General features: G+C 68.3%; 45 protein-coding genes, 1 other RNA gene, 1 pseudogene and 2 riboswitches. Of the genes and pseudogenes, 31 read left to right on the top strand and 16 right to left on the bottom strand.

Annotation, left to right across the window (positions count from 1 at the left end):
* Positions 1-49 precede the first annotated feature (49 nt).
* Positions 50-562, top strand: a pseudogene (locus ACO6VK_RS01905) (RibD family protein); the annotation flags it as partial.
* 87 nt (positions 563-649) lie between these two features.
* On the opposite strand, the gene ACO6VK_RS01900 reads toward ACO6VK_RS01905, so the two are convergent.
* Positions 650-1273, bottom strand: a complete 624-nt coding sequence (locus ACO6VK_RS01900; RefSeq protein ID WP_422505194.1) for an autotransporter outer membrane beta-barrel domain-containing protein — start codon at positions 1271-1273, stop codon at positions 650-652.
* Between the two features lie 161 nt (positions 1274-1434).
* Positions 1435-1579, top strand: a riboswitch (FMN riboswitch).
* Positions 1580-1657: 78 nt separating this feature from the next.
* Here ACO6VK_RS01900 and ACO6VK_RS01895 point away from each other — a divergent pair.
* The 5 genes from ACO6VK_RS01895 (at position 1658) to thiL (ending at position 5540) form a co-directional block, all read left to right on the top strand.
* Positions 1658-2284 carry a riboflavin synthase gene (locus ACO6VK_RS01895; protein WP_422505193.1) on the top strand — a complete coding sequence of 209 codons (627 nt, stop codon included), beginning with the start codon at positions 1658-1660 and terminating at the stop codon, positions 2282-2284.
* On the top strand, positions 2281-3378 hold the full coding sequence (gene ribB, locus ACO6VK_RS01890) for a 3,4-dihydroxy-2-butanone-4-phosphate synthase (protein ID WP_422505192.1): 1098 nt from the start codon (positions 2281-2283) through the stop codon (positions 3376-3378). The genes ACO6VK_RS01895 and ribB overlap by 4 nt, the downstream gene beginning before the upstream one ends.
* Before the next feature lie 248 nt (positions 3379-3626).
* On the top strand, positions 3627-4094 hold the full coding sequence (ribH, locus tag ACO6VK_RS01885) for a 6,7-dimethyl-8-ribityllumazine synthase (protein WP_422505191.1): 468 nt from the start codon (positions 3627-3629) through the stop codon (positions 4092-4094).
* Positions 4091-4570, top strand: a complete 480-nt coding sequence (nusB, locus tag ACO6VK_RS01880) for a transcription antitermination factor NusB (RefSeq protein WP_422505190.1) — start codon at positions 4091-4093, stop codon at positions 4568-4570. The genes ribH and nusB overlap by 4 nt, the downstream gene beginning before the upstream one ends.
* Positions 4571-4574: 4 nt before the next feature.
* Positions 4575-5540 (top strand): thiamine-phosphate kinase, encoded by a 966-nt coding sequence (gene thiL / locus ACO6VK_RS01875; protein WP_422505189.1) that lies wholly within the window; start codon positions 4575-4577, stop codon positions 5538-5540.
* A gap of 17 nt (positions 5541-5557) precedes the next feature.
* Here the strand turns inward: thiL and ACO6VK_RS01870 are convergent, their stop codons facing one another.
* The 7 genes from ACO6VK_RS01870 to ACO6VK_RS01840 form a co-directional block, all read right to left on the bottom strand.
* Positions 5558-8011: an autotransporter outer membrane beta-barrel domain-containing protein gene (locus tag ACO6VK_RS01870; RefSeq protein WP_422505188.1), complete on the bottom strand. Its 2454-nt coding sequence runs from the start codon at positions 8009-8011 to the stop codon at positions 5558-5560.
* Between the two features lie 309 nt (positions 8012-8320).
* Entirely contained in the window at positions 8321-11131 is a 2811-nt protein-coding gene (locus ACO6VK_RS01865; RefSeq protein ID WP_422505187.1) for an autotransporter outer membrane beta-barrel domain-containing protein, read from the bottom strand.
* A 309-nt stretch (positions 11132-11440) separates the two neighbouring features.
* Positions 11441-13864 (bottom strand): autotransporter outer membrane beta-barrel domain-containing protein, encoded by a 2424-nt coding sequence (locus ACO6VK_RS01860; protein ID WP_422505186.1) that lies wholly within the window; start codon positions 13862-13864, stop codon positions 11441-11443.
* A 216-nt stretch (positions 13865-14080) separates the two neighbouring features.
* Positions 14081-15466: an FAD-binding oxidoreductase gene (locus ACO6VK_RS01855; RefSeq protein ID WP_422505185.1), complete on the bottom strand. Its 1386-nt coding sequence runs from the start codon at positions 15464-15466 to the stop codon at positions 14081-14083.
* Positions 15463-16005, bottom strand: a complete 543-nt coding sequence (locus ACO6VK_RS01850; RefSeq protein WP_422505184.1) for a metal-dependent hydrolase — start codon at positions 16003-16005, stop codon at positions 15463-15465. The genes ACO6VK_RS01855 and ACO6VK_RS01850 overlap by 4 nt, the downstream gene beginning before the upstream one ends.
* Positions 16005-16373 carry a YraN family protein gene (locus ACO6VK_RS01845; protein ID WP_422505183.1) on the bottom strand — a complete coding sequence of 123 codons (369 nt, stop codon included), beginning with the start codon at positions 16371-16373 and terminating at the stop codon, positions 16005-16007. Before ACO6VK_RS01845 ends, ACO6VK_RS01850 begins: the two co-directional genes overlap by 1 nt.
* A 7-nt stretch (positions 16374-16380) precedes the next feature.
* Positions 16381-18102 (bottom strand): penicillin-binding protein activator, encoded by a 1722-nt coding sequence (locus tag ACO6VK_RS01840; protein ID WP_422505182.1) that lies wholly within the window; start codon positions 18100-18102, stop codon positions 16381-16383.
* A gap of 80 nt (positions 18103-18182) precedes the next feature.
* On the opposite strand from ACO6VK_RS01840, the gene rsmI reads away from it, so the two are divergent.
* A complete protein-coding gene (gene rsmI, locus ACO6VK_RS01835; RefSeq protein WP_422505181.1) occupies positions 18183-19004 on the top strand; it encodes a 16S rRNA (cytidine(1402)-2'-O)-methyltransferase in 822 nt (273 codons plus the stop codon).
* Between the two features lie 107 nt (positions 19005-19111).
* Here rsmI and rnpB read toward each other — a convergent pair.
* Together rnpB and ACO6VK_RS01825 are read right to left on the bottom strand one after the other, a co-directional pair.
* Positions 19112-19462: RNase P RNA component class A (gene rnpB, locus ACO6VK_RS01830), an RNA gene on the bottom strand.
* Between the two features lie 51 nt (positions 19463-19513).
* Positions 19514-20278, bottom strand: a complete 765-nt coding sequence (locus ACO6VK_RS01825; RefSeq protein ID WP_422505180.1) for an NRDE family protein — start codon at positions 20276-20278, stop codon at positions 19514-19516.
* 324 nt (positions 20279-20602) lie between these two features.
* Here ACO6VK_RS01825 and mraZ point away from each other — a divergent pair, with 324 nt between their 5' ends.
* The 15 genes from mraZ to lpxC all read left to right on the top strand — a co-directional run bounded on the left by mraZ (position 20603) and on the right by lpxC (position 37424).
* Complete coding sequence (gene mraZ, locus ACO6VK_RS01820) at positions 20603-21049, top strand: division/cell wall cluster transcriptional repressor MraZ (RefSeq protein ID WP_017357226.1); 447 nt, start codon at positions 20603-20605, stop codon at positions 21047-21049.
* 14 nt (positions 21050-21063) lie between these two features.
* Complete coding sequence (gene rsmH, locus ACO6VK_RS01815) at positions 21064-22032, top strand: 16S rRNA (cytosine(1402)-N(4))-methyltransferase RsmH (RefSeq protein ID WP_422505195.1); 969 nt, start codon at positions 21064-21066, stop codon at positions 22030-22032.
* A complete protein-coding gene (gene ftsL / locus ACO6VK_RS01810; protein ID WP_422505179.1) occupies positions 22029-22292 on the top strand; it encodes a cell division protein FtsL in 264 nt (87 codons plus the stop codon). The genes rsmH and ftsL overlap by 4 nt, the downstream gene beginning before the upstream one ends.
* Positions 22289-24133 (top strand): peptidoglycan D,D-transpeptidase FtsI family protein, encoded by a 1845-nt coding sequence (locus ACO6VK_RS01805; RefSeq protein WP_422505178.1) that lies wholly within the window; start codon positions 22289-22291, stop codon positions 24131-24133. Before ftsL ends, ACO6VK_RS01805 begins: the two co-directional genes overlap by 4 nt.
* Positions 24130-25614 (top strand): UDP-N-acetylmuramoyl-L-alanyl-D-glutamate--2,6-diaminopimelate ligase, encoded by a 1485-nt coding sequence (locus ACO6VK_RS01800; RefSeq protein ID WP_422505177.1) that lies wholly within the window; start codon positions 24130-24132, stop codon positions 25612-25614. The genes ACO6VK_RS01805 and ACO6VK_RS01800 overlap by 4 nt, the downstream gene beginning before the upstream one ends.
* On the top strand, positions 25611-27005 hold the full coding sequence (locus ACO6VK_RS01795) for a UDP-N-acetylmuramoyl-tripeptide--D-alanyl-D-alanine ligase (protein WP_422505176.1): 1395 nt from the start codon (positions 25611-25613) through the stop codon (positions 27003-27005). Before ACO6VK_RS01800 ends, ACO6VK_RS01795 begins: the two co-directional genes overlap by 4 nt.
* Positions 26995-28080, top strand: coding sequence for a phospho-N-acetylmuramoyl-pentapeptide-transferase (gene mraY, locus ACO6VK_RS01790; protein ID WP_017355440.1), 1086 nt, complete (start codon positions 26995-26997; stop codon positions 28078-28080). Before ACO6VK_RS01795 ends, mraY begins: the two co-directional genes overlap by 11 nt.
* Positions 28080-29390, top strand: a complete 1311-nt coding sequence (ftsW, locus tag ACO6VK_RS01785) for a putative lipid II flippase FtsW (RefSeq protein WP_422505175.1) — start codon at positions 28080-28082, stop codon at positions 29388-29390. The genes mraY and ftsW overlap by 1 nt, the downstream gene beginning before the upstream one ends.
* Complete coding sequence (murG, locus tag ACO6VK_RS01780; protein WP_422505174.1) at positions 29387-30478, top strand: undecaprenyldiphospho-muramoylpentapeptide beta-N-acetylglucosaminyltransferase; 1092 nt, start codon at positions 29387-29389, stop codon at positions 30476-30478. The genes ftsW and murG overlap by 4 nt, the downstream gene beginning before the upstream one ends.
* A gap of 43 nt (positions 30479-30521) precedes the next feature.
* Positions 30522-31958: a UDP-N-acetylmuramate--L-alanine ligase gene (gene murC / locus ACO6VK_RS01775; protein WP_422505173.1), complete on the top strand. Its 1437-nt coding sequence runs from the start codon at positions 30522-30524 to the stop codon at positions 31956-31958.
* On the top strand, positions 31955-32920 hold the full coding sequence (locus ACO6VK_RS01770; RefSeq protein WP_422505172.1) for a D-alanine--D-alanine ligase: 966 nt from the start codon (positions 31955-31957) through the stop codon (positions 32918-32920). The genes murC and ACO6VK_RS01770 overlap by 4 nt, the downstream gene beginning before the upstream one ends.
* Entirely contained in the window at positions 32917-33669 is a 753-nt protein-coding gene (locus ACO6VK_RS01765) for a cell division protein FtsQ/DivIB (RefSeq protein ID WP_422505171.1), read from the top strand. Before ACO6VK_RS01770 ends, ACO6VK_RS01765 begins: the two co-directional genes overlap by 4 nt.
* Positions 33666-34901, top strand: coding sequence for a cell division protein FtsA (gene ftsA, locus ACO6VK_RS01760; RefSeq protein WP_017355446.1), 1236 nt, complete (start codon positions 33666-33668; stop codon positions 34899-34901). The genes ACO6VK_RS01765 and ftsA overlap by 4 nt, the downstream gene beginning before the upstream one ends.
* Before the next feature lie 158 nt (positions 34902-35059).
* Positions 35060-36289, top strand: coding sequence for a cell division protein FtsZ (ftsZ, locus tag ACO6VK_RS01755; RefSeq protein ID WP_411849903.1), 1230 nt, complete (start codon positions 35060-35062; stop codon positions 36287-36289).
* A 223-nt stretch (positions 36290-36512) separates the two neighbouring features.
* Positions 36513-37424, top strand: a complete 912-nt coding sequence (gene lpxC / locus ACO6VK_RS01750) for a UDP-3-O-acyl-N-acetylglucosamine deacetylase (RefSeq protein WP_422505170.1) — start codon at positions 36513-36515, stop codon at positions 37422-37424.
* A gap of 285 nt (positions 37425-37709) precedes the next feature.
* Here lpxC and ACO6VK_RS01745 read toward each other — a convergent pair whose 3' ends face one another.
* Complete coding sequence (locus tag ACO6VK_RS01745; RefSeq protein ID WP_422505169.1) at positions 37710-38150, bottom strand: DUF721 domain-containing protein; 441 nt, start codon at positions 38148-38150, stop codon at positions 37710-37712.
* 12 nt (positions 38151-38162) lie between these two features.
* Between ACO6VK_RS01745 and ACO6VK_RS01740 the strand changes: the two genes are divergently transcribed.
* The 3 genes from ACO6VK_RS01740 to ACO6VK_RS01730 all read left to right on the top strand — a co-directional run bounded on the left by ACO6VK_RS01740 (position 38163) and on the right by ACO6VK_RS01730 (position 43083).
* Complete coding sequence (locus tag ACO6VK_RS01740) at positions 38163-39113, top strand: M23 family metallopeptidase (RefSeq protein WP_422505168.1); 951 nt, start codon at positions 38163-38165, stop codon at positions 39111-39113.
* Positions 39114-39272: 159 nt separating this feature from the next.
* On the top strand, positions 39273-42005 hold the full coding sequence (gene secA, locus ACO6VK_RS01735) for a preprotein translocase subunit SecA (RefSeq protein WP_422505167.1): 2733 nt from the start codon (positions 39273-39275) through the stop codon (positions 42003-42005).
* Between the two features lie 127 nt (positions 42006-42132).
* Positions 42133-43083: a Nudix family hydrolase gene (locus ACO6VK_RS01730; RefSeq protein ID WP_422505166.1), complete on the top strand. Its 951-nt coding sequence runs from the start codon at positions 42133-42135 to the stop codon at positions 43081-43083.
* Here ACO6VK_RS01730 and ACO6VK_RS01725 read toward each other — a convergent pair.
* A complete protein-coding gene (locus ACO6VK_RS01725) occupies positions 43073-43645 on the bottom strand; it encodes a hypothetical protein (RefSeq protein ID WP_422505165.1) in 573 nt (190 codons plus the stop codon). The genes ACO6VK_RS01730 and ACO6VK_RS01725 overlap by 11 nt on opposite strands.
* Positions 43646-43697: 52 nt before the next feature.
* Positions 43698-44525: a methylenetetrahydrofolate reductase [NAD(P)H] gene (metF, locus tag ACO6VK_RS01720; protein WP_422505164.1), complete on the bottom strand. Its 828-nt coding sequence runs from the start codon at positions 44523-44525 to the stop codon at positions 43698-43700.
* Positions 44526-44649: 124 nt separating this feature from the next.
* On the opposite strand from metF, the gene ACO6VK_RS01715 reads away from it, so the two are divergent.
* The 5 genes from ACO6VK_RS01715 to ACO6VK_RS01695 all read left to right on the top strand — a co-directional run bounded on the left by ACO6VK_RS01715 (position 44650) and on the right by ACO6VK_RS01695 (position 49006).
* A complete protein-coding gene (locus ACO6VK_RS01715) occupies positions 44650-45540 on the top strand; it encodes a TIGR01777 family oxidoreductase (RefSeq protein ID WP_422505163.1) in 891 nt (296 codons plus the stop codon).
* A 120-nt stretch (positions 45541-45660) separates the two neighbouring features.
* A complete protein-coding gene (locus ACO6VK_RS01710) occupies positions 45661-46581 on the top strand; it encodes an alpha/beta fold hydrolase (protein WP_422505162.1) in 921 nt (306 codons plus the stop codon).
* Positions 46582-46607: 26 nt separating this feature from the next.
* Positions 46608-47669 (top strand): sensor histidine kinase, encoded by a 1062-nt coding sequence (locus ACO6VK_RS01705; protein ID WP_422505161.1) that lies wholly within the window; start codon positions 46608-46610, stop codon positions 47667-47669.
* Positions 47666-48400, top strand: coding sequence for a LytR/AlgR family response regulator transcription factor (locus ACO6VK_RS01700; protein ID WP_422505160.1), 735 nt, complete (start codon positions 47666-47668; stop codon positions 48398-48400). Before ACO6VK_RS01705 ends, ACO6VK_RS01700 begins: the two co-directional genes overlap by 4 nt.
* 48 nt (positions 48401-48448) lie before the next feature.
* Positions 48449-49006 carry a DUF3228 family protein gene (locus ACO6VK_RS01695; protein ID WP_422505159.1) on the top strand — a complete coding sequence of 186 codons (558 nt, stop codon included), beginning with the start codon at positions 48449-48451 and terminating at the stop codon, positions 49004-49006.
* Between the two features lie 27 nt (positions 49007-49033).
* Here the strand turns inward: ACO6VK_RS01695 and ACO6VK_RS01690 are convergent, their stop codons facing one another.
* The 3 genes from ACO6VK_RS01690 to ahcY form a co-directional block, all read right to left on the bottom strand.
* A complete protein-coding gene (locus ACO6VK_RS01690; protein ID WP_422505158.1) occupies positions 49034-49552 on the bottom strand; it encodes a hypothetical protein in 519 nt (172 codons plus the stop codon).
* Positions 49549-50022, bottom strand: a complete 474-nt coding sequence (ybaK, locus tag ACO6VK_RS01685; protein WP_422505157.1) for a Cys-tRNA(Pro) deacylase — start codon at positions 50020-50022, stop codon at positions 49549-49551. The genes ACO6VK_RS01690 and ybaK overlap by 4 nt, the downstream gene beginning before the upstream one ends.
* Positions 50023-50169: 147 nt before the next feature.
* Positions 50170-51615 carry an adenosylhomocysteinase gene (ahcY, locus tag ACO6VK_RS01680; protein ID WP_411849916.1) on the bottom strand — a complete coding sequence of 482 codons (1446 nt, stop codon included), beginning with the start codon at positions 51613-51615 and terminating at the stop codon, positions 50170-50172.
* A gap of 38 nt (positions 51616-51653) precedes the next feature.
* Positions 51654-51741: riboswitch (S-adenosyl-L-homocysteine riboswitch) on the bottom strand.
* A 126-nt stretch (positions 51742-51867) separates the two neighbouring features.
* On the opposite strand from ahcY, the gene ACO6VK_RS01675 reads away from it, so the two are divergent.
* On the top strand, positions 51868-54393 hold the full coding sequence (locus tag ACO6VK_RS01675; RefSeq protein ID WP_422505156.1) for a prolyl oligopeptidase family serine peptidase: 2526 nt from the start codon (positions 51868-51870) through the stop codon (positions 54391-54393).
* Positions 54394-54510: the final 117 nt, after the last annotated feature.

Here is a 54510-nt window from a genome sequence, read left to right as displayed (position 1 = left end):
GGGGGTGACTGGTGGGGTTGCCAGGGGGGGTGAAAAGAATGGGATCTAGCGCGCCGGTGCGATCCTGACCGGTGCCGGCACGGTGCTGGCCGACGACCCGATGCTCACCGTGCGGCTGGCCGACGCCGAGGTGCTGCCGCCGCTGCGCGTGGTGCTCGATGCGCGCCTGCGCTCGCTGGAGTGCGCGCGCGTACGTGAGGGCGGGGCACCCACGCTGTACCTGCACGACGCCGTGGTGAGCCCGCCCGACGCCGCCGACGCCGAATTCGCCAGCGTGCCCAGTCACGATGGTCGCCTCGACCTCGCGGCGGTGCTGGCCCTGCTCGCCGACCGCGGCATCAACGAGGTGCATACCGAAGCCGGCGCCACCCTGTCCGGCGCGCTGATGCAGGCCGGCCTGGTCGATGAACTGCTGCTCTACCAGGCGCCCATCCTGCTCGGCGAACACGGGCTGCCGCTGCTGTCCGGGCTGGGCATCCACGCGATGGACCAACAGCGCCGCCTGCGCGTGATCGACCAGCGCGTGCTTGGCAACGACCTGCGCCTGCTGCTGCGGCAGTGAGGGGCGCGGGCGCGCCCGCCGGCAAAAAAAAACGGGCCCCTTTCGGGACCCGTTCGATCATGGCGCGGCACGGAGGCCGCCGCCCGATCAGAAACTTGCGCGCACGCCCACCGAGTACTGGGTGACGTCTTCGTAAGCCTGCACTTCACCGACCAGGCCCCAGGCCTTGGTGAAGTTGACCTGGCCGCCGAGGGTGCCGATCCAGGTGCCGTCCATGTCGCTGCCGTCCAGGTAACCGGCCTTCAGCCAGGCTTCGGTGCGCGGCGAGGGCTTGCCACGCACGCCCATGCTGGCGCGGCCGCCGTTGGTGTGGTCCTTCTCGCGCACGGTGCCGAAGCCGTCGTAGGTCGACTTGGCTTCCACGTTCTGGCGCACCCAGGCGATGTCGGCGGTGAAGTCGACGCGGTCGCTCATCGGCATGTGGTAACCGATACCCAGCTCCGGCTGGTTCAGTTCCAGCTTCAGGCTGCCGTCGGCGTAGCTGTACTTCTTGGAGACCGTGGACCACGCGCCGAAGACATGCACCTGCTCGGCGATCGCGAAGGAGCCGCGGATGTAGCCGCCGTCCACCTTCGGGTCGTTGAGGTAGTCATCGTTGACCTGGATCTGGGTCCAGCCAGCTTCGGCGTAGGTGTAGCTCAGGCCGTCCGCAGCCGAGGCGGCGAACGGGGTGGCAGCCAGCAGGGCGGCCAGAATCAGGGTCTTGCGCATGGGTAGGTCCTCACGGGTGGTGATGTCCGTTTCAGCCGGCGCCTTCTTGGCAGCGGCAGGAGCGACGTCGTGTCGCGCGGCGCGGATATTAACAAGTTTTTTACAGAAAGCGAGCGCTCAGGCTTCGCTGGTACAATGCCCGGGCCGGTTCGCCGGTACACAAACGTCTTCAGGGCGGGGTGCGATTCCCCACCGGCGGTAGGTGCGCAAGCACGAGCCCGCGAGCGCTTCCGGTTCCGCTGGAAGGTCAGCAGATCCGGTCAGATGCCGGAGCCGACGGTATAGTCCGGATGAAAGAAGACGGTGCTACAGGGCCTTTGCCGGCCCTGCGCCCGCCTGTTTGCCTTGCGGCGTTTTTCGCTCACTTTTCGCGGAGAACGTTACTTGTTTACTGGAATCATCGAAGGCGTCGGCCATGTGGCCGCACGCGAAACCCTCGGCGGCGACGTCCGCTTCACCTTCCACGTCGGCAGCCTGCCGTTCGACGCCGTGCAGCTCGGTGAGAGCATCGCCATCAACGGCGTGTGCCTGACCGTGATCGCGTTCGACGCCACCACCTTCAAGGCCGACGCCTCCACCGAAACGCTTGGCCTGACCACGCTCGGCCAGCTCGCCGATGGCGCGGTGATCAACCTCGAACGCGCGATGCGCCCGACCGACCGCCTCGGCGGCCACCTGGTCAGCGGCCATGTCGATGGCCTCGGCCAGGTCCTGTCCATCCACGACGATGCCCGCGCCCAGCGCTGGCGCTTCGCCGCACCGGCCGCCCTGCTGCGGTACATCGCCAGGAAGGGCTCGATCTGCGTGGACGGGGTCAGCCTGACCGTCAACGATGTGGACGACGCCGGCTTCGAGGTCGCGCTGATCCCGCATACCGTCGCCAATACCGCCTTTGCCGCGACCGGCGTGGGCAGTGCGGTCAATCTGGAAATCGACCTGATCGCCCGCTATGTGGAGCGGTTGATCAGCGTGCCGGCCCCGCATGGGCACGCACAGGGAGAGGCCGCATGAACTTCGCCCCCATTCCCGAGATCCTCGAGGACATCCGCCTGGGCCGCATGGTGGTCATCGTCGATGACGAAGACCGCGAGAACGAAGGCGACCTGATCATGGCCGCCGAGCTGGTCAAGCCCTCGGACATCAACTTCATGGTCACCCACGGCCGTGGCCTGGTGTGCCTGCCGCTGACCCGCGAGCGCGCCGCCGACCTGGGCCTGGCGCCGATGGTCCAGGCCAATACCGCGCAGTTCCAGACCAACTTCACGGTGAGCATCGAGGCCGCCGAGGGCGTCACCACCGGCATCTCGGCCTACGACCGCGCCCACACCATCCGCACGGCCGTGAAGCCCGATGCCAAGCCGGCCGACCTGCACCAGCCGGGCCACATCTTCCCGCTGATCGCCCAGCCGGGCGGCGTGCTGACCCGCGCCGGCCACACCGAAGCCGGCGTGGACCTGGCCATGCTGGCCGGGCTGGAACCGGCCGGCGTGCTGGTGGAGATCCTCAACCCGGACGGCAGCATGGCGCGCCGGCCGGAGCTGGAGGTGTTCGCCCGCGAACACGGCCTGAAGATGGGCTCCATCGCCGACCTGATCGCCTACCGCCTGGCCACCGAGAAGACCGTCGAACGCGTCGATGAGCGCCCGATCGACACCGAGTTCGGCCCATTCACCCTGGTCACCTACCGCGACCGGATCGCCCACGACCTGCATTTCGCCCTGGTCCGTGGCCCGGTCGATGCCGAGCCGACCCTGGTCCGGGTGCAGGTGGAGAACCCGCTGGCCGACCTGCTGCACTGGCGTCGCGACGACTTCGGCGTGGCCTCCACCGACGCCCTGCGCGCCATTGCCGCGGCCGACCGTGGCGTGATGGTGGTGCTGTCGGCCCCGCGCGACACCAACAGCCTGCTGGCCCGCCTGCGCCAGCAGCCGGCCCCGATCACCCCGGGCAAGGACAAGGATGTGAGCCAGTGGCGCCGCAACGGTGCCGGCGCGCAGATCCTGTCCGACCTCGGCCTGGGCAAGCTGCGCGTACTGGGCACCCCACGCCGCCAGATCGGCCTGGCCGGTTACGGCCTGGAAGTCGTCGAGACCGTCGCCCCCTGACAGGCCCCGCCGATGGCCCGGCTGACGGCCCGACTGACGGCCCGGCTGACGGCCCGACTGACGGCCACGCTGACGCGCGGCTGACGTCCCGACTGACGGCCACGCTGACGCGCGGCTGACGTCCCCGTAGAGCCGGGCTCTGCCCGGCTGCTTTTCGCGCCATCCAAGACAGCCACGTGAGCCGGGCAGAGCCCGGCTCTACGGGGCCTGTTAGAATATTCATCTATCAAATGGACCCCACGCCGACCATGAGCCACTACGAAGGCGACCTCCGGACTCCGGAAAAGGCCCGTTTCGCCATTCTCGCCAGCCGCTGGAACGCCCGCATCACCGATGTGCTGGTGGCCGGTGCGCGCAAGAGCCTGGCCGGCAACGGCATCGAAGAAGCAGCGATCGACGTGATCCGCGTGCCGGGCGCGTGGGAACTGCCGCTGGTGGCCGCCCGCCTGGCCGCCGCGCATGAACATGCCGCCATCATCGCGCTGGGCTGCGTGATCCGTGGCGATACCCGCCACTACGAACACGTGGCCGACGGCTGCGCCGAAGGCCTGATGCGCGTGCAGCTGGATTTCGGCGTGCCGGTGCTCAATGGCGTGCTGGCGGTCGAACAGGTCGAGGATGCCGATGCCCGCGCGGGCGGCAGCCACGGCAACAAAGGTGAGGAAGCCGCACTGACGGCGTTGGAAATGGTCAATCTTCTGGAGCAGTTGCCGTGAACAAGTCAAACCCGGGCAAGCCCTCCGGAAAGCCCGTCCGCCGTGATGGCATCGACCCCGTGCTGCGTTCGCGCGCGCGCCGTCGTGCCCTGCAGGCGATCTATGCCTGGCAGATTTCCGGCGGCAACGCGCAGTCGGTGATCGCCCAGTTCGCTCACGAACAGGCCCGCGAAATCGCTGACCTGGCGTACTTTGAAGCCCTGGTGCACGGCGTGCTCGACCACCGCAAGGATCTGGACGAGGCGCTGGACCCGTACCTGGACCGTGGCATCGAAGAAGTGGATGCCATCGAACGCGCCGCGCTGCGCGTGGCCGCCTACGAAATGCGCTACCGCCTGGATGTGCCGTACCGCGTGGTGATCAACGAGGCCATCGAATCGGCCAAGCGGTTCGGCTCCGAACACGGCCACACCTACGTCAATGGCGTGCTCGACCGCGCCGCCGTTGAATGGCGCAAGGTCGAAAACGGGGGCTGACCCCGTGTCGCTCGCCGAATTCGCCCTGATCAACCGCATCCGCGTCCGCACCCGCGAGCGCGCGGACGTGGTGCTGGGCATCGGCGACGACGCCGCACTGCTGCAGCCGCGTGCCGGCGAGCAGCTGGTGGTGACCGCCGACACCCTCAACAGCGGCGTGCATTTCCCCGCCGAAACCCCGGCCGGCGACATCGGCTGGAAGACCCTGGCGGTGAACCTCTCCGACCTGGCGTCGATGGGCGCGCGCCCGGCCTGGTGCACGTTGGCGCTGTCGTTGCCCGAGGCCACGACGGAGTGGATCGACGCCTTCGCCGAGGGCTTCTTCGCACTGGCCGACGCACACGACATCGTGCTGATCGGGGGGGATACCACCCGTGGCCCGCTGTCGCTGTCGGTGACCGCGATGGGCCAGGTGCCGGCCGGCACCGCGCTGCGGCGCGATGCGGCGCAGGCCGGTGACGACATCTGGGTGAGCGGCACGCCCGGCGACGCGGCCGGCGCCCTGCGCGCCTGGCAGGCCGGCACGCTCGACGTGCGCCAGCCGCATGCCGACCCCCGATGGGAGGCCCTGCGCCTGCGCCTGGCACGGCCCACCCCGCGCGTGGCCCTGGGCCGCGCGCTGGTCGGGCTGGCGCATGCCGCCGTGGACGTGTCTGACGGGCTGATCGCCGATCTCGGCCACATCTGCGCACGCAGCGGTGTCGGCGCGCAGCTCGATGCCACGGCGCTGCCGTTGTCGGATGCCCTGCGCGGCCTGTTCGCGGACGCGGACGCACGTCAGTGCGCCCTGCGCGGCGGCGACGACTACGAGCTGTGCTTCACCGCGGCCCCCGCGCAGCGCGATGCGCTGGCGGCGCTGGCGCTGCAGCTGCAGCTCCGGCTGACCCGCATTGGCACCATCACCGACGGGCAGGGCGTTGCCTGCGACGGTGACGATGCCGGAACGGGCGGCTACCAGCACTTCCGCTGAGCAGCAGACCGCACGCCTTACCAGGCGTACGACATGCCCAGCTGCGCAGTGGCTTCGCGGTAGCCACTGTCGCCACGCATCAGGCCCAGGCCACCCCAGGCCGAGACGCCCGACCCGAACGCAACCTTGGCACCGGCATTGAGCGCATAGCGGTTGCGCGGCGTGCCGGCGCGCAGTGCTTCGTCATCGAAGGCGATGCCGTTGCTGGCACCGTCGCGGTACCAGTTCACCGCCAGGTACGGGCGCACGGTCGCGCCGACGTCGGACTTGGATTCGCCCTCGATGCGCACGCCGAGCCGGCCGGACAGGCCGTCTTCGCCCAGGCTGCGCACAATGGTGCCGTTGGTCTCGCGATGCAGGTCGGTGCTGGCATCGGTGTAGACCAGCTGCAGCTCCGGCTGCAGGCGCAGCGCCATCGCACCGATGCGACCGATGTCGATCTGGTAACCGGCTTCCAGCGAGGACTGCCACAGGTCGGCATCGTAGCGCTCGGTGTCCAGCCCATCGCCTTGAACGCGGTTGCGGAACTGGCCGCGCTGCACCGACGCATCCAGATACAGCGCATCATTGCTCCAGCTGCCGTACACGCCGGCCGCGCCGCCTTCCACCTTGCCGCGTGCGCTGTACCCGGTGAGGGCGGAGCGCGAGGTCGCCTGCGACTGCGCGGCGGTGAGCATTACACCCACGCGGCCACGGTCGGCATCGAACACGCCGATGTCCGCACCGATCTGCAGGCGCGAGCGGTCCACCTTGAGCTCCAGCTGGTCTTCGACCGCGCCCAGGCGGCTGTGGGTGGAGTCGACTTTGGCCCAAGCGTGAACGCCGTCGTTGCCGGCAGCGTGGTCGCCGTTGCGGTCGCGCCAGGTGTGGCGCAGCAGTTGGGTGAGCGCGAACTGGTTGGCCAGGTAGGCGCCGGTTTCCGGGCGCAGCACCGGGACCGGGTCGACGGGGTCAACGGGGTCCACCGGGTCGATGGGATCAACCGGATCAACAGGGTCCACGGGATCAACCGGTTCGACCGGAAGCGTCGGCTGGCACGCCGGCAGACTCGGGTCGGCATCGCACGGGTCCGGCGGCGGCAGGATCTCCGAGCGCAGGTACCAGTTCCCGTCGGCACCCTTGACCAGGAAGTACTCGTACTGCCCGCCAACGGCGCGGCCGATCAGATCGAACTGCGCGTTGGAGGCGCCGCCGATGTTGATCAGCTCGATGCCCAGATCGGTCTTCGCACCGGCACCGCCGGCGTTGCGCACGCGTACGCCGGCCTGGCCTTCGGCATCGCCGGTGATGACCAGTCTGTCGGTGGCCGAGCTGTCATCGCCGAGCACAGTGTTGAACACCAGCGTGCCGCCATTGCCGAGGAACTCATCCACGGTGAGCGTGTTGAACGTGCTGCCATTGCCGAGCGCCACCGTGCCGGTGGCGTCGAGCTGCAGCCGGCCGACAGTGCTGTCGCCGGTGAGCATCCAGGTGCTGTCGGTGCCGACGGTGGCGGAGGTGACGTTGGTGAAGCGGCCGTCGATGCGGGCCTTGTTGCGCAGGATCACGTTGATGGATCCATTGGTGGCAGTGCTCGTATCGAGCAGCACATTGCCTGCGAGGCGGGAGTCGTCCACCGTGAAATTGACATCGGTGCGGTTGCTGGTTGCCCCAAGATCGCGGCCAACGAGCAGCAGATTGCCATCACCCGCAATCAAACGGGAGTCATTGCCAACGGTAATATCGTATGTGTTGGCTACTGCCGCATTGACGCGGATCGCGGCCCCACGGCCTGACTGCACAGTGGAATCATTGATGTTGAGCGTGAGCCTCTCATCGGGGTTGATGTCGCCCCACATCACCGCACCTATGTTCGATGCATCGATCCGGCTGCCGTTGGCGATGTCCATTCGACCGAACTGCAGTCGCACACCAATGCCGCTGTTGATGTCCCGTGTCGGTGCCGGGGCATCCTCCACGTAGATGGAGGTGGAATCGACCAGCGCGTAAGGATTCCTGGCACCGCTTTCTGTCGCGACTGGCGCCAAACTAAGGCCAACCGCCAGCCCTTGGTTTGGCGCCAGCCCTGCCTTGGTGACCGAAATGACACTGTTGGTCAGGCGCGCGCTGGCCGTGCCCCCGCGAAGAAAGATTCCGCCATGAAAGCGGGTGTTGACCGCATCGAGCGTGGCACTGTCCTCCAACAGGACGGCGGCCGGAGCGTTGGTCGTCACCTCGGCATCGTTGAGGATCACGGCTGAGCTGCCGGAAGCGCTGATCTGGAATGCTCGCCCTCCATTGACGCTGAGTCTGGAGGCATTGAGCAGCGTCCAGGTTTCCGGCGCCTCGCCAGTCACCACCTCGGCCACTTCACCGTCGAGCTGCCGGGCATTCAATTCGCCAGCAGCAAGTGACAGCAACCCCAGCAGCACGGCACAGGCAAGCGGGCGGACCGACGGGCGGCCGGTGGCAGTGGACGTCATCGCGTTCATCGTCTTGATCTCGTGTCAGAAGGAAAAACATGGCTGAGCACTTCAAGCGATAGCCGCGCCCCCGTCAGCGCGCTCCCCAGGATGCCTATTCCTCCTGGGAAGGTGATGGCGCTGTGAAGTCGGTGGGGCCGCACGCGACACAGGGTGTCCAGCGAGGACGCGCAGTGTCGCGGTGATAGGTTGGGCAACCCATGCAAGAAATTGCAGATACGCCGCATCTATGGAGCGCGGCCATCGGGCGTTCAGATGGCCAACGCAGGAACGCCGGGCAGTGCCCGGCGTTCCTGTCTGTACTGCATGCGGCACGACTTACCAGGCGTACGACATGCCCAACTGCGCGCTGGCTTCGCGGTAGCCACTGTCGCCACGCATCAGGCCCAGGCCACCCCAGGCCGAGAAGCCCGACCCGAACGCCACCTTGGCACCGGCATTGAGCGCGTAGCGGTTGCGCGGCGTGCTGGCGCGCAGTGCTTCGTCATCGAAGGCGATGCCGTTGCTGGCACCGTCGCGGTACCAGTTCACCGCCAGGTACGGGCGCACGGTCGCGCCGACGTCGGACTTGGATTCGCCCTCGATGCGCACGCCGAGCCGGCCGGACAGGCCGTCTTCGCCCAGGCTGCGCACAATGGTGCCGTTGGTCTCGCGATGCAGGTCGGTGCTGGCATCGGTGTAGACCAGCTGCAGCTCCGGCTGCAGGCGCAGCGCCATCGCACCGATGCGACCGATGTCGATCTGGTAACCGGCTTCCAGCGAGGACTGCCACAGGTCGGCATCGTAGCGCTCGGTGTCCAGCCCATCGCCTTCGACGCGGTTGCGGAACTGGCCGCGCTGCACCGACGCATCCACGTACAGCGCATCATTGCTCCAGCTGCCGTACACGCCGGCCGCGCCGCCCTCCACCTTGCCGCGTGCGCTGTACCCGGTCAGGGCCGAGCGCGAGGTGGCCTGGGACTGCGCGGCGGTGAGCATCACACCCACGCGGCCGCGGTCGGCGTCGAACACGCCGATGTCCGCACCGATCTGCAGGCGCGAGCGGTCCACCTTGAGCTCCAGCTGGTCTTCGACCGCACCCAGGCGGCTGTGGGTGGAGTCGACCTTGGCCCAAGCGTGAACGCCGTCGTTGCCGGCAGCGTGGTCGCCGTTGCGGTCGCGCCAGGTGTGGCGCAGCAGTTGGGTGAGCGCGAACTGGTTGGCCAGGTAGGCGCCGGTTTCCGGGCGCAGCACCGGGACCGGGTCGATGGGGTCGACGGGGTCCACCGGGTCCACCGGATCCACGGGATCAACCGGGTCGATGGGATCAACCGGATCCACAGGATCAACCGGATCAACCGGTTCGACCGGAAGCGTCGGCTGGCACGCCGGCAGGCTCGGGTCGGCATCGCACGGGTCTGGCGGCGGCAGGATCTCCGAGCGCAGGTACCAGTTCCCATCGGCACCCTTGACCAGGAAGTACTCGTACTGCCCGCCGACGGCGCGGCCGATCAGGTCGAACTGCGCGTTGGACGCACCGCCGATGTTGATCAGCTCGATGCCCAGGTCGGTCTTCGCGCCGGCACCGCCGGCGTTGCGCACGCGTACGCCGGCCTGGCCTTCGGCATCGCCAGTGATGACCAGCCTGTCGGTGGCCGAGCTGTCATCGCCGAGCACGGTGTTGAACAGCAACGTGCCGCCGTTGCCGAGGAACTCGTCCACGGTGAGCGTGTTGAAGGTGGTGCCGTCACCAAGCTCGAGGATGGTCGCGCCGCGCATCGCCAAATGACCAACCCTGCTGTCGCCGGTCATTCGCCAGCGGGCATTGGTGAGCTGGAAATCATCGATGTTGTTGGCTGCTCCGACCAAGACACTGTTGTTCTCAAGCAGCACTGATACATTTGTCGGCTCGTGGGCAACCAGGTCCCCGATCAGATGGGACTCGGAGGCCGTCAGTGCAACGGTGCCACCACCAGCAGCATTCAGCGCAACCGCACCCGTGACGCGCGAGCCGCGGCTCAGATCGATGAATGCTGTGTGTCCTGCGTTGGTGCCTGCATTGAGGCCCGCCCCTGTTCCAGCACCGACTGCCGAACCGTCCAGTTTCAGGTTGCTGTCGGCCGAGGCTGCGTGCACTGCGATCCCTGTGCCAGCGCCGGACAGCACCGATCCGCGCACCGTTGCGGTCGTGTTGTTGATCTGAAGGGCACTGCTCTTGGAGGATGTGCCGCCAACAAGGGTCGAGTTGGAGATCTCCAGCGTTGTGCCATCGCCCACCCAGGCTGCTAGTTTCCCCGAGGTAATGGCGCTGTCGGACAGCCGGACGATGCCGCCGGCACCACTTCCGGTCCCGAACCCTATAATAAGCCCGAACCCCTCGCTGTTGATCGTGGTACGACGCAGCTGGGCCTCGCCAGCGCGGACTTCAATGCCTATGTCAGAGGATGTCACGCGCAGATCTTCGGCGGACACGTGGCCGCCAATCTGCAGAATGCCTTGCACATTGCCTCCCGCACCCTTGGCGATCACGTCTACGTTTCGCAGTTCCAAGGTGCCACCGTGGTTCGAGAAAGCGCGGGTTGCCACTGTGATCTTGCTGTCGGCCACGTCCATATGCGTATCAGGACCGTCCTGGCGAAAGCCAATGTAGTCCGACTCAATCGTCATCTGGTGCATGGAGAGGCTGCTGCCGGACAGAAGGCTGCCTGCACTCGGATTATTCCCTTCGGTTGCGATGATGCTGCTGTTTGCCAGCACGGCCCTGGAGGCTTCGCGGAGCCTGACGGAGCCGGTGATGCTGGCGCCCTCGGCGTTCAGCGTTGCGCCTCGTGCGACCACAGCTCTACTGGTGGCTCCGGGCGCCAAGGTAAGGGTAGCCCCAGCGCCAACGCTCCAGATCTTAGTAGCGTCGCCTTCGTAGACCGTATGTGAGGTGCCTGGTGCAACCGTGCCGGCCAATGCCGCCGTTGGCGACAGAGAGATGGCCAGAAGAATGGGCAGCAACTCCAGCGCAAGCGGACGCAGCCGCGGGTGGGCGTGAGGCAGGTGCGACCCCAGGAGTGAGCGCACGTCTGCATCCGCAGGGACCACGGCACAGGCAAGCGGGCGGACCGACGGGCGGCCGGTGGCAGTGGACGTCATCGCGTTCATCGTCTTGATCTCGTGTCAGAAGGAAAAACATGGCTGAGCACTTCAAGCGATAGCCGCGCCCCCGTCAGCGCGCTCCCCAGGATGCCTATTCCTCCTGGGAAGGTGATGGCGCTGTGAAGTCGGTGGGGCCGCACGCGACACAGGGTGTCCAGCGAGGACGCGCAGTGTCGCGGTGATAGGTTGGGCAACCCATGCAAGAAATTGCAGATACGCCGCATCTATGGAGCGCGGCCATCGGGCGTTCAGATGGCCAACGCAGGAACGCCGGGCAGTGCCCGGCGTTCCTGTCTGTACTGCATGCGGCACGACTTACCAGGCGTACGACATTCCCAGCTGCGCGCTGGCTTCGCGGTAGCCACTGTCGCCACGCATCAGGCCCAGGCCACCCCAGGCCGAGACGCCCGACCCGAACGCCACCTTGGCACCGGCATTGAGCGCGTAGCGGTTGCGCGGCGTGCTGGCGCGCAGTGCTTCGTCATCGAAGGCGATGCCGTTGCTGGCACCATCGCGGTACCAGTTCACCGCAACGTACGGGCGCACGGTCGCGCCGACGTCGGGCTTGGATTCGCCCTCGATGCGCACGCCGAGCCGGCCGGACAGGCCGTCTTCGCCGAGGCTGCGCACAATGGTGCCGTTGGTCTCGCGATGCCGGTCGGTGGATGCATCGGTATAGACCAGCTGCAGCTCCGGCTGCAGGCGCAGCGCCATCGCACCGATGCGACCGATGTCGATCTGGTAACCGGCTTCCAGCGAGGACTGCCACAGGTCGGCATCGTAGCGCTCGGTGTCCAGGCCATCGCCTTGAACGCGGTTGCGGAACTGGCCGCGCTGCACCGAGGCATCCAGGTACAGGGCGTCATTGCTCCAGCTGCCGTACACGCCGGCCGCGCCGCCCTCCACCTTGCCGCGTGCGCTGTACCCGGTGACGTCCGAGCGCGAGGTCGCCTGCGACTGCGCGGCAGTGAGCATCACACCCACGCGGCCACGGTCGGCGTCGAACACGCCGATGTCCGCACCGATCTGCAGGCGCGAGCGGTCCACCTTGAGCTCCAGCTGGTCTTCGACCGCGCCCAGGCGGCTGTGTGTGGAGTCGACCGTGGCCCAGGCATGCACGCCGTCGTTGCCGGCGGCGTGGTCGCCGTTGCGGTCGCGCCAGGTGTGGCGCAGCAGCTGGGTGAGGGCGAACTGGTTGGCCAGGTAGGCGCCGGTTTCCGGGCGCAGCACCGGGACCGGGTCAACCGGATCAACCGGGTCAACCGGATCAACCGGGTCAACCGGATCAACCGGATCAACCGGCTTGCATTCCGGCAGGCTCGGATCGGCCTCGCACGGATCGGTCGGCGACGGGAGTTCCGAGCGCAGGTACCAGTGACCATCGATGCCCTTGACCAGGAAGTACTCGTACTGCCCGCCGACGGCGCGGCCGATCAGGTCGAACTGCGCGTTGGAGGCGCCGCCGATGTTGATCAGCTCGATGCCCAGATCGGTCTTCGCGCCGGCACCGCCGGCGTTGAGGACGCGCACGCCGGCCTGGCCTTCGGCATCGCCGGCAATCAGCAGCTTGTCCGTCGCCGAGGTGTCATCGCCCAGCACCGTATTGAACAGCAGCGTGCCGCCAGCACCGGTGAAACTGTCCACGCTGAGGGTATTGAAGGTGCTGCCGTCGCCCAGTGCAACGGTGCCGGAGGCGCCCAGCTGGAGGTGACCCACAGTGCTGTCGCCGGTGAGCCGCCAGGTGCTGTCGGTGTCGATGTCGGCGCGGGTGACGTTGATGAAGCGGCCATCGATGCGTGCCTTGTTGCGCAGCGTGACATCCAGCGTGCCGTTCATGGTGCGGGTATCGAAGGTGACATTACCGTTCAGGCGCGCATCGTCGATGGTGAAGTCCACGTCCATGCGACCCGTGTCCACGCTTCCGTCGCGCGTCTGCATCAGCAGGAGGTTGCCGTCGCCGGCGATGAGCTGCGCGCCGTTGGCGACCACGATCTCGGCCTGGTTGTTGTGTCCGTGGCTGGATGCCACACTGATCGCCGCGCCACGGCCGGACTGCACCGTGGCGTTGTCGATCCGCAGACGCAGCGGGTTTGCGGCTTCTCTCGAGGCAAAGAGCTGCACGCCGATGTTGTCCGCGTCGATCAGCGCGCCGTTGACGATGTCGACCTGGCCGGCCGTCATCCGCACACCGAGCCCACTGTTGATTCCGCCAAAGGAGTCTTCGACACGAACACGGGTCGAGTCCAGGATGACGCGGGCGCCCTCACTCGGGTCGAGATGGGTGATATCCACACCGACGCTGAGGGCGTCGGGATTCATGCCGTCGGCACGGGTTACCAGAATGGCGCTGTCAACCAAATGTGCCGAGCTGTTTTCGGTCAGGTGCACGCTTCCGCCGCGGAACGTGGTCGACGTGGCGTCCAGCCTGGCGGTGTCGCGCAACATCACCGCGTCCTGCGTGCCGTTGTTCGCCCGGACGACGGCACCTCGTATCTCCACGAGCGAATCCTGTGAGGCGTCAATGGAGCGCGTACCCGCTCCATTGACCACAAGGTGCGCGCCGTTCAGCAGGGTCCAGTTGCGGACGCTGCTGCTCGGGTTCAGCACCAGCTTTCCGCCATCGAGCACCTCGGCCATCGCGCTGCCGACCGGAAGAACGGCCAATGCCAGCAGCAGGCCCTTGGCCAAGGGGCGCAGGACGGGAGGCGCGGAATACGTGGTCTGGGAAGAACGGGTCATTGTCGTCGGTCCAAGGGAGAGAAAAGGGAGGACACGTCGCGATCGGGTTTGAAGCGGTCGTGACGCGTCATGCCCGCTGCTGTGGAAGCGGCAGGGGCGGGATCGGCGGCAAGAATGCGGGGGGCACGCGTCATTCCCCATGCAATAAATTGCATAGGGGGTCACAATTCGATGCGGAGACGGCGGCTGTTCAGCCTGCCGGAAAGGCGCTCGCCGCTATACCGGCGGCAGGACCTTGCCCGGGTTTAGGATCCCGTCCGGATCCAGCGCGTGCTTGATGGAACGCATCGCCGCCAGCGTGGCGGGGGTGAAGGCCTGGGCCATGAAGTCGCGCTTGGCCAGGCCGATGCCGTGCTCGCCGGACAGCGTGCCGCCCAGGGCGAGGGTCAGCGCGAAGATCTTCGGCAGCGCGGCGTGCGCGCGTGCGTTCTCGTCGGCGTCGTCGGGGTGGTACAGGATGTTGACGTGCAGGTTGCCGTTGCCGGCGTGACCGAAGGTGACGATGGTCAGTGTGTGTTCCTGTGCCAGTGCCTGCACGCCGGCCACCAGGTCGGGGATGCGCGACACCGGCACCACCACGTCTTCGTTGATCTTGCCCGGGGCGATGCTGCGCAGCGCCGGCGACAGCGCCTTGCGCGCCGCCCAGAGCGCCTCGCGGGCGCTGCCTTCCATCGCCACGTCCAGCGCGAGCAGACCGTCGCCTTCGGCGGCGGTGGCCAGCGCCTGCAGCAGGTAGGGGAGGGTGTCGTGATCGCCGTCGGCCTCGACCAGCAGCATCGCGCCGGCCTCGGGCACCACGGCACCATTGCGACGCAGCAGCTCCAGGCTGCGCGCATCCATGAATTCCAGGCGCGTGGGCACCACCGGCTGCGCCATCAGGCGCGACACCGCCGCAGCCGCCGCATTGGCGTCGCGATACAGCACGCGCAGCCCGGCCTGGGCGACCGGCAGCGGGGTCAGCTTGAGCGTGGCTTCCACGATCAATGCCAGCGTGCCTTCGCTGCCCACCAGCAGATGGGTCAGGTCGTAGCCGGTGGCATCCTTGGTGTACGCGCCCCCGCACTGGATCACCTCGCCGGCACCGGTCACTGCCACCAGGCCGAGCACGTTGTCGCGGCTGGTGCCGTACTTCACCGCGCGCGGGCCGCCGGCATTGCAGGCGAGGTTGCCGCCGATGCTGCAGATGTCCGCGCTGGACGGGTCCGGTGCCCAGAACAGGCCATGCGGCACCAGCGCGTGCTGCAGGTCACCGTTGAGCACGCCCGGCTCGACCACCGCGCAGCGGTTGCCTGGCTGGATGTCGAGGATGCGGTTCATGCGTGCGAACGAGAGCACGATGCTGCCGTTCACCGGCACCGCCGCGCCGGTGGTGCCGGTGCCGGCGCCGCGCGCGACCAGCGCGATGCCATGCGCGCGGCACGCACGCACCAGGGCCACCACCTGGTCGCGGTCGCGCGGGAAGGCCACACCGGCCGGCAGCGTGTGCCGCCACGAGTTGTCCTGTGCGTGCGCCTGCAGCGCGCTGTCGTCGGTACGCCAACCGTCATCGCCGAGCAGGGCGTGCAGGGTGGCGGCGAAGGCGGCGGGCAGGGCGGTGGTCATGGGGTGTTCCGGGACGAGGCGGGGGCGGATTGGATCAGCTTCCAGCCGATCACGGCGGCGCAGAGCGGCAGCCACACCCAGCGCAGCTCGGAGAGCAGCGTGGTGATGCCGCGTGCGTTGAAGAACTGGCCGGCGAACGGGGAGACGCGGATCGGCCGCCACGGCGCGAACAGGCGTTCGCCGCTCCACGGCCACCACAGCGCCACGCCCAGGCCGCCGGAGGTAAACGCATCCAGCAGCGGGTGCGACAGCGCACTGATGCCGACGAACGCGGCGGCCTGCACGGCCGTGGCGCGCAGGCGCCGGTGCAGCAGCGCCGCCAATGCGGCCAGCAGCGCGGCGAACAGCAATGAGTGGCTCGCGCCGCGGTGGCCGAAACTGTCGGCGTAGGGAATGTGCAGCGCGAACGCCAGCACGTCCGCATCCGGCAGCATCGCCGCCACCACGCCGGCGGCCAGCAGCGGCGTGGCGATGCGGCCGCGGTCGGCCGCGCACCACAGCGCCAGCGGAATGGCGGCATGGGTAAGAATGGTGGGCATCAGCAGTCCTCCAGCCGGAACGCATCACGCAGCCAGCGCAGCTGCGGTGGGTCGCCGGCGGCCTCGACCACGTCGAAGCGGCAGGGCAGGTTGGCCAGCGCCGGATGCGCCAGCAGGAACAGCTGCGCGGCCAGCACCAGTTTGCGGCGCTTGCGCAGGTCCACCGAGACGGCGCCGCCGCCGAACGCGGCCGACGCGCGGTAACGCACTTCCACGAACACCGTGGTGTCACCGTCGCGCATCACCAGGTCCAGCTCGCCACCGCGATAGCGCGCGTTGGCGGCCAGCGGCTGCAGGCCGGCGCGGCGCAGATGCGCCAGCGCCGCCGCTTCCACCGCCGCGCCGCGCTGCGCGCGTCCGGTGGCCATGCCGGGCTTAGTTGGCCGACGCGATCGGCGTCGGCCGACCGCCGCTGAAGGTCGACCACACCGGCACGCGCAGCACGTTGCCGTTGCTGTCCAGGAACAGCGTGCCGGTGGCGCCGGCCAGCGCGCCCTCGGTGGCGATCTTGTCCAGGTAGGCGCTGATCTTCCAGGCGTCAAAACCGAAGGCGAACAGGCGGCCGGAGGCGCCGCGTGCCGAGGGCAGGATCTGCCCGGCGGTGGAGGCGGCCGGCAGGCCGGCCACGCCGCGCACGTTCCAGGCTTCGTTCGGGTAGATGATGCCGTCCAGCGCCATGTCTTCCTCGGGCTTGCCGCTGCCCAGGGTCAACTGCGAGGTGCCCACGCGGCTGGCCCCGCCGGCACCGGCCAGCGCCAGCTGTGGCGCCAGCGTGCGGGCCTGCGGCGCCTTCACCGCCAGGAACACGCCATCCACGCTGCCTGCGGCGCGCAGCTGCGCGCCGACATCGCCCACCGTGTCGTTGACGCCGACGGTGGCTGCCACCTGGCCGCCACGCTGGGTGAAGCGCTCACGGAACGCGGCGGCCGCGCGGCGGCCGGTCTCGTCGTTGCTGTGCACCACGAGCACCTTGCTGCGCTCGCGGCCGCGCAGGTACTCGGCGGCGATGATGCCGTCGTCTTCGGGAGCCATCGAGAAGCCGGCGCTGCCGGCCGGCGGGCTGCCCTTGCCGCGGTTCAGCGCCAGCACCGGCACCGGCAGCTGGGCGCGGCCGAACACCGCATCGACCTCATCGCGGCCGAGCGGCCCGACGATGAAGTCGGCGCCCGCGCCCACGGCCTTGTCGTAGGCGGCCACGGCACCGGCGGCAGTGCCGGCGGTATCGATGAACTGGATGTCCGGGCGGCGGCGCGACTCACCGTAGTACCCGCTGAGCAGGCCATCGCGGACCGGCTGTGCGGCGGTCGCCAGGCGACCGCTGAGCGGCAGCAGCACGGCCATCTTCACCGGCGGGCGGTAGCCATCGGACATCGCCGGCGGGCGCTTGCTGGTGTCGAACTGGCTGGCGCCATCGCGGTCGAACGGGCGCGGCAGCGGCAGGCCACGTGCGATCAGCGCACGGCCGGCGAAGTTGTACAGCGGCTCGTTGGCCGGCAGCGCGGCGGCCTTGGCGCGCAGCGTGGCATCGTCCAGGGTGCCGAGCAGGCTGGCGATGGCCTGCTGGTTGTCGCTGCGTGCCTTGCCGGTCAGCGCGGCATGCGCGCGGGCGCGCTCCAGCGCGGCGCCGAGGGTGTCGCCGGTGGCCTGCAGCGCATTGGCGCGGGCCAGCTGCCAGCGCGTGCGCAGCGACGGGGTCACTGCGTCGGAGGATTCCTTCAGTGCGGCCAGCGCCTGTGCCGGCTGCTTGTCGGCCAGCGCCAGCTCGGCACTGGTGAGCTGGTAGCGGTGCAGGCTGGCACCGGTGAGCTGGCGCGGCTGCACCTGGCTCAGCAGGCTGCGGGCGCGGGTGGCGTCGCCGGCTTCATGCCAGGCGAAGGCGGCATCGGCCAGTGCGGCGCTGCGGGCACTGCCGCGCAGGGTGTTGGCCAGCGCTTCGAGCTGCACGGCGGCATCGCGCGGCTTGCCCTGCTCGATCAGTGCCAGCGCCTGGCTCTGCGCCGGGGATTCGGGGGCACTGGTGAGGCTGGTCGTGGCGCAGCCGGCGAGCAGCAGCAGCGACAACGAAAGGGCAGAGATCCGTGCGACGGGCTTGTTCATGATCAGGTCCATTCGATGGGGGCAGCGGCCGTGGCCGGGGAACGGTACGATTCTACCCTTGACCCATGAGTGCCGTTGCGATGAGTGCTGTCCCCACGCTGTATGTCGTTGCCACCCCGATCGGAAACCTCGCCGACCTGACGCCGCGCGCGCAGGAGGTGCTGCGCTCGGTGGCCGCGATCTGCGCCGAGGACACCCGCCGCAGCGGCCAGCTGCTGGCCCACTTCGGCATCCAGCAGCCGCTGGTGGCGCTGCACGACCACAATGAAGAAGCGTTGTCGCAGCGGATCGTGGCGCGGCTGCAGGCCGGCGAGTCGCTGGCGCTGGTCAGCGATGCCGGCACGCCGCTGGTGAGCGATCCGGGCTACCGCCTGGTCCGTGCGGCGCGCGAAGCGGGCATCCGGGTCAGCCCGGTGCCGGGCGCGTGCGCGGCGATCGCGGCCTTGAGCGTGGCCGGCCTGCCCAGCGACCGCTTTACCTTCGAAGGCTTCCTGCCGGCCAAGGGCGCGGGCCGCCGTGAGCGGTTGAATGGGCTGGCGGGCGAAACCCGCACGCTGGTGTTCTACGAATCCTCGCACCGCATCGCCGAATCGCTGGCCGACATGGTGGCCGCGTTCGGTGCCGAGCGCCCGGCGGTGGTCGCGCGCGAACTGACCAAGCTGTTCGAAACGGTGCTCGACGGCACCCTGGCCTCGCTGCTGCAGCAGGTGGAAGCGGACGACAACCAGCGCAAGGGCGAGTTCGTGGTGATGGTGCAGGGCGCCGCCGACGACGAGCAGGCCCAGCTCGCGGCGGGCCGCCGCATGTACGCCAAGCTCAGCGAGCACCTGCCGCCTTCGACCGCCGCCAAGCTGGCGGCGGAACTGACCGGCGCGCCGCGAAAGGCGCTGTACGGCAGTTGAGCTGCCGGCCGGTGGGCAAACGCGCCTGGGGATGGGGTGCCGATGCCGGAACGTGGCGCAGCCGACCAACGGTCGGCTCTACCTTATGAGTGTCTGGCGCGAAAAAGCGGCGGAGTCGGCCGATAAGCCGGGTTTTGTCGCGGACAGTCATTCTTCTAGGCGCTGCGTCACCGCAGCGCTCAAGCAACCTACCCGGACCCGACGCGGGCCACGCCATTAGGTCCCTATTTGGTCTTGCTCCAGGTGGGGTTTGCCGTGCCGGTCTGTTGCCAGACTCGCGGTGCGCTCTTACCGCACCATTTCACCCTTACCGGCTCCCCGAAGGGAACGTAGGCGGTATCTTTCTGTTGCACTTTCCGTCGGCTCGCGCCGCCCAGGCGTTACCTGGCACCTTGCCCTGTGGAGCCCGGACTTTCCTCGGCATCCGCAAGGGATGACGCGACTGTCTGGCCGACTCCGCCGCGCGCATTGTCCCACATCCGCTGCGCGGCAGGGGCGCGGATGCGGCACTACGGTGCGGGCGTGTCCAGCCGGGTCTCGCCGATGCAGCGGCCATCGGCAGCGAAGCGGCGTTCCTGGATGAAGCCGTGGCCGCGTTCGTCCAGTGCGATGACGGTACTGGCACGGGTGCCGTAGTCGGGGCTGCGGATGAAGGCCGACGACAGCCAGCGCTCGCGTTCCAGGCCGATGCCGGTGTCGGGCAGGGCGTCGTCGTCGGCACGGCGCTCGTTGGCCAGGGCCTGCCAGAGCGGGTCCAGGCTGGCCTCGCCACGGGCGATCCAGTCGCCAAGGGCCTCGACCAGGTTCACGGTTTTCGGCCACGGCGCGTCGAGTGGGCCATTGGACATGCCGTGCAGGCCCGGCGACAGCGTCTGCCGCAGCAGCGGGTGGTTGCCGAGGAACTGGCAGCTGTCGCGGTCGGCCAGCAGCAGGTTGAACGGGGCGAAGGCGGGGGCGTCGGTGGCCAGGGCCTCGGCGAAGGCGGCTGCCGGGGTGCTGCCGCGCAGGTAATCGGCCACCAGTGCACCGCGCGAGGGGCCGGTCTGACGGGCCTGCGGGTCGCGCACGTTGGTCACCACCGCCATGCGGCCGTCGGCGCCGATCCCGGCCCAGGTGCCGCCCGAACGCAGGTCACGCCCGGCGATCACGCCGGTGTCGGGCGCGGCCCAAGCCGCCAGCGCGGCGGTGGGCCGGGCGTGGAACTCATCGCGGTTGCCGGCCATGACCAGCTGCCAGCGGGGGTGGGCCTTCCAGGCCAGAGCGAGCAGACACATGCGCCGATTGTGCCGGGTTTGCGCACGGACGGGTCGAAGCCGACGCCCGCGGGACTGAATGCGGGCAAGGGTTTCACGCCCTCTGCACAGGCCTGAACTTCCGATCAATCTCAAAAATTGAGACGAAACAGCAACTTGTGGATAAGCCTTGAACAAGTCTCTAAACATTGCTGCAAGCCCTTGATGTTCCAAGTTATTTCGGGCTCGCAAAGTTGTTGACAACCTAATCGGCACTGCTAAGGTGGGCAACAGAGGGAAAACCGGGTTTTTTGTGGTTTTTCGTGGTTCAATGTTTCACCGGGCAAAGGAAAAGGTGCAGGCGTCGTGTTCCAGGGCGAGACGGCCATCACAGTCGATGACAAAGGACGCATGGCGGTTCCCACCGCTTATCGCGACCTGGTCGCGCGCGCCAGCAACAACCGTCTCGTGCTCACCTACAACCCGTTCGAGTCCGGCTGCCTTTGGCTCTATGCCGAATCGGAGTGGGAGCGGGTGCGGGACGACGTCATGTCCAAGCCCAACACACAGCGTGTCGTGCGTCTGCTGCAACAGAAGCTGGTCGGTTCGGCCGCGCATCTGGAGCTGGACGGCAACGGTCGCATCAGTATTCCCGCCAGCCACCGTGGTGCCGTTGGCATTGAAAAGAAGGCGGTTCTGCTCGGCATGGGCGACAAATTTGAATTGTGGAGCGAGCAGGCACATCGCGCGTTGATCCAGCAGACATTGTCTGACGAGGATCTCGGCGATGGGTTGCTCGACCTGAAGTTGTGAGCCGGGGTGCCCGGGTGCGCGGAGGCGCGCAGGCCGGTCACCTTCCGGTGTCGCAGTCGCCGGCGGGCCATCTGCCGGTGCTGTACACGCAGGTCCTGGAAGGCCTGGCGGTGATCGAAAACGGACGGTATCTCGATGGCACGTTCGGTCGTGGCGGTCATGCCCGCGGCGTGCTCGAGCAACTCGGTCCTGGAGGCCGGCTGCTGGTCATGGACAAGGATCCCGAAGCGATTGCGGTGGCCGAGCGCGATTTCGCGCCGGACCCGCGCGTGTCGATCTTCCGTGGCAGCTTCGCCGACCTGCTGCATTGGGATGCCACCGCCGACGGCCTGGACGGGGTGCTGTTCGACCTGGGCGTGTCCTCGCCGCAGCTGGACGTCGCCGAGCGCGGTTTCAGCTTCGGCAAGGACGGCCCGCTGGACATGCGCATGGACCCGGACAGCGGCGAGAGCGCGGCGCAGTGGCTCAATCGCGTCGAAGAGCGTGAGCTCATGGACGTGCTGTGGACCTACGGCGAAGAGCGCCAGGGCCGCCGCATCGCCCGTGCGATCATCGCCCGCCGCGACAGGCAGCCGTTCGCCCGCACCGCCGAGCTGGCCGAGCTGATCGCCTCGGTGATGCCGCGTGGCAAGGACAAGATCCACCCGGCCACGCGCAGCTTCCAGGCCATCCGCATCCATATCAACCGCGAACTGGCCGACCTCGAAGCCGGCCTGGACGCGGCGATGGCGCGGCTCAAGCCCGGTGGCCGCCTGGCGGTGATCAGCTTCCACTCGCTGGAAGACCGCATCGTCAAGCAGTTCATGAACCGCCATGCCAAGGCCCCGCCGACCAACCGCCGGCTGCCGGAACTGATGGCATTCGTGCCGACGCTGGACCTGATCGGCGGCGCCATCAAGGCCGACGACGACGAGCTGGCGGTCAACCCGCGCTCGCGCAGCGCGGTGCTGCGCGTGGCCGAAAAGCGTGCGGTGGCCGGATGAGCCGCCTGCTGCTCATCGTGCTGCTGGCCTGCACGGTCGCCTCGGCGATCGGTGTGGTGTTCATGCGCCACCGCCACCGCCAGACCTTCGTGGAGCTGTCCAAGGTCGAGCGCGCGCGCGATGAGCTCAATATCGAATTCGGCCGCCTGCAGCTGGAACAGGCAACGCTGGCCGAAGCGACCCGGGTCGATCGCGTCGCCCGCGAACGCCTGGGCATGAAGTTCCCCGAGGCCGCCGACGTCGTGGTGGTGCGCCCATGAGCAAGTCCGGCCGCAACCGTGCCCGCAACAGCTTCAACCTGCGCCAGCGCCTGAAGTGGGTGGGTCTGGCGCTGGGGCTGTGCTCGGTGTCGTTGGTCGGCCGCGCCGCCTACGTGCAGATCATCAACAGCGAGTTCTACCAGCGCCAGGGCGAAGCCCGCTACCTGCGCGAGCTGCCGATCAACACCTCGCGCGGCATGATCACCGACCGCAATGGCGAGCCGGTGGCGGTGTCCACCCCGGTCGCCTCGATCTGGGTCAATCCGCAGGAACTGCTGCGCGAACCCGAGCGCATTCCCGAGCTGGCCACCGCGCTGGGCATGCCGCTGGACGAGCTCAACGCCCGCCTGGCGCAGAAGGCCGACAAGGAATTCATGTACCTGCGCCGCCGGATCAATCCGGACGACGCCGAGAAGGTGGTGGCGCTGAAGATTCCCGGCGTCGCCTCGCAGCGCGAATTCCGCCGCTTCTACCCGCAGGGGGAGGCGATGGCGCACGTGCTGGGCTTCACCAACATCGACGACCGCGGCCAGGAAGGGCTGGAGCTGGCCTTCGACGAGTGGCTGCGCGGCAAGCCCGGCGCCAAGCGGGTGATCCGCAACCGCAAGGGCGATACCGTCGAAAGCGACCTGCTGCGTCCGGCCGAGCCCGGCAAGGACCTCACCCTCAGCATCGACCGTCGCATCCAGTTCCTGGCGTTCAAGGAGCTGCGCAACGCGCTGATCGCCAACAAGGCGGCCGGCGGCTCGATGGTGATCATGGATGTGGCCACCGGTGAAGTGCTGGCGATGGTCAACCTGCCCACCTACAACCCCAACGCGGTGGGCGGTGCAGCGCCGGATACGCGCCGCAACCGCGCGGTCACCGATCTGGTCGAGCCCGGCTCGACCATGAAGCCGCTGACCATCGCCTCGGCGCTGCAGTCCGGTGTGGTCACCAAGGACACCATCGTGGACACCAACCCCGGCTACATGGCCGTGGGCCGGTTCACCATCAAGGACGTGCCGCGCAACAACGGCGTGCTCAACGTCACCGGCGTGATCACCCGCAGCTCGAACATCGGCGCGGCCAAGATCGCGGCCAAGATGCCGGACCAGGTGTTCTACGACCACGTCCACAGCTTCGGCTACGGCGTGTCTCCGCACAGCGGCTTCCCCGGCGAATCGGCCGGTGTGTTGAAGCGGCCCGCCCGTTGGGACGGTGCCACCAAGACCACCATGTCCTACGGCTATGGCCTGAATGTCACGCCGCTGCAGATTGCCACCGCCTACTCGGCGCTGGGCAACGGCGGCAAGCTGATCGCGCCGACCTTCGTGAAGGGTCAGCGCAACGAAGGCAAGCAGATCATCGACGAGAACATCGCCAAGGAAGTGGTGGCGATGATGGAAACCGTGGTCACCCAGGGCGGCGCCAAGCAGGCGGCGGTGCTGGGCTACCACGTGGCCGGCAAGACCGGTACCGCGCGCAAGACCGGTCCGGGTGGGTACGAGCGCGGGCATTACAACGCGCTGTTCGCCGGCGTGGTGCCGGCCAGCAACCCGCGTTTTGCCACGGTGATCGTGATCAACGACCCGCAGGCCGGCAAGTACTACGGCGGCCTGGTGTCGGCGCCGGTGTTCCACAACGTCATGGAGGGCGCGCTGCGCCTGATGGACGTGCCGCCGGACGATATCGAGTCCTGGCTGGCCGCGCAGCAGTCCGGAAAGATGGGGCACTCGGCCTCGATCCTGCCGGCGCCGCCGGCCGAGGTGGTCCTGCCGGCCGATGCCGCCGCTGAATTCGATGCCGCGCTGCCCAGCGCGCACGCCACGACGCCCCCCGCGCAGGGAGGCACGCAATGAGCCAGACGATGTTGCTTTCGCAGTTGATTCCCGACGTGGCGCTGCCCCACGACCCGACCATCACCGGGCTGGTGCTGGACAGCCGCGCGGTGCGCCCGGGCGATGCCTTCGTGGCCATCGCCGGCTTCGGCGCGCACGGGCTCGGCTTCGTCGAGCAGGCGCGTGCCGCCGGCGCGGGCGCGATCCTGTTCGATCCGCCGGCCCCGGCCGAGCTGCCGGCACCGGCCGACGCGATCGCCGTGCCGGGCCTGCGCACGCGCATGGGCGCGATGGCCGACCAGTTCCACGGTCACCCCTCGCGCGCGATGACGATGGTGGGGGTGACCGGCACCAACGGCAAAACCTCCACCGTGCAGCTGCTGGCCCAGGCCTGGCACCTGCTTGGCACCCGCAGTGGAAGTATCGGCACGTTGGGGGTCGGACTTTATGGTGATGTGGTGCCGACCGGCTTCACCACCCCGCTGGTCCTGCAGATGCACGCCGTGCTGGCGCAGCTGCGCGATGGCGGTGCGCAGGCGGTGGCGATGGAAGTCAGCTCGCACGCGCTCGATCAGGGGCGGGTGGATGCGGTCCACTACGACGTGGCGGTGTTCACCAACCTCACCCGCGATCATCTCGACTACCACGGCGACATGGCGCAGTACGGCGCGGCCAAGGCCAAGCTGTTCCACCGCGCGGGCCTGAAGGCGGCGGTGGTCAACCTCGACGACCCGTTCGGCAGCGAACTGCTGCGCACCCTCGACGCCGGCGTGCAGCCGGTCGGAGTCAGCTCGCGCGGCGCGCAGCAGGCGGCGGTGCGTGCCGATTCGCTGACGCTCGACGGTCGCGGCATCGCCTTCGACCTGGTCGTTGGCGGCGAACGCCACCCGGTGCAGTCGCCGCTGCTCGGCCGCTTCAATGTGGACAACCTGCTGGCCGTGGCCGGCGCACTGCTGGCGCTGGACCACGCGCCGGCCGCGATCGCCGCGCTGCTCTCGCAGCTGCAGCCGATCGCCGGCCGCATGAACCGCCTTGGCGGAGCGAACGGCCAGCCCACCGTGGTGATCGACTACGCCCATACCCCCGACGCGCTCGAACAGGCGCTGACCAGTCTGCAGGGCCATCTGGCCGGGCGGCTGGTGTGCGTGTTCGGCTGCGGTGGCGAACGCGATACCGGCAAGCGCCCGCAGATGGCCGCCATTGCCGAACAGCACGCCGACGTGGTGATCGTCACCGACGACAACCCGCGCGGCGAAGACGGCGATGCCATCGTTGCCGACATCGTGGCCGGGTTGCGCGCGCCTGACGCCGCCATCGTGCAGCGCGACCGCGCCGCCGCGATCACCCAGGCGATCGGCCTGGCGGGTGCCGGCGACATCGTGCTGATCGCCGGCAAGGGCCACGAGCCCTACCAGGAGATCGCCGGCGTGCAGCATCCGTTCAACGACACCGATGTGGCCGCACGCGTGCTGGCCGCATCGCACCGGGAGGCGGCACGATGAAGCGTACGCCGCTGTCGCTGATTGCCCACTGGGCCGGTGGCGAGATCCACGGTGAAGACACCGCGATCGATGCCATCAGCAACGATACCCGCACCCTGGCCCCCGGCAGCCTGTACGTGGCGCTGCGTGGCGAGCGTTTCGACGGCCACGACTTCGCCGCCGATGCGGTCGCGCGCGGCGCGTCGGCGATGCTGGTCGAACGCCTGCTCGACGTGGCCCTGCCGCAGATCGTGGTGGCCGACAGCCAGCACGCGCTGGGCCGGATCGCCGCCGGCATGCAGCGCGACCGCCATGCCGAGGTGTTTGCGATCACCGGCAGCAACGGCAAGACCAGCGTGAAGACGCTGCTGCTGGCGATCCTGCAACAGGTTGCGCGCGAAGAAGGGCGCGTGGTGTATGCCAACCCCGGCAACCTCAACAATGAAATCGGCCTGCCGCTGGCACTGATCGACGCCCCCGAAGACGCGGACTACGCGGTCTACGAGATGGGCGCGGGCAAGCCGGGCGACATTGCCTACCTGACCGACATCGTGCGCCCGCGCTATGCGCTGGTGAACAACATCGCTGCGGCGCACCTGGAGCGGATGGGCAGCCTGCAGGGCGTGGCCACCACCAAGGGCGCCATCTATGCCGCGCTGCCGGCCGATGGCGTGGCGGTGATCAACGCCGACGACGCCTTCGGTGCCTGGTTCGAGCAGCACGTGGTCGGCCAGCCGCCGCGCAGCCGCGTGCTGCGCTATGGCCTGGACCACAGCGCTGACATCACCGCGCTGTCGGTGCGTCTCAGCGTCTCGGGCAGCCAGTTCGTGCTGTCCACCCCGCAGGGCCAGGCCGAGATCGTGCTGGCGCTGCCGGGCCGCCACAACATCGGCAATGCGCTGGCCGCCGCGTCGCTGGCGCTGGCCGCCGGGATCACCCTGGCCCAGGTCGCCGCCGGGCTGGCCCGCGCCGAGCCGGTGCCGGGCCGCCAGGTCGCGCACGTGCTGCCGGGTGGCGCGGTGCTGATCGATGACAGCTACAACGCCAACCCCGGCTCGCTGGCCGCCGCCATCGACGCGCTCGCCGCCTCCGGCGCCGAAGGCTGGCTGGTGCTCGGCGACATGCGCGAGCTTGGCCCGGACGGCGAAGCGCTGCATGCGCAGGCCGGTCGCCGCGCGCGCGAGGCGGGCCTAAAGCGGCTGTACACGCTGGGCACGCTGAGCGCCGCCGCGTCGGCCGCTTTCGGCGACGGTGGCCGCCACTTCGGCGACCACGACACCCTGGCCGCCGCCCTGGCCACCGAACTGCATGCTGGCGTGCGCTGCCTGGTCAAGGGCTCGCGCGGCAGTGCAATGGACAAAATCGTCAAAGCGCTGCTGGCGCGAGGAGAGGAAACCCCCAATGTTGCTTGAACTGGCCCGATGGTTGCAGCAGTTGGAGAGCCTGTTCGGGCTGTTCGGCTATCTGACTCTGCGCGGCATCCTCGCGGCGCTGACCGCGTTGTTCCTGTCGCTGTGGCTGGGGCCGGCGATGATCCGCAGGCTGGCCCAGTTCAAGGGTGGCCAGCCGATCCGTACCGACGGTCCGCAGACCCACTTCTCCAAGGCCGGCACGCCGACGATGGGCGGTTCGCTGATCCTGCTGACCATCACCCTGTCGGTGCTGCTGTGGGCCGACCTGCGCAACCGCTATGTGTGGGTGGTGCTGGCGGTGATGCTGTGCTTCGGCGCGATCGGCTGGTACGACGACTGGATCAAGATCGTGCGCCGTGACCCGAACGGTCTGAAGTCGCGCTGGAAGTACCTGCTGCAGTCGATCTTCGGCCTGGCGGCGGGTCTGTTCCTGTTCTACACGGCCGATGTCCCGGCCGCGATGACCTTCTATATCCCGATGTTCAAGTCCGTGGCGCTGCCGCTGGCCGGCATCAGCTTCGTGGCCATCGCCTATTTCTGGATCGTCGGCTTCTCCAACGCGGTCAACCTGACCGACGGCCTGGACGGGCTGGCGATCATGCCGACCGTGCTGGTTGCCTGCGCGCTGGGCGTGTTCGCCTACGCCTCGGGCAACGTGGTGTTCTCCAGCTACCTGCAGATCCCGCAGATTCCCGGTGCCGGTGAGCTGGTGATCATCTGCGCGGCCATCGCCGGCGCGGGCCTGGGCTTCCTGTGGTTCAACACCTACCCGGCGATGGTGTTCATGGGCGACATCGGCGCGCTGGCGCTGGGCGCGGTGCTGGGCACGATCGCGGTGATCACCCGCCAGGAACTGGTGCTGGTGATCATGGGCGGTGTGTTCGTGGTCGAAACGCTGTCGGTGATGATCCAGGTCGCCTCGTTCAAGCTGACCGGCAAGCGCGTGTTCCGCATGGCCCCGATCCACCACCACTTCGAACTGAAGGGCTGGCCGGAACCGCGCGTGATCGTACGCTTCTGGATCATCTCGGTGGTGCTGGTCCTGATCGGCCTGGCCACGTTGAAGGTCCGCTGATGAACGACCTGTCGCGCCAGGCAACCCGCCTTGAAGCCATCGGAGGCCACTTCGACAAGTGGCTGCTGGGCGCGATCATCGCGCTCACCGGGCTGGGCGTGGTGATGGTCGCGTCCAGCTCGATCGCATTGATGAGCAGCCCGTTCTACTACCTCAACCGCCATCTGATCTTCCTGGCGGTCGGCATCGGGCTGGCCATCGTGGCCATGCGCACCGAGCTCAAGAGCATCGAGCAGTACAACCAGATCCTGCTGCTGGGCTGCTTCGCCCTGCTGGTGGTGGTGTTCATCCCCGGCCTGGGCAGCAGCGTCAACGGCGCCCGCCGCTGGATCAACCTGGGCATCTCCAAGTTCCAGACCGTCGAAGCGGTCAAGGTGCTCTACATCGTGTGGCTGTCCAGCTACCTGGTGCGCTTCCGCGACGAGGTCAACGCGACCTGGCCGGCGATGCTCAAGCCGCTCGGCGTGGCCGGCGCGCTGGTGGTGCTGCTGCTGCTGCAGCCGGACTTCGGCTCGTCCACCCTGCTGCTGGCGATCACCGCCGGCATGCTGGTGCTGGGCGGGGTGAACATGCCGCGCATGTCCATGCCGGTGATCATCGGCATGGTCGGCATGAGCGCACTGGCGATCATCGAGCCCTACCGCATGCGCCGCATCACCTCCTTCCTGGACCCGTGGGCCGACCAGCAGGGCGACGGCTACCAGCTGTCCAACGCGCTGATGGCCGTCGGCCGCGGCGAGTGGACCGGCGTGGGCCTGGGCAACTCGGTGCAGAAGCTGTACTACCTGCCCGAAGCGCATACCGACTTCATCTTCTCGGTGACCGCCGAGGAGCTGGGCTTCCTCGGCACCTGCCTGATCATCGCGCTGTACGCGCTGCTGGTGGGCCGCACCTTCTGGCTGGGCATGCGCTGCGTGGAGATGAAGCGTCACTTCTCCGGCTATATCGCCTTCGGCATCGGCCTGTGGATCTCCATGCAGAGCTTTGTGTCGATCGGGGTCAACCTCGGCATCCTGCCGACCAAGGGCCTGACCTTGCCGCTGATTTCGTCCGGTGGCTCCAGCGTACTGATGACCTGCGTGGCGATGGGCCTGCTGCTGCGCGTGTCCTACGAACTGGACCGCGCCGAGCGGCGCCAGGCCGTGCGCATGGGTGCGCCCGAGGGCGACGACGGTGCCGCTGCCGCCGACGCGCCGACCAGCGCCACGGCCGTTGCCGCCGCCCTGCAGGACGCCCCGCGCGACAGCTCGCCGCGCGGTACCAGCCGCATGCAGCAACGCATCGAACCGACCCTGGGGAGGATGGGATGAGCCTGCCCGTTGCCCCTTCCGAACGTCCGGTGATGATCATGGCCGGCGGTACCGGCGGCCACATCTTCCCGGGCCTGGCCGTGGCGCGCGTGCTGCGCGAACGCGGCGTGCCGGTCACCTGGTTGGGCGCCGATGGCGCGATGGAAACCCGCCTGGTGCCGCAGCACGACATCCACATCGACACGCTGGCCATCAGTGGCCTGCGTGGCAAGGGCAAGCTGGCCCTGATCGGCGCGCCGTGGCGCCTGCTGCGCGCCGTGCGTGCGGCCGGCTTCCTGATCCGCGACCGCAAGCCGCGTGCGGTGATCGCCTTCGGTGGCTTCGCCTCCGGTCCCGGTGGACTGGCCGCGCGCCTGCACGGCCTGCCGCTGCTGGTGCACGAACAGAACCGCGCGCCGGGCCTGACCAACCGCGTGCTGTCGCGCTTCGCGCGGCGCATCCTGACCGGGTTCCCGGGCAGCTTCGCCGCGCGCGAGGAAGCGGTGGGCAATCCGGTGCGCGCCGAGATCGCCGCGATCGCCATTCCCGACCTGCGCCTGGCCAACCGCCAGGGGCCGCTGCGCCTGCTGGTGCTCGGCGGCAGCCAGGGCGCACGCGCCTTGAACAACGCCGTGCCCAAGGCACTGGCCGCACTGGGCTCGCGCGTTGCCATCGACGTGCGTCACCAGAGCGGCGAGAAGCTGCATGCCGAAGCCGTCACCGCCTACCGCGAGGCCGGTGTGACCGCGCAGGTGGATGCCTTCATCGCCGACATGGCCGAGGCGTATGCCTGGGCCGACCTGGTGGTGTGCCGCTCCGGCGCATCGACCCTGGCCGAACTGTGCGCGGTGGGCATCGGCAGTGTGCTGGTGCCGTTCGCGGCCGCCGTCGACGACCACCAGACCCGCAATGCGGAGTATCTGGTCGAGCGCGGCGCGGCCGTGTTGCTGAAGCAGGATGAAACGCTGGCAACGCACCTGCAGGGTGTGCTGCACGAATTGTCCGAAAATTCCGCCCGACGCATGCAGATGGCCAACGCCGCGCGTGCCCTGGCCAAGGTCGATGCCGCTGAGCGCATCGCCGACATCATCCTCGAGGAATCCAAATGAACACCGCACCGCGCCACGGCGCAGGCCCGACGCGAGGCCGCGCATGATCCGCCGCCTGCACGACACCAACGACCTGGTACGCGCCTTCCCGCGCGTGCACTTCGTCGGCATTGGCGGCACCGGCATGAGCGGCATCGCCGAAGTGATGCTGACCCTGGGCTATGAAGTGTCCGGTTCGGACAACGCCGACAACGCCGCAACCCGCCGTCTGGCCGGCCTGGGCGCGCGCGTGATGCGCGGCCATTCCGCCGCCAACGTGCTCGGCACCGACTGCGTGGTCGTCTCCAGCGCGATCCGCGAGGACAACCCGGAGCTGATGGAAGCGCGCAGCCAGCGCATTCCGATCATGCCGCGTGCGGCCATGCTGGCCGAGCTGATGCGCTTCCGCCGCGGCATCGCCGTGGCCGGTACCCACGGCAAGACCACCACCACCAGCCTGACCGCTGCAGTGCTGAGCGAAGGCGGGCTGGACCCGACCTTCGTGATCGGCGGCCAGCTGCTGGCGGCCGGCGCCAATGCCAAGCTCGGCAGTGGGCAGTGGCTGGTGGCCGAGGCCGACGAAAGCGATGGCAGCTTCCTGCGCCTGAACCCGCTGGTGTCGGTGATCACCAACATCGATGCGGATCACCTGGAGAATTACGGCAACGATTTCTCCCGGGTCCAGGCCGCCTTCGCCGAATTCCTGCAGCGTCTGCCGTTCTACGGTCTGGCAGTGCTGTGCATCGACGATCCGGAAGTGGCCGCGCTGGCCGCGCAGACCCCGCGGCATGTCATGAGCTATGGCATGAGCGGCACCGCCGACGTGCGTGCCGAGGACGTGGTCCAGGACGGCCCGCGCATGCGCTTCACCCTGCGCCTGCCGGAGGGCAGCAGTTACCCGGTGACGCTGGCACTGCCGGGCAAGCACAACGTGCTCAACGCGCTGGCCGCCGCCGCCGTGGGCTGGCAGCTCGGTGTTGCCCCGGATGCCATCGCGCGTGCGCTGGAAGGGTTCGCGGGGATTGGCCGCCGCTTCAACGACCTGGGCATCGTCACCACCCGCACCGGTGCCAAGGTGCGCGTGATCGATGACTACGGCCACCACCCGCGCGAGTTGGCTGCGGTGTTTGCCGCCGCCCGCGGCGGCTGGCCGGCCCAGCGCCTGGTCGTGGCCTTCCAGCCGCACCGCTACAGCCGTACCCGCGACCAGTTCGACGCCTTTGCCGCCGTTCTGTCCGAGGTAGATGCGCTGGTGCTGAGCGAGGTCTACCCGGCCGGCGAAGCGCCGATTCCGGGCGCCGACTCGCGTTCGCTGGCGCGTGCGATCCGTGCGCGCGGCCGCAGCGAGCCGGTCGTGGTCGGCCAGGCGGCCGAGCTGGCGCATGTGCTGCCCGACGTTCTGCAGGACGGCGACCTGCTGCTGATGATGGGCGCCGGTGACATCGGCGCCGTGGCCCAGCACATCGCGGTGGACGGCTTCCAGGAGGCAGCGGCCGAATGAGCGCATTCGTATTCCCCTCGCTGCGCATCACCGACCCGGCCGCCTTCGGCCGCGTCGCGGTGCTGCTCGGCGGCAGTTCCAGCGAGCGCGAGGTATCGCTCGACTCCGGCCGCAACGTGATCGAGGCGCTGCGCGCCCGTGGCGTCGATGCGACCGCCGTGGACGGCATCCCCGCCTTGGCGCAGGCCTTGGCCGAGCGCCGCTTCGACCGCGTGTTCAATATTCTCCACGGCCACAACGGCGGTGGCGAAGACGGCATCGTGCAGGGGCTGATGGAAGCCTTCGCGGTGCCGTATACCGGCTCGGACGTGCTCGGTTCGGCGCTGAGCATGGACAAGATCCGCACCAAGCAGGTGTGGCTGGCGCATGGTCTGCCGACCCCGCGCTTCGTGTCGATCGGCACCGGTGCCGATGTGCATGCGGCCGCGCGCGAGCTCGGCCTGCCGGTGGTGGTCAAGCCGGCCAATGAAGGCTCCAGTGTGGGCATCAGCCGGGTCACCGAGGAAGCCGGCCTGGACGAGGCCGTGGCGCTGGCGGTCCGTTACGACGGCCAGCTGCTGATGGAGCAGATGGTGGTCGGCGATGAGCTGACCGTGGCCATCCTCGGGGATGTCGCGCTGCCGTCGATCCGCATCGTGCCCAAGGGCCAGTGGTACGACTACAACGCCAAGTACATCGCCGAGGACACCCAGTACCTGTGCCCGGGCCTGGACGGTGAGGACGAGATCGAGATCCGGCGCATCGCGCTGGCTGCGTTCCGTGCCGCCGGCTGCCGCGGCTGGGGCCGCGTGGACGTGATGCGCGACCGCAGCAGCGGCCGCTTCTACCTGCTCGAGGTGAATACCGCCCCGGGCATGACCAGCCACTCGCTGGTGCCGAAGGCGGCCCGTCAAGCCGGCATCGACTTCGAGGAACTGGTCTGGCGCGTGCTGGAGCAGACCGTGGAGGTGCGTTCCGCATGAACGCCGTGCTGCGCATCTTCGTCTGGCTGCTGGCCCTGTCGCTGGTGGCGCTGCCCGTGGTGGCGGTGCTCAACGGCTGGGTCGGCGCCGAGCGCTGGCCGCTGGCGAAACTGCGTGTGCACGGTGAATTCAAGCGGGTGCCGGCCGAACAGCTGCAGCAGGTGGTCCTGCCGTATGCCAAGGCCGGCTTCTTCGCGGTCAAGCTGCAGGACGCCCAGGACGCGATCGAAGGCCTGCCGTGGGTGGAAAGCGCGCAGGTGCGCAAGCAGTGGCCGGACGTGCTGGAAATCCGCCTGGTCGAACACAAGCCGTTCGCGCACTGGGGCAAGGACCGGCTGCTGTCCGAGCAGGGCAAGCTGTTCGCCACGCCGCGCAAGCTGCAGGACATCGCGCTGCCCGACCTGGACGGCCCGGACACCCAGACCGCCGAAGTGGTGGCGCTCTACAACGATGCGCGCGCGCTGTTCGCGCCGGCCGGGGTGGACGTCAAGCGGGTCACGATGGACGCGCGCGGCAGCTGGTCGCTGCTGCTGAGCAATGGCACCGAAGTGGTGGTTGGCCGCGACGATGCGCGCTCGCGCCTGCAGCGTTTCGTGCGCGTGCTGCCGCAGCTGGCCAACCAGCAGGCGCCGATCGAACGCGCCGACCTCCGATATACCAATGGTTTCACGCTGAGCTGGGGCACCCCGGCTCCGGCCGCGCCGGCCACACCGGCCAATGTGGCGCACAGGACGCAGGACAGGACATGAATCGCAAGGGTGACAAATCGCTGATCGTCGGCTTGGACATCGGCACCTCCAAGGTGGTGGCACTGGTCGGCGAGTATTCGCCGGGCAATCCGATCGAGGTCATCGGCATCGGCTCGCACGAATCGCGCGGCCTCAAGCGCGGCGTGGTGGTGGACATCGAGTCCACCGTGCAGTCGATCCAGCGTGCGGTCGAAGAGGCCGAGCTGATGGCCGGCTGCGAGATCCGTTCGGTGTATGCCTCGATCTCGGGCAACCACGTGCAGTGCAAGAACTCGCCCGGCATCGTGCCGATCCGCGATGGCGAAGTGACCTGGGGCGACCTGGACCGGGTGCTCGATGCGGCCAAGGCCGTGGCGATTCCGGCCGACCAGAAGATCCTGCATGCCATTCCGCGCGAGTACGTGCTGGACGATTCGCAGGAAGGCATCCGCAACCCGGTCGGCATGACCGGCGTGCGCCTGGAGGTGCATGCGCACCTGGTGGTGTGCGCGCAGTCGGCCGCGGCCAACATCTCCAAGTGCGTGCAGCGCTGCGGCCTGCAGGTCGATGACCTGGTGCTGTCCTCGCTGGCCTCCAGCGTGGCCGTGCTGACCGCCGACGAGCGCGAGCTGGGCGTGGTGCTGGTCGACATGGGCGCCGGCACCACCGACCTGGCCGTGTTCGTGCAGGGCGCGATCTGCCACACCGCCTCGCTGCCGATCGCCGGCGACCACGTCACCAACGACATCGCGCACATGCTGCGCACGCCCACCCCGGAAGCGGAGCAGATCAAGGTGCGCTACGCCTGCGCCCTGGCGCAGCTGGCCACCGCCGAGGAGAGCATCCAGGTGCCCAGCGTCGGCGATCGTCCGCCGCGCCGGATGCCGCGCCATGCGCTTGCGCAGGCGGTGCAGGGCCGCTACGAGGAGATTTTCGAGATGGTGCAGGCCGAACTGCGCCGCTCCGGTTTCGAGGAACTGGTGCGTGCCGGCATGGTGCTCACCGGCGGTGCCTCGAAGATGGAAGGCGTGGTCGAACTGGCCGAGGAAATGCTGCAGATGCCGGTGCGCGTGGGCATTCCGCAGCACGTCACCGGCCTTGGCGAAGTGGTCGGCAACCCGGTGCATGCCACCGGCGTGGGCCTGCTGCTGATGGGCAGTCAGATCGAACACCCGCGCCGTCCCTCGCTGCCCACCGGGCGCGCGGGCAGCATGTTCAAGAAGCTCAAAACCTGGTTCCGAGGAGAATTTTGAGTAGAGCCGACCGTTGGTCGGCTGGCACCAAACCGGCCCTGGCCGGCGCTTCAAACGGCAACACACAACCCACACAGCCGCAACGGCAACATGCAGCGCGAAGGCAGGACGCCTGGACGCCCATGCCACCCAGAAGCGGATACAACGAGGACACGGACATGGCGCATTTCGAACTGATTGAAAAGATGGCACCCAATGCGGTGATCAAGGTGATCGGCGTGGGCGGCGGCGGCGGCAACGCTGTGGCGCACATGGTGAGCACCAGCGTGGACGGCGTGGAGTTCATCACCGCCAACACCGATTCGCAGGCCATCAAGAATTGCGGTGCCAAGCTGCAGCTGCAGCTGGGTACCAACGTCACCAAGGGCCTGGGCGCCGGCGCGAACCCGGAAGTCGGCCGCCAGGCCGCGCTGGAAGACCGCGAGCGCATCATGGACGCCCTGCAGGGTGCGGACATGGTGTTCATCACTGCCGGCATGGGCGGCGGTACCGGCACCGGTGCCGCACCGGTGGTGGCACAGCTGGCCAAGGAGATGGGCATCCTGACCGTCGCCGTGGTCACCAAGCCGTTCCCGTTCGAAGGCCGTCGCCGCATGCAGGTTGCGCTGAAGGGCATCGAAGAGCTGAGCCAGCACTGCGACTCGCTGATCACCATCCCGAACGAAAAGCTGATCACCGTGCTGGGCCGCAACGCGACCATGATCCAGGCCTTCCGTGCCGCCAACGACGTGCTGCAGGGCGCCGTGCAGGGCATCGCCGACCTGATCGTGCGTCCGGGCCTGATCAACGTCGACTTCGCCGACGTGCGCACCGTGATGTCGGAAATGGGTCTGGCGATGATGGGCACCGGCACCGCGCGTGGCGATGACCGCGCCCAGGCCGCTGCCGAAGCCGCCATCCAGAACCCGCTGCTGGACGATGTGAACCTGGCCGGCGCCAACGGCATCCTGGTCAACATCACCGCCGGTGCCGACTTCACGATGGCCGAGTTCGACGAGATCGGCCGCACCATCGATGGCTTCGCGTCCGAAGACGCCACCGTGGTGGTGGGTACCGTGCTCGATCCGGACATGCAGGACGAAGTCCGCGTGACCGTGGTGGCCACCGGCCTGAACCGTGTCGTCAGCGCCAAGACCCAGCGTCCGGGCGAACGCGCACCGATCAAGCTGGTCCGCAACGCCACCACCGGCCAGCCGGAGTTCGGCGAGTTCGACACCGGTGGCGATGCCGTGTCCAAGGCGGTGGGTGGCATGGGCCTGGGCCTGCGTCGTCCGAGCGCGGACACCGTGGCGCCGTCGGCGTCGTCGTCCTCCTCGGGTCCGGCCGCGGCCGAACTGCCGAACGATTACCTGGACATCCCGGCGTTCCTGCGCCGCCAGGCGGACTGAGGATCGCCCACCCGGGGTCTTGTCCTCCCCGGTGAGCGCCTCCATGTCCCATGCTGCCGGGCCAGGATCGGCCCGGCAGTCTGCCGCCCTGCAGCCACGACCCTGTGTCATGGCCCACTGGCGGTGGTACCGATACATCCCGGTTCAGAAAGGGGTGGTGGTACTGCGTGTTATTCTTGTTTGTCACTTGTCGCGCTGACCGCGCGCTATCCGGCCTGGCCCCATGATTCCGCAACGCACCCTCAAGAACACGATCCGCGCCACCGGCGTTGGCCTTCACAGTGGCGACAAGGTCTACATGACCCTGCGTCCGGCCCCGGTCAATCACGGCATCGTGTTCCGTCGCGTGGACCTGGACCCGGTCGTGGAAGTCCCCGCCCGCGCCGATCTGGTCACCGAAGTGACCCTGTGCACCGGCCTGACCCACCACGACGCCAAGATCCAGACCGTCGAACACCTGATGTCGGCACTGGCCGGCCTGGGTGTGGACAACATCATCGTGGAGCTGTCCTCGGCCGAACTGCCGATCATGGACGGCTCCTCCGGCCCCTTCGTGTTCCTGCTGCAGTCGGCGGGCATCGCCGAACAGGACGCGCCGAAGCGGTTCATCCGCATCCTCAAGACGGTTGAAGTGACCGACGGCGACAAGGTCGCCCGGTTCGAACCGTATGAAGGCTACAAGCTGGGCTTCACCATCCAGTTCGACCACCCGATGATTCCCGCCAAGCAGTCGCGCGCGGAGATCGAGTTCTCGACCCTGGCCTACACCAAGGAAATCTCCCGCGCGCGCACCTTCGGTTTCATGCGCGACCTGGAGTACATGCGCGAGCGCAATCTCGGTCTTGGCGGCTCGATGGACAACGCCATCGTGCTGGACGAGTTCCGCGTGCTCAACGACGACGGCCTGCGCTACGCCGACGAGTTCGTGCGCCACAAGATTCTCGATGCGATCGGCGATCTGTATCTCGCCGGTGGCCAGGTGCTGGGCGCCTACGAGGGTTTCAAGTCGGGGCATGCCCTGAACAACAAGCTGGTGCGCGCGCTGCTGGCCGATGCCACCGCCTGGGAGTGGGTGAGCTACGAATCGCCGGCCGCTGCGCCCCCGGTGGCCTATGGAATGCCCGCCTACGCGTGAGGTGTGATGGCAGCAAGCCATTGAAATGAAAGGAAAAGCAACGGCGCCGATGGCGCCGTTCGCGTGTCCGGGCCGGGCCGCCGCGCGGGCGTTGACGTGAATGAACCGTGGGGGTGCCTACGTCACGGATTTGTGAACCCGATCAATTTATCGTCGACATTTAACGCGTTTCTAACAAAACGCTAACGACTGGGCGACCATCCACCGCTACGATGCTGGCCGGCTCCCTGCCAAGTTCACGTGCTCGTGACGCGGCGGGGGAAGGGGATGGATGCCCCGATGCAGTCAGGACGAGGAGGAATCCACGTCGTGCAGACAAGCCAAGGCGTCGCGTAGCCCTTTGTGCGTGGCGGCTGAAACTGCGTGGGGGCCATTCCGGTTGTCGAGCGCTGGGGAGCGTGGTGGAGCGGCAGACGCAGTCTTGACGGTCACCTTGGTGACTTTCAGCCCGATGGACCGGGCCGCGTCGATGAGCTGGGCTTCGGCAAGCCGCACCTTGGCATGCCAGACCGGGGATTCGACGAGAAAAACGAGGTGTTCGCCGTTTACATTCGCCAGCCGGCAACGGGTGGCCAGGGTGGGCGGCAAATGGGGGCGCAACTGCCGGTCCAGCGCATCGAGCCACAAGGCACGGCGCAACGGGTTTCCGGATTTGTCCGCCATGACTGCATCCAGCGCCGGTTTCGGTGTTGAAGCAGGACGGGCACTGGATTTCGGCTCAGACATGAAAACTCACTGATGGCATTCAAAAAGATCGTAATCAAAACGCGTGAAGGACAGGCCAAGACGCCGCTGGCGCGTTTGCGTTTCTACTTCGAGGATCGACCCCGGGCCCTGCTGGGCAGTGTACTGGGGGTAGGCTGTCTGATCGGCTTCGGTGCCGGTCTCGGTGGCAGCATGTTCAATGATTCCCGCCTCCACGCCAAGGTCGCCCAGCAGGAACGCGACCTGGCGCAGGCCCAGAAAGACGCCCAGACCCAGGTCAACGCGCTGGCAGCGCGGATGGGCGAACTGCAGGCGCAGGCCACCCGTCTCAATGCCCTAGGCGAACGACTGACCCAGATGGGCAAACTGGAAGACGGCGAATTCGACTTCAACGAGACCCCCGGCCTCGGTGAAGGTGAAGCCGGCCCGACCCAGGACATCCCGGTCAGCGCGGTCAATGCCGACTTACAGGTGCTGGAGCAGCGCTTCGCTGCTTCAGGCCGCCAGCTGTCGGTGATGGAATCGCTGATGTTCGACCACCAGCTCGAACAGAACGCGGTGCCGGGTCGCATGCCGATCCGCAACACCTACATCACCTCCAATTTCGGTACCCGCAGCGATCCGTTCGGTCGCGGTGCGGCCACCCACAAGGGCATGGATTTCCACGCCCGCGTTGGCGATCCGGTGATGTCCGTGGCCGATGGCGTGGTCAGCTTCGCCGGGGTCAAGGGCGGTTACGGCAACGTGGTCGACGTGGACCACGGCAACGGCTACGTGACCCGCTATGCGCACAATTCGCGCCTGGTGGTGAAGCCGGGCGACCTGGTCCGGGCCGGCCAGGAAGTGGCCAAGGCCGGTTCCACCGGTCGTTCCACCGGTGCCCATGTGCACTTCGAGGTCTGGGAGAACGGGCAGGTGGTCAATCCCCGCAAGTTCCTGGGCGATGGCGGCAATACCCCGGTCGGGCGCGTTTCGCGCGGCTGATCCACTTGGGTGGGGGGTGCTTGAAACGTAGCCCCCCCGTCCCAAGCTACAATGGGTGTTGCCATAGACAGGGCGCAGTGCGCCCTGTTTCGTTTGCGGCCGATGGCTCCCCGTGGGGAGCCTCGCCGTTGGGGCGTCTCATTCCAACCGGTTCCTTCAATGATCAACAGCCTGCTTACCCGCGTCTTCGGCAGTCGTAATGAACGACAGCTGCGCCAGCTCAACCGCATCGTCGCCAAGATCAATGCGTTGGAGCCGGAAATCGAAAAGCTCTCCGACGAGCAGCTCAAGGCCAAGACCCCGGAGTTCAAGCAGCGCATCGCCGACGGTGAAGCCCTGGACAAGGTGCTCCCGGAAGCGTTCGCGGTCTGCCGCGAAGCCAGCCGCCGCGTGCTTGGCATGCGCCACTACGACGTGCAGCTGATCGGCGGCATGGTGCTGCATCTGGGCAAGATCGCCGAAATGCGTACCGGTGAAGGCAAGACGCTGGTGGCAACCCTGCCGGTCTACCTCAACGCGCTGGAAGGAAAGGGCGTTCACGTGGTGACCGTCAACGACTACCTGGCCCGCCGCGACTCGGCCCAGATGGGCAAGCTGTACAACTGGCTCGGCCTGAGCGTGGGCGTGGTCTACCCGGGCATGCCGCACAGCGACAAGCGCGAGGCCTACGGCAGCGACATCACCTACGGCACCAACAACGAATTCGGCTTCGACTACCTGCGCGACAACATGGCGCTGTCGCGCGCCGACCGCTACCAGCGCGGCCTGCACTACGCGATCGTCGACGAAGTCGACTCGATCCTGATCGACGAAGCCCGTACCCCGCTGATCATCTCCGGCCCGGCCGACGACTCCCCGGAGCTGTACATCCGCGTCAACCGCGTGGTGCCGCACCTGATCAAGCAGGAGGCCGAAGAAGGCGAGGGCGACTTCTGGGTCGACGAGAAGGGCAAGCAGGTGCACCTGTCCGAGGCGGGCATGGAGCACGCAGAGCAGCTGCTGGTCGAGGCGGGCATCCTCAACGCCGAGACCGAAGGCCTGTACGCCGCGCAGAACCTGACCGTGGTGCACCACCTCAATGCCGCCCTGCGCGCGCATGCGATCTACCAGCGCGACGTCGATTACATCGTGCGCGACGGTGAAGTGGTGATCGTGGACGAATTCACCGGCCGTACCCTGGCCGGCCGCCGCTGGTCCGATGGCCTGCACCAGGCGGTGGAAGCGAAGGAAGGCGTGCCGGTCCAGCGCGAGAACCAGACCCTGGCGAGCATCACCTTCCAGAACCTGTTCCGCATGTACAAGAAGCTGTCCGGCATGACCGGTACGGCCGATACCGAAGCCTACGAATTCCAGAGCATCTACAACCTGGAAGTGGTGGTCATTCCGACCAACCGCCCGACCATCCGCAAGGATGCGTCCGACCAGGTGTTCCTCAACCGCAACGGCAAGTTCAATGCGGTGCTGGCCGACATCCAGGACTGCAACAAGCGCGGCCAGCCGGTGCTGGTGGGCACCACCTCGATCGAAACCTCCGAGATGCTCTCCGAGCACCTGCGCAAGGCCGGCGTGCACCACGAGGTGCTCAACGCCAAGCAGCACGATCGCGAAGCCACCATCATCGCCAATGCCGGCATGCCCGGTGCGGTGACCATCGCCACCAACATGGCCGGTCGCGGTACCGACATCGTGCTGGGCGGTTCGCTGGAAGCGCAGCTGCATGAGCTGGGCGAAGACGCCACGCCCGAGCAGCGCGCCCAGGTCAAGGCCGCATGGCAGGAGCGCCACGACCAGGTCAAGGCGGCCGGTGGCCTGCACATCGTGGGCACCGAGCGCCACGAATCGCGTCGTATCGACAACCAGCTGCGTGGCCGTTCCGGCCGCCAGGGTGACCCGGGTTCCTCGCGCTTCTATCTGTCGCTGGAAGACAACCTGATGCGCATCTTCGCCTCGGACTGGGTCCAGAAGGCGATGCGCATGATGGGCATGAAGGAAGACGACGTCATCGAAGATCGTCTGGTCAGCCGCCAGATCGAGAAGGCGCAGCGCAAGGTCGAAGCGCACAACTTCGACATCCGCAAGAACCTGCTCGACTTCGACGACGTCAACAACGACCAGCGCAAGGTGATCTACGCCCAGCGCGACGAGCTGCTCGATGCCGAGTCGGTGAAGGACAACGTGGATGGCATCCGCGGCGACGTGATCTACGACATCGTCGCCCGCTTCGTGCCGCCGAACTCGATCGACGAGCAGTGGGACCTGCCGGGTCTGGAAGCCACGCTGGCCGCCGACCTGGGCCTGCAGATGTCGCTGACCGATCTGGTCAAGTCGCACGAAGAGCTGGACGCCGAGGGCATCGCCGAGAAGGTGCAGGCCCGTGTGGACCAGCACTTCGCCGAGAAGGAAGCCGGCGTCGGCGACGAGACCATGCGCGCGCTGGAAAAGCACGTGATGCTGACCGTGCTCGACCAGAGCTGGAAGGAACACCTGGCCCGCATGGACTACCTGCGCCAGGGCATCTACCTGCGCGGTTACGCGCAGAAGCAGCCCAAGCAGGAGTACAAGAAGGAAGCCTTCGAGCTGTTCTCGGACATGCTGGAGAACGTCAAGCGCGAAGTGGTGACCCTGCTGGCGCGCGTGCGCATCCGCAGCGAAGAAGAAGTGGCCGCGCTGGAAGCCGCCGAACGCCAGCAGGCCGAAGCCCGCCTGCTGCAGTCGCAGTTCCAGCACCAGGACGCCGGCAGCTACAGCGCCGACGAAGAGGCGGCGGATGTGGAGGCAGCGCGCAACGGCGCAGGCCAGGTCACCCGCGACGAACCCAAGGTCGGCCGCAACGACCCGTGCCCGTGCGGCAGTGGCAAGAAGTTCAAGCATTGCCACGGTCAGCTGACCTGATCGACTGAAAAGCCCCGCCTCGCGCGGGGCTTTTTTTGGTTCTTCACCCGACCCACCCACCGCGGCCCTGCGCCCGGTCGCACGGCAGCCATTGCGCCATCCCGCCGGGATTGGGCATCCTGCCTGCATGCCATCCCCCAAACGATCGATCCATGTCGTGGCCGCCGTCATCACCGACGTCCGTGGCCGCATCCTGCTCAACCGTCGTACCGAGAACAGCGATATGGCCGGCCTGTGGGAGTTCCCTGGCGGCAAGCGCGAGCCGGGCGAGAGCTCCGAGCAGGCGCTGGTCCGCGAGCTGCGCGAAGAGCTGGGTATCGAGGCCGAGGTCGGCGAGTGGCTGATGGACGTCCCGCAGGTCTATCCGGACAAGCACCTGCGGCTGGAGGTGCGGCACGTCCGCAGCTGGAAGGGCTCCCCGCGCGGCCGTGAAGGCCAGGCCATCACCTGGGTGACCCCGGACAAGCTGTCGCGCTACTCGATGCCCCCGGCCGACCTGCCGGTGGTGGCCGCCCTGCGCCACCCCGACCGCTACCTGATCACCCCCGAGCCATCCGGCGAGCACGACCACGCGCGCTGGCTGCAGCGGCTCGGCGCGGCGCTGGATGCCGGTGTGCGCCGCGTGCATCTGCGCACCCCCGACAGCCCCGCCCGTGCCACGCTGGCCGAGGCGGCGATCCGCGCCCACGGCAAACGGGCGCAGTGGCTGCTCAACCGCGACATCGCGCTGGCCGAGCGGCTGGGCGTCGGCGTGCACCTGGGCAGCGAACAGCTCATGCAGCTGGATGCACGGCCGCTGCCGGCCGACCAGCTGGTGGCCGCGTCCTGCCACGACCTGGCGCAGCTGCAGGCCGCACAGCGGCTCGGCTGCGACTTCGCGGTGCTGGGCCCGGTGCAGGCCACCCCCAGCCACCCCGGCGCCACCCCATTGGGGTGGGAGGCCTTCGAGGCCCTGCGGGCGCAGGTCTCGCTGCCGCTGTATGCGCTCGGCGGCCTTGGCCCGGCCGATATCGCCGAGTCGCGTCGCCACGGCGCCCAGGGCATCGCTGCGATCCGCGGTTTGTGGTCTACAGCGTGATCCAGAAGCAGCCGTACTGACGGCGCAGCCCGAACACGGTGCGGGCCGGCGTGACCGAGTTGGCCAGGGTCTGCTCCAGGCGCAGCCCGATCGGGCGCGGGCGTGCGGCGGGCGCGGGCAGCGGGTCGGAACTGCCGGGCACCGGCAGCGCCGGTGGGGGCGTCTCCGGTGCCTCCGGGTACACCGGCGCGATATCGATCAACGGGCGCTGCACCACCGCTTCCAGCCGCCCGATGATGTGGTTGGCGGTCGCGTCGGAAACGTTGTTCCACAGGTAGATCGAGGACAGCCGGTTGACGTCGCGGGTGCTGACCGCATCGCGGATCTGCCCGGTCAGTTCGCTCAGCCGCCGCGCGCAGCCGGCGCGGAACATGCCGGTGTTGCCGATCTCCGGCACGCGCGCCGGCATCCGTGTTGTGGCGCCCAGCGCATCGCAGCTGCGGTCGGTGAACACGGTGTCGCCCTGCGCGGTGGTGCAGCGGTTCACACGCGACGCCTGCGCCGCGGCCGGGGTGGAGAAGCAGGGCAGGCACGCAAGCAGCAGGAGCACGGTGGTTCGCATCGCTGCAGCGTAGCGGCCGCGTCGTTATCTGCAAGCGATGGGTGGCAGGCGCTCAGCCGTGCAGCAGTTTCAGCACCTGGGTGGTGGGCTTGGCCAGGTTGAGGGTGTAGAAGTGCAGGCCCGGCGCGCCGCCGGCCACCAGCCGTTCGCACAGGCCGGCCACCACCTCGGCGCCGAAGGCGCGCACCGATTCGGCATCGTCGCCGTAGGCCTGCATGCGCTTGCCGATCCAGCGCGGGATTTCCGCGCCGCACTGTTCGGAGAACCGGCGCAGCTGGCTGAAATTGGAGATCGGCATGATGCCCGGCACGATCGGCACGCTCACGCCCAGCCTGCGCACCGCGTCCACGAAGTGGAAGTAGGCATCGGCATTGAAGAAGTACTGGGTGATCGCCGCATCGGCGCCGGCATCGATCTTGGCCTTGAAGTGCTTCAGGTCCAGCAGCGCGTCGTTGGCCTGCGGGTGGGTCTCGGGGTAGGCGCCGACCTCGATGCGGAACGCGTCGCCATGTTCGGCGCGGATGAAGCTGATCAGCTCGGCGGCATAGCGCAGGTCGCCGGGGTGGCCCATGCCCGAGGGCAGGTCACCGCGCAGCGCGACGATGCGCCGGCAGCCGATCGCGCGGTACAGCTTGAGCAGTTCGCGGATCTCCTCGCGGCTGCCGCCCACGCAGGACAGATGCGGGGCCGCCTCGAAGCCGTGGTGCTGGTTGAGGTGGCGCACGGTCTCGGAGGTGTAGCTGAGGGTGGAGCCGCCCGCACCGAACGTACACGAGACGTACTCGGGCGCGAAGACCTTCAGCCTGCTCGCGGTACGGTCGAGCTGGGCGCGCTGCTCGTCGGTCTTGGGCGGGTAGAACTCGAAGCTGATGGCAGTCATGGGGCGGGCGCGGCGGCGGGTGTGACGCAATCATATCTCTTCATCGCGATGAAAGTGAAGTGAATCCCATGCGCCCTCCACGCCGCCCGGCTTACAGTGGCGGCACCGTCCAGGAGTACCCGCCATGCAGATTCTCGTTACCGGTGGCACCGGCTTCATCGGCCGCCGCCTGTGCGCGCGGCTGCTTGCGGCCGGGCACACCCCCATCGTGCTCACCCGCCGGCCCGGCCGCACCCCGCAGCCGGGCATCCACACCGTCGCCACGCTGGCCGAGGTCGGCCCGGTCCAGGCGGTGGTCAACCTGGCCGGTGAGCCGCTGATGGACGGGCGCTGGAGCGATGCGCGCAAGCAGACGCTGCGCGACTCCCGGATCGGCACCACGCAGGCGCTGCTGGCTTGGATGGCCACGCTGCCGGAACGGCCGCAGGTGCTGGTGTCGGGGTCGGCGATCGGCTGGTACGGCCCGCGCGACAGCACGCCGCTGGACGAAACCGCATCGCCGGGCCACGACTTCGCGGCGATGCTGTGCCGCCAGTGGGAAGCCGAGGCGCTGAAGGCCGAGGCCCTGGGGGTGCGCACCTGCGTGCTGCGGACCGGCATCGTGCTCGAACGCGAGGGCGGGGCACTGCTGAAAATGCTGCCGCCGTTCCGCATGGGGCTCGGTGGCCCGATGGGCGATGGCCGGCAGTGGATGAGCTGGATCCATCGTGAGGACGTGGTCGGCATGATCCTGTGGCTGCTCGCCAACGGGCAGGCACGGGGTGCCTACAACGGCACGGCGCCGGGCACGGTCACCAACCGCACCTTCGCCACCACGCTGGGCGAAGTCCTGAAGCGTCCTGCGCGGCTGACCACCCCGGCGTTCGCGCTGCGGCTGGGCTTCGGCGAAATGGCCGGGCTGCTGCTGACCGGGCAGAACGTGCAGCCCGCGCACGCCCTGGCCGAGGGCTTCGCGTTCCAGTACCCGTCGCTGCCGGAGGCTTTGCAGGCAATCGTGGGCGCGCCGGACCGGTAGGGCGTGCGGCTCATCCGTCTCCCGCGACCGCTCACCGGCTGTCTGCGGCCGCTGCTCATCTCATTCCCCGGGCCGTGTCGACCCGCGCCACGCTGTGGGCTCACCCAGCAGGAGCCTGTCATGTCGACCGAACGTTACCGCCCTCTCCGCTCCCTCGCTCCGTTGGCCGCGCTTGCGCTGACGGCGTGGGCCGTCCTGGCCGGCCCGGCCCACGCGGCACCCGAGCGGTTCCAGGATCTGCAGGTCGAGGTGATCGGCAGCGGCCGCCCGGTGCTGATGATCCCCGGCCTCAACAGCGGGGCCGAGGTGTGGCGCGATACCTGCGCCGCGCTGCAGCCGCAGGTGCAGTGCCATCTGGTGCAGCTGCCCGGTTTTGCCGGGGCGCCGGCGGTGGCCAGCGATGACTTCCTCGCGGCGATGCGCGACCGGCTGCTGGCCTATGCCGCCGCGCGCAGGCTGGATCACCCGGTGGTGATCGGCCACAGCCTGGGTGGCGTGGTGGCCCTGCAGATGGCGATCGAGGCGCCGGACCAGGTCGGGCCGTTGGTGATCGTCGATGCGTTGCCCTACCTCGACGCCATCCGCGATCCGGCCGCCACCCCGGCGCTGCGCAAGGCCGCCGCCGCACAGGAGCGCAGCAGCCTGGTGGCGGTCGAGGAAGCGGCGTACCGCGCCAACACCGACCGCTTCCTGGCCAGCATGACCCGCTCACCCGAGCACCTGGCCACGCTGCAGCAGTGGGGGCGCGACAGCGACAGGGCCACCACCGCCAACGCGATGTATTCGATGAGCATGACCGACCTGCGCGAACCGATCGCCGCGATCACCACGCCGGTGCTCGTGCTCGGTGCGTGGGCGGCCTACCAGCCGTACGGCGCCACGCTCGCGTCCACCCGCGCAACCTTTGCCGGCCAGTACGCGCGGTTGCCGTCGGCGCGCATCGAGATGAGCGCGACCGGCTACCACTTCCTGATGTGGGATGATCCGCGCTGGCTGCAGGCACAGGTGCGTGGCTTCCTCGACCTGCCTGCACGCCGCTGATCGCCCACGCGGAGACCTCGACCGGCATGCAGGCAACAGGCGACAACGCGTTCTGGTGGCGCAATGCAGCGGTGTGGCTGACCTATCTGGTCGTCAGCACGGTGCTAGGCATCGGCTATGTCGGCCAGTGGTCGGGCATGCTGCTGATCTCGGCGAGCGTGGGGGTGTGGCTGTTCATCACCAGCGCGGCGATCCGTTTCCATGCGCTGCGCGCCGGCTGGCTGCAGCACGACGCGCTGGCGCTGGGCTGGCGCCTGCTGCTGGCGGTGCTGGTCGGCAGCACCGTGGTGCAGCTCGGCACTGCCCTGCTGCTGTTGCCTGCGCTGCAGTGGGAGTGGGTACGCCTGCCCGGCCAGCGGGCCGACTACCGGCCGTTCGCGCTGGTCGGCTACTGGCTCAACAGCGCGATCATGCTGGCGGCGTGGTGCGCGCTGTGGGCCGGTCGTCGCGCGCTGCTGCGCGCCCGCCACAGCGAACTGGCGCAGCTGCGGGCAGAGGCCCAGCGGGTCACGCTGGAGCACCAGGCACTGCGTGCGCGGCTCAACCCCCATTTCGTCTTCAACGCGCTCAACAACCTGCGTGCGTTGATCCATGAAGATCCGGCGCGCGCCCGCGACATGGTGACTCACCTGTCGGGCACCCTGCGCCATGCACTGACCCACACCGACGGTGGCTGGGTCGCGTTGGCCGAGGAATGGCGGGTGGTCCAGGACTATCTGGCGGTAGAGGCGATCCATTACGAAGCGCGTCTGCGCGTCCGGGTCGATATCGAGACGGCGGCGCTGGCGGCGCGCCTGCCGCCGATGGCGCTGCAGCTGCTGGTGGAAAACGCGATCAAGCACGGCATCGCGGTGACCTGCGGCGGCGGGGAACTGCAGATCGCCGCGCGCCTGGGCGCCGGGCAGCTGCACCTGCAGGTACGCAACCCGGTGGGGACCGCCGTGCCCGGCGAGGGACATGGCGTTGGCCTGGCCTACCTGCGTGCGCAGCTGGGCATCGGCGATGGCCAGGCAGCGTCCGCACAGGGGCGGTTGCAGCTGCTGCGCGAGGGCGATGCCATGCTGGCGCAACTGGAGGTGCGGCAATGACCGCGCCGCTGCGGGTGCTGGTGGTGGACGATGCGCGGCTGGCGCGGCTGGAACTGCGCACGCTGCTGGCCGGGATCGAAGGCGTGCAGTGGGTGGGCGACGCGGACGACGTGCCCGCCGCGCGCGAGGCGATCGCCCGGCTCCATCCGGACCTGGTGCTGCTCGACGTGCAGATGCCGTCCGGCAACGGGTTCGACGTTCTCGACGGCGTCGAGGCTCTTCCTCTGGTGGTGTTCGTCACCGCGTACGATCACTACGCGGTACAGGCGTTCGAGCGCGATGCGCTGGACTACCTGGTCAAACCGGTCGATGCGACGCGGCTGCAGTCCGCCGTGGCGCGGGCGCAGGCACGGCTGGCGAGCGTCGATGCATCGGCCGCCGCACCCCGCGATCGGCTGGGCGTGGACGACCAGGTGTTCCTGCGCGACGGCGAGCGCTGCTGGTTCGTGGCCCTGGGCGAGATCCGCCGGATCGTGGTGGATGGCAACTACGCGCGCCTCTGGTTCCGCGACCAGAACGCGTTGCTTGCACGCAGCCTCACCACGCTGGAAGCGCGCATGGACCCGGCGCTGTTCTTCCGCGCCAATCGCAATACGCTGGTCAACCTGCGGCGCATCCGCGCAGTGGAGCCCAGTGTCGGCGATGGCTACGATCTGGTGCTCGACGACGGCAGCCACGTCGAGGTATCGCGCCGGCAGGCGCGCGAGCTGCGTGAGCGCATGGCGCTGTAGGGGAGGGCGTCGCGCTACCCTGTACGCGGTTTCTCCGCCGAACACGCCATGTCCATCGTCCTCACCGAATTCGCCCGACCCCGCCTGTTCCCGCGCGTGCCGCGGGCCAACACCATCCAGGACTGCAGCGCCGCGCAGTTCCAGGCGCACCTCAACGCGCATGCACCGCTGAAGGTGCTCGACGGCTACGCGCCGTTCTGCAAGCTGCATGTCTACGAGAACTGGACCAGCACGCGCTGCCTCACGGTGCCGATCACCGATGCCAACCGTCACCAGCTGCGCAGTGCCTACGAGGCACGCAACCGCGAGGAACTGCCGGTCCTGGTGCGCTGGTTCGAAGGCGTGGAATCGCCGCGGGCGAACTACCTGGTGGTGATCCTGTACAGCGCCGAACAGCTCGCCCTGGAAGGTTCGCCGATCGAGGCGGACTGGGGCATCGTCGGCTGCATCTACACCGCCGAGCCGGAGGAAGTGCCGATGGCCCCGATCACCATGATGCGCAATGCGCTGGGCGTGGAAGAGGGCGGCTCGGGCGTGCCGCTGGACCGCGAGGCGTACGCGCGCGCGGTGGCGTTCTGGGAGGCCAACGCCAACTGGCGGCCGTGACACCGGCCTGACCATGCCGGGTCGGGCTCAGGCCGGCGGCAAGGCCTGCCATTCCCACCACGGCGCGTGGTACTCGCGGTCGGTGCAGCGCCACCCGCGCCCACACACGGTGCAGGTGGCGTCCTGTGTATCGCCCCAGCCTCCGTCGGCCACGCCGGTGGCGATGGGCAGCACGTGGCCGTTGGCGATCTCGCGGCCGGGCTGGTAATGCATCCAGTGCGGATACAGCTGGCACAGGCAGCCGCTGCGGTCGCGCCAGTGGCGCAGCTTGCGCAGCACGAAGTCCAGTTCGTAGTGTTCGCGGATCCACTTCGGGTCCGTGGTGTAGCGCGCCCGGGCGATCTCCACGTACGGCAGCTGCGCCGCAAGGTCATCCAGCAGCGGCGCGTCGCGGGTGAGGGCGACGGTGGCGGCCGCCGTGCGCAGCCGGCCGTAATCGCCGCTGCCCAGCGCCTGCAGCAGGGCCGTGCCGGGGCGACCATCCTGCAGCGGGGGCAGGGACGGCAGCGATGCATCGCGCAGGCGTGCGAGCAGCGTGCGGATCATCGGGCCCTGCCGATCGAGGCATACGCCGCGTCGATGAGATGCAGCAGGTCGGCCGGTGCCAGGGCGACCTCCAGACCACGGCGCCCGGCGCTGACGTGCACGGTGGGCAGGGCCGCCGCGCTGGTGTCGATGAAGCTGCGCAGCCGCTTCTTCTGCCCAAGCGGGCTGATGCCGCCCACCAGGTAGCCGGTGGCGCGCTGCGCGTCGTCGACCTTGGCCATCTCGCACTTCCGGCAACCGGCCGCCTCGGCCAGCGCCTTCAGGTCGAGCGTACCGCTGACCGGCACGATCGCCACCAGCAGCTCGTGTGTGTCGGTGCTGGCGAGCAGGGTCTTGAACACCTGCGTGGGGTCCAGCCCGAGCTGCTGCACCGCCTCGCCGCCGTAGGACTCGGCCGTGGCGTCATGCGTGTAGGACAGCACGCGGTGGGCAATGCCGCGCTTCTTGAGCAGGTTGATGGCCGGGGTCATGGCCGTTCCTTGTTGCCGGGTACCCGTGCATCGTAGCGGCGCGATGGGGGTGTTGGCTTGACCGAGGCTATCGGGGAGGGCATGACAAAAAAAACGGGCGCCCTGCGGCGCCCGTTTCGTTTCAACGCAACTGGACCGGCAGGCCGATCAGTAGCGGTAATGATCCGGCTTGAACGGACCTTCCACCGGCACGCCGATGTAGTCGGCCTGTTCCTGGGTGAGGGTGGTCAGCTTCACGCCGATCTTCTCCAGGTGCAGGCGGGCCACTTCTTCGTCCAGGTGCTTGGGCAGCAGGTACACCTTGTTCTCGTAGCTGTCCTTGTTCGCCCACAGGTCGATCTGGGCGAGAGTCTGGTTGGCGAACGAGTTGGACATCACGAAGCTCGGGTGGCCGGTGGCGCAGCCCAGGTTCACCAGGCGGCCTTCGGCCAGCAGGAAGATCGCGTTGCCGTTCGGGAACACGTACTTGTCCACCTGCGGCTTGATGTTGATCTGCTGCACGCCCGGGTAGCTGACCAGCGCATCGACTTGGATCTCGTTGTCGAAGTGGCCGATGTTGCAGACGATGGCCTGGTCCTTCATCGCGCTCAGGTGCTCGATGCGGATGATGTCCTTGTTGCCGGTGGTGGTGACGTACAGATCGGCACGGCCCAGGGTGGATTCGATGGTGTTGACCTCGAAGCCTTCCATCGCGGCCTGCAGGGCGCAGATCGGATCGATCTCGGTGACCACCACGCGGGCGCCGTAGGCGCGCAGCGAGGCGGCACAGCCCTTGCCCACGTCGCCGTAGCCGCAGACCACGGCAACCTTGCCGGCCAGCATCACGTCCATCGCGCGCTTGAGGCCGTCGGCCAGCGACTCGCGGCAGCCGTAGAGGTTGTCGAACTTGCTCTTGGTGACCGAGTCGTTGACGTTGATCGCCGGGATCAGCAGGGTGCCGGCCTGGGCCAGCTGGTACAGGCGGTGCACGCCGGTGGTGGTCTCTTCGGAGACGCCCTTCCAGTCCTTGACCACGCGGCCCCAGTAACCCGGGCGCTCCTTGGCCACGCGCTTGAGCAGGTTCTTGATGACCTGTTCTTCGTGCGAGGCGGCCTTCTCATCGACCCAGGTGCTGCCGTTTTCGAGTTCAAAACCCTTGTGGATCAGCAGGGTGACATCGCCGCCGTCGTCCACCACCAGCTCCGGGCCGGTCAGGGTGCCGTCGGGCAGGGTGAAGGTCAGCGCGTCCAGGGTGCAGTCCCAGTACTCTTCCAGCGACTCGCCCTTCCAGGCGAACACCGGGGTGCCGGACTTGGCGATCGCCGCAGCGGCATGGTCCTGGGTGGAGAAGATGTTGCAGGAGGCCCAGCGCACGTCGGCGCCGATGTCCTTCAGCGTTTCGATCAGCACGGCGGTCTGGATGGTCATGTGCAGCGAGCCGGTCACGCGCACGCCCTTCAGCGGCAGGGTGGTGGCGTGCTTGCGGCGGATCGACATCAGGCCCGGCATTTCGTGCTCGGCGATATCCAGTTCCTTGCGGCCCCAATCGGCCAGCGAGATATCGGCGACCTTGTAATCGCCTTCGGTCGAGAAGGTCTTGGCAACAGCGTTCATTCGTAAGCTCCGGTAGTTGCGGGTCCGAGGGGACTCGCATTCGCCGGGCGCCGTTGGAACCAATCCTGGCCACCGAGCCTGGCCGGCCGGACAGGGTCCGGAACGGTCGCAGCGCCCCTCGGTGGAGGGTCGCCCATTATATCGCGGCAGGGGCGGCCGGCATGAATCGGTCCCCGCCCCCAACCATCGGCAGGGGGGCGATCGGCGCGCGGCTGTTAAGGTCCAAGGTTTGCACCAACATAGGGATCGAAGATGACACGCAATGATCGCCAGCGCCGCGCGCGCTGGGGCAGCCTGATCGTGGGCATGGCGCTGCTTGCGGTGGCCCCGATGGGCCTGGCCGCACCGGCCGCCCGGACCGACACGCAGCAGGTGGCCCCCGCCAAGGGCGTGCAGGGCTACGAACTGCCCTCGGCCGCCCTGCAGGCCGTGGTGGACGCGCCGCGTGCGCCGACCCTGAGCCTGTCGCCGCGCCGCGACATCGCGGCCATGCTGCAGACCCCGCCGCTGCCCTCGATCAGCGATGTCGCCCAGCCCGAACTGAAGCTGGCCGGCCTGCGCATCAACCCGGCCACGCATTCCTCCAGCCGCTTCAGCTTCGGCAACACGCTGTGGCTGCTCAACGTGGCCGACGGCAAGGAGCGCCAGATCAGCGGCCTGCCGCAGCCGTTGTCGATTGCCACGCTGGCGTGGTCGCCGGACCAGAAGTACCTGGCCTTCAACCAGGTGCATGCCGCTACCGGTGCCAATGAACTGTGGATCGTCGACGTCGCCGCCGGGTCGGCGCGCCGCCTGCTCGCCGACCTCAACACAGTGATGGGCGATGGCTACAGCTGGCTGCCTGACAGCCGCGGCCTGCTGGTCATGCAGCAGCTCAAGGGCCAGGGCCCGGCGCCCGCCGCCGGCGGCATCCCGACCGGCCCGGCGATCCAGCAGACCGACGCGGATGCGGGCGTGCGCACCATCCGTACCTACCAGGACCTGCTGAAGAACGAGGCCGATGCGCGCCTGTTCGACTACTACGCCAGCGCGCAGCCGGCGCGCGTGGCCCTCAACGGTGAGGCCGCGCCGCTGTCCACCGCCGGGGTGTACCTGGATGTGAGCGTGTCGCCGGATGGGCGTTATCTGCTCGCCGAGCGTGTGCTGCGCCCGTACTCCTACCTGGTGCCGGTCGACGATTTCGCCCGCCGCATCGACGTGCTGTCCGCGCAGGACGGCTCGCTGCAGCACACCGTCAGCACCCTGCCGCTGGTGGAAGGCCTGCCGACCGGCAACGACGCCGTGCCGACCGGCGTGCGCAGCATCGGCTGGCGCGCCGATGCCCCGGCCACGCTGGTCTGGGCCGAAGCCCAGGACGGCGGTGACCCGGGCCGCGAGGCCAAGGTGCGCGACGCGGTGCTGATGCAGGCCGCGCCGTTTGAAACGCCGCCGGTCACCGTGGCGCAGCTGGGCAGCCGCTATGCCGGCATCCAGTGGGGCCGTGGCGACCTGGCGCTGCTCAACGAATCGTGGTGGAAGAGCCGCGAGGTGAAGCAGTGGCGGATCGCGCCGGACCAGCCGGACAAGGCGCCGGAACTGTTGTCGGCCCGTTCCTCGCAGGACCGCTACAACGATCCGGGTCGCCCGGCGCTGGTGCGCGACGTCAACGGGCGCGCGCGCCTGCAGGTCAGTGCCGATGGCCGCAGCATCTTCCTGATCGGGCAGGGCGCATCGCCGGAAGGCGACCGTCCGTTCGTCGATCGTCTGGACCTGGAAAGCAGGCAGACCACCCGTCTGTTCCACTCGCAGGCGCCGTCCTATGCGCTGCCGCAGGCGCTGCTCGACCAGGAAGGCACCTCGCTGCTGCTGACCCGCGAATCGCCCGACGAGCCGTCCAACTTCTACGTGCAGTCGCTGTCCGACGCCAGCGCCGCGCCGCGCGCGCTGACCCGCTTCCAGCACCCGCTGCCGCAGCTGCGTGGGGTGAGCAAGGAGCAGATCCGCTACAAGCGCAACGATGGCGTGGACCTTACCGCGACGCTGATGCTGCCGCCCGGCTACAACGCCAAGAAGGACGGTCCGCTGCCGCTGCTGATGTGGGCCTACCCGGGTGAGTTCAAGACCGCTGCGGCGGCCAGCCAGGTCACCGATTCGCCGTATCGCTTCAACGCGATCAGCTATTGGGGCCCGCAGGCGTTCCTGGCCAAGGGCTATGCGGTGCTGGTCAGCCCGTCGATGCCGATCATCGGCGAAGGCGACAAGGAGCCCAACGACACCTACCTGCCGCAGCTGATCGCCAACGCCGAAGCGGCGGTGGATGAAGTGGTGCGCCGTGGCGTGACCGATCGCGACCACATCGCCATCGGTGGCCACTCCTACGGTGCGTTCATGACCGCCAACCTGCTCGCGCATACGCGGCTGTTCAAGGCCGGCATCGCCCGCAGCGGCGCGTACAACCGCACGCTGACGCCGTTCGGCTTCCAGGCCGAGGAGCGCAACTACTGGCAGGCGCAGGATGTCTACCAGAAGATGTCGCCGTTCAACTACGCCGACAGGATCAAGGATCCGATCCTCTTCATCCACGGCGTGGACGACAACAACTCCGGCACGTTCCCGATCCAGAGCGAGCGCATGTTCGCCGCGGTGAAGGGGCTGGGCGGCGACGCACGGCTGGTGATGCTGCCGAACGAATCGCATGCCTACCGCGCGCGCGAATCGATCATGACCATGCTGGCCGAGAGCGAGCGCTGGCTGGAAAAGACGGTTGGCCCGGGCAAGCCGATCCGGAAGAAGCGCTGACGCGGCAGGCAACTGTCGTCTGGCGCAGTAGAGGATGACGGTAGTGGGGGGGGGGGGGGGGGGGGGGGGGAAAAGAAAACGAGGCCGACGGAGGGTAGGGCGGGGTCGGTTTCCCCG

It is taken from the genome of Stenotrophomonas sp. GZD-301 (assembly GCF_049310345.1).
GTDB lineage: Bacteria > Pseudomonadota > Gammaproteobacteria > Xanthomonadales > Xanthomonadaceae > Stenotrophomonas.
Note: the sequence above shows the minus strand (reverse complement) of the source record. Positions and strands in the feature narration are given on the sequence as shown.

What these genes read in the sequence shown, in the direction of transcription:
- ACO6VK_RS01900 (WP_422505194.1), bottom strand. Translation starts at nt 1,273, where the DNA reads ATGCGCAAGACCCTGATTCTGGCCGCCCTGCTGGCTGCCACCCCGTTC.
- ribB (WP_422505192.1), top strand. Translation starts at nt 2,281, where the DNA reads ATGAACTTCGCCCCCATTCCCGAGATCCTCGAGGACATCCGCCTGGGC.
- ribH (WP_422505191.1), top strand. Translation starts at nt 3,627, where the DNA reads ATGAGCCACTACGAAGGCGACCTCCGGACTCCGGAAAAGGCCCGTTTC.
- ACO6VK_RS01870 (WP_422505188.1), bottom strand. Translation starts at nt 8,011, where the DNA reads ATGAACGCGATGACGTCCACTGCCACCGGCCGCCCGTCGGTCCGCCCG.
- ACO6VK_RS01865 (WP_422505187.1), bottom strand. Translation starts at nt 11,131, where the DNA reads ATGAACGCGATGACGTCCACTGCCACCGGCCGCCCGTCGGTCCGCCCG.
- ACO6VK_RS01860 (WP_422505186.1), bottom strand. Translation starts at nt 13,864, where the DNA reads ATGACCCGTTCTTCCCAGACCACGTATTCCGCGCCTCCCGTCCTGCGC.
- ACO6VK_RS01855 (WP_422505185.1), bottom strand. Translation starts at nt 15,466, where the DNA reads ATGACCACCGCCCTGCCCGCCGCCTTCGCCGCCACCCTGCACGCCCTG.
- ACO6VK_RS01850 (WP_422505184.1), bottom strand. Translation starts at nt 16,005, where the DNA reads ATGCCCACCATTCTTACCCATGCCGCCATTCCGCTGGCGCTGTGGTGC.
- ACO6VK_RS01845 (WP_422505183.1), bottom strand. Translation starts at nt 16,373, where the DNA reads ATGGCCACCGGACGCGCGCAGCGCGGCGCGGCGGTGGAAGCGGCGGCG.
- ACO6VK_RS01840 (WP_422505182.1), bottom strand. Translation starts at nt 18,102, where the DNA reads ATGAACAAGCCCGTCGCACGGATCTCTGCCCTTTCGTTGTCGCTGCTG.
- rsmI (WP_422505181.1), top strand. Translation starts at nt 18,183, where the DNA reads ATGAGTGCTGTCCCCACGCTGTATGTCGTTGCCACCCCGATCGGAAAC.
- ACO6VK_RS01825 (WP_422505180.1), bottom strand. Translation starts at nt 20,278, where the DNA reads ATGTGTCTGCTCGCTCTGGCCTGGAAGGCCCACCCCCGCTGGCAGCTG.
- ftsL (WP_422505179.1), top strand. Translation starts at nt 22,029, where the DNA reads ATGAGCCGCCTGCTGCTCATCGTGCTGCTGGCCTGCACGGTCGCCTCG.
- ACO6VK_RS01805 (WP_422505178.1), top strand. Translation starts at nt 22,289, where the DNA reads ATGAGCAAGTCCGGCCGCAACCGTGCCCGCAACAGCTTCAACCTGCGC.
- ACO6VK_RS01800 (WP_422505177.1), top strand. Translation starts at nt 24,130, where the DNA reads ATGAGCCAGACGATGTTGCTTTCGCAGTTGATTCCCGACGTGGCGCTG.
- ACO6VK_RS01795 (WP_422505176.1), top strand. Translation starts at nt 25,611, where the DNA reads ATGAAGCGTACGCCGCTGTCGCTGATTGCCCACTGGGCCGGTGGCGAG.
- mraY (WP_017355440.1), top strand. Translation starts at nt 26,995, where the DNA reads ATGTTGCTTGAACTGGCCCGATGGTTGCAGCAGTTGGAGAGCCTGTTC.
- ftsW (WP_422505175.1), top strand. Translation starts at nt 28,080, where the DNA reads ATGAACGACCTGTCGCGCCAGGCAACCCGCCTTGAAGCCATCGGAGGC.
- murG (WP_422505174.1), top strand. Translation starts at nt 29,387, where the DNA reads ATGAGCCTGCCCGTTGCCCCTTCCGAACGTCCGGTGATGATCATGGCC.
- murC (WP_422505173.1), top strand. Translation starts at nt 30,522, where the DNA reads ATGATCCGCCGCCTGCACGACACCAACGACCTGGTACGCGCCTTCCCG.
- ACO6VK_RS01770 (WP_422505172.1), top strand. Translation starts at nt 31,955, where the DNA reads ATGAGCGCATTCGTATTCCCCTCGCTGCGCATCACCGACCCGGCCGCC.
- ACO6VK_RS01765 (WP_422505171.1), top strand. Translation starts at nt 32,917, where the DNA reads ATGAACGCCGTGCTGCGCATCTTCGTCTGGCTGCTGGCCCTGTCGCTG.
- ftsA (WP_017355446.1), top strand. Translation starts at nt 33,666, where the DNA reads ATGAATCGCAAGGGTGACAAATCGCTGATCGTCGGCTTGGACATCGGC.
- ftsZ (WP_411849903.1), top strand. Translation starts at nt 35,060, where the DNA reads ATGGCGCATTTCGAACTGATTGAAAAGATGGCACCCAATGCGGTGATC.
- lpxC (WP_422505170.1), top strand. Translation starts at nt 36,513, where the DNA reads ATGATTCCGCAACGCACCCTCAAGAACACGATCCGCGCCACCGGCGTT.
- ACO6VK_RS01745 (WP_422505169.1), bottom strand. Translation starts at nt 38,150, where the DNA reads ATGTCTGAGCCGAAATCCAGTGCCCGTCCTGCTTCAACACCGAAACCG.
- ACO6VK_RS01740 (WP_422505168.1), top strand. Translation starts at nt 38,163, where the DNA reads ATGGCATTCAAAAAGATCGTAATCAAAACGCGTGAAGGACAGGCCAAG.
- secA (WP_422505167.1), top strand. Translation starts at nt 39,273, where the DNA reads ATGATCAACAGCCTGCTTACCCGCGTCTTCGGCAGTCGTAATGAACGA.
- ACO6VK_RS01730 (WP_422505166.1), top strand. Translation starts at nt 42,133, where the DNA reads ATGCCATCCCCCAAACGATCGATCCATGTCGTGGCCGCCGTCATCACC.
- ACO6VK_RS01725 (WP_422505165.1), bottom strand. Translation starts at nt 43,645, where the DNA reads ATGCGAACCACCGTGCTCCTGCTGCTTGCGTGCCTGCCCTGCTTCTCC.
- metF (WP_422505164.1), bottom strand. Translation starts at nt 44,525, where the DNA reads ATGACTGCCATCAGCTTCGAGTTCTACCCGCCCAAGACCGACGAGCAG.
- ACO6VK_RS01715 (WP_422505163.1), top strand. Translation starts at nt 44,650, where the DNA reads ATGCAGATTCTCGTTACCGGTGGCACCGGCTTCATCGGCCGCCGCCTG.
- ACO6VK_RS01710 (WP_422505162.1), top strand. Translation starts at nt 45,661, where the DNA reads ATGTCGACCGAACGTTACCGCCCTCTCCGCTCCCTCGCTCCGTTGGCC.
- ACO6VK_RS01705 (WP_422505161.1), top strand. Translation starts at nt 46,608, where the DNA reads ATGCAGGCAACAGGCGACAACGCGTTCTGGTGGCGCAATGCAGCGGTG.
- ACO6VK_RS01700 (WP_422505160.1), top strand. Translation starts at nt 47,666, where the DNA reads ATGACCGCGCCGCTGCGGGTGCTGGTGGTGGACGATGCGCGGCTGGCG.
- ACO6VK_RS01695 (WP_422505159.1), top strand. Translation starts at nt 48,449, where the DNA reads ATGTCCATCGTCCTCACCGAATTCGCCCGACCCCGCCTGTTCCCGCGC.
- ACO6VK_RS01690 (WP_422505158.1), bottom strand. Translation starts at nt 49,552, where the DNA reads ATGATCCGCACGCTGCTCGCACGCCTGCGCGATGCATCGCTGCCGTCC.
- ybaK (WP_422505157.1), bottom strand. Translation starts at nt 50,022, where the DNA reads ATGACCCCGGCCATCAACCTGCTCAAGAAGCGCGGCATTGCCCACCGC.
- ahcY (WP_411849916.1), bottom strand. Translation starts at nt 51,615, where the DNA reads ATGAACGCTGTTGCCAAGACCTTCTCGACCGAAGGCGATTACAAGGTC.
- ACO6VK_RS01675 (WP_422505156.1), top strand. Translation starts at nt 51,868, where the DNA reads ATGACACGCAATGATCGCCAGCGCCGCGCGCGCTGGGGCAGCCTGATC.